Source organism: Streptomyces sp. NPDC001634 (genome assembly GCF_040298185.1).
In the GTDB taxonomy this organism is placed as follows: Bacteria; Actinomycetota; Actinomycetes; order Streptomycetales; family Streptomycetaceae; genus Streptomyces.
Window position 1 is genome coordinate 56,729 of the sequence record NZ_JBEOZU010000004.1, and the last position, 57,671, is coordinate 114,399.

The following is a 57,671-nucleotide window of genomic DNA, read 5'->3' on the forward strand; positions in this document are numbered from 1 at the left end:
CCCAAGCGGGGTGTGGAGGCTGGTCCGTGAACGCAGTCGGGGGCGGAGCCGAAACGGGTTGCAGGGCGGAGCCGAGGCGGGTGTGGGGGCTGGTTCCTGAACGGGGTGGAGGCGGAGCCCCGAACGCGGCGCGGGAGGCGGAGTCCCCAGCGAGGTGTGGGGGGTTGGTCCTTGAACGGTTCGGGGCGGAGCCCACCGGGGTGTGGGGCTGGTCTCTGGTTGGGGTTTGGGGCGGAGTCCTGGGCGGGTTGCGGGGGTGGAGCCTCAAGTGGTGTGGGGCTGGTCTCTGGTTGGGGTCTGGGGCGGAGTCCCGAACGGGTTGCGGGGGCGGAGCACCGGGTGGGGTGCAGGGGACGCAGTCCCCGCGGGGGTCCGGGGGGCGGGCCCCCGGCGGGGTTGAAGGGGCGGAGCCCCTGGAGGATGGGACGGGTAGGGGCGGCGGGGGCGAGGCTCAGTCCAGCAACCCGAACCGCATCGCGCTCGTCACCGCCGCCGTCCGGTCGTCCACCCCCAGCTTCCCGAAGACCCGCAGCAAGTGCGTCTTCACCGTCGACTCCCCGATGAACAGCCGCCGCCCGATCTCCGCGTTCGTGCAGCCCTCCGCCACCAGACGAAGTACCGCCGTCTCGCGTTCCGACAGGCGCGGCCGTTCCGGTTTGGTGCGCAGTTGGTCCACGAGCCGCGCCGCCACCGAAGGCGCCAGCACCGTCTCGCCCCGCGCAGCGGCCCGTACCGCCTCCGCCAGCTCACCCCGCGGCAGATCCTTCAGCAGATAGCCCGCCGCCCCCGCCTCCACCGCGCGCAGAATGTCCCGGTCCGTGTCGTACGTCGTCAGGACGATCACCCGGCACGGCAGCCCCGCCTCCGTCATCCGTCCGATCGAGTCGACGCCCCCGCCACCCGGCATCCGCAGATCCATCAGCACGATGTCCGGCCGGAGTTCGGCGGCCAGCGCCTCGGCCTGCGGCCCGCTGGACGCGTCGGCGACGACCTCCAGATCGGGCTCCGCGCTCAGCATCGCGCGCAGCCCCTCCCGTACGACGGGATGGTCGTCGGCCAGGATGATCCGGATCATGAGGTGCTCCCGAGGAGAGGCAGGGCGGGCGGGACGGGCAGGCGGACGGTGACCGTCGTGCCCTCGCCCGGCGCGCTGCGGACCTCCGTCGTCCCGCCCACCTCGGCGGCCCGCGCCCGCAGCCCGGTCAGACCGTAACCCCCGCCCGGCGCGGCCGGGTCGAAGCCGCAGCCGTCGTCCCGTACGGAGAGCGTCAGCGCATCGGCGGCGTACGCCAGCGCGATCGCGACGGACGCCGAACTCCCGGCGTGCTTACGGGCGTTGGCCAGCGCCTCCTGGCACGAGCGCAGCGCCACCACCTCGGGCCCGGCCGGCAGCGCGCGTACCGCACCCGTGACGTCCACCACCGCGTCGTGCCGCGCCGCCAGCCGCCGCAGCGCGTCCGGCAGCGACGCCCCGTCGAGGTCGGCGGGCGCACCCCCGGCGACCAGCGCCCTCGCCTCGGCGAGGTTCTGCCTGGCCGTCTCCGTCATCAGGGCCAGATGGCGGCGGGCCTGGGGCACATCGTCCTCCAGCTCGGCCTCCACCGCCTGGACCAGCATCAGCAGACTGGTGAACCCCTGAGCGAGCGTGTCGTGGATCTCGCGGGACAGACGCTCGCGTTCGGCGAGCGCCCCGTGCGCGGCCGACAGCCGGGAGATCTCGTGGCGGCTGGCGTCGAGTTCCGCGATCAGCTCGGCCCGCTCCGAGCTCTGCTCGATGATGCGGATGATCCAGCTGCCGATGACCACCGAGAAGACGAAAGTGACCACGGCGAAGAGGGAGTTGGAGAAGAGGTCCTTCGCGCTCGGGTGCCACAGCAGCGCCCAGCCCACCACCGGCACCAGATTGATGAGCGTCACGGCGACGAGCGCCCAGTGCCTCCGCAATGTCATGAAGCACTGGGGAATGAGCGCGAAGGCTATCAGCCGGGTCTCGCCCACCAGGACCGCCGACGGCAGGAACAGCGCTATCGCCCCGGCGAGATAACGCAGCGCCCGCCGCTCGTCGGGCGGATCCTCCTGGAGCAGAGCGCGCCCGACCGCCAGGTACCAGGGCACCAGCGGTACCAGCAGCACGGCCGCCACCGCACGGACGCGCCACCCCGGATACGCCGCGCCGAGCACGAACGCCAGGGTGGCCGCCCAGGCGATCGCGAAGTACAGGTCCCACAGCCGGATCGAGCGGTCCCAGGCGTGGGCGCCGCGCGCCGTGCCCGGATCCGTCATCCGTCGCGCCGGCTCTTCCAGCGGAACGTCAACAGACACAGCGCCAATCCTCCGACGATCCAGGCCGCGAGCACCAGGGCGATCCGCCCGAACTCCCAGCTCCCCGCCTGTTCGAGGACCCGCGCCGAGTCGGGCAGGAACACGCCCCGCAGGCCCTGGCACAGCCACTTCAGCGGGAACAGGGCACCGATGTTCAGCATCCAGTCCGGGATGGTGTTGATGGAGATGTAGACCCCGGAGATGAACTGGAGGACCAGGAAGGGGAGGACGACGACGGAGCTCGCGCTCTTCGCCGACTTCGGCACCGAGCTGATCGCTATGCCGAGCAGCGCGCACCCCGTCAGCCCCAGCACGAAGATCCAGCCGAAGTCGAACCAGCGGCCGGCGTCCGACGGCAGGTCGACGTCGTACAGCGTCGTGCCGACGAGCAGCAGGATCGCCGTCTCCAGGACACCGGTGAACAGAACGAGCCAGATCTTTCCCAGGAAGTACGCCGCCGGGGGCATGGGCGTGCCCCGCAGCCTGCGCAGCACCTTCTCGTCGCGCTCCACGGCGATCGAGATCCCCAGGGACTGGAAGCTCGTCGACATGATTCCCGAGGCCATCATCGCGGGGACGTACAGCTGCGAGGCGGTGACACCGGTGCCGTGCACGTCATCGTGGAAGATCGACGCGAACAGGAACAGGAAGACGACCGGGAAGGAGAAGGTGAACACCACTTGATCGCGCTGGCGGAAGAACTGCTTGATCTCCAGGACGCCCCGGTGCAGCCCGAGCACCCAGGCCCCGGGCAGCCGCCCGGCGGGAGCCTCGGACCTGGTCCGTACGGCCGTCGTCGTCATCGTGCCTCCACCTGTCCGTCCGGTCCGTCCCGGAAGTCCTTGCCGCTGGGGTTGTCCTGGCCGGTCAGCCGCAGATACACGTCCTCGAGGGTGGGGCGGCTGATCCGCAGTCCGGGGATCTCGCCGTCGAAGCGGCGCGTCAGCTCGGCGACCGTCCGGGTCGGCGTCTCGGTGCGCTCGTGACGCGGGGTCCCGTCCGCCTCCGTCCACTCGACGGTGGCCTCAGTGCCGAAACGGTCCCGCAGCGCCGTCGGGGTGCCCTCGGCGACCACACGGCCCCGGGCGACGACGGCGAGCCGGTGCGCCAGCGCCTCCGCCTCCTCCAGGTAGTGCGTGGTGAGCAGGATGGTCGTGCCCTCGTCGGCGAGCAGACGGATCAGGTCCCAGAACTGGCGCCGGGCCGCCGGGTCGAAACCGGTCGTCGGCTCGTCCAGGAGCAGCAGCTCGGGGCCGCCGATCACACCGAGCGCCACATCGAGGCGGCGGCGCTGGCCACCCGACAGCGCCTTGATCCGGCTGTTCGCCTTCGCCTCGAGACCCACCATGCCGATGACCTCATCCGGGTCGCGCGGCCGGGGGTAGTAGCGGGCGAAGTGCCGAACGGTCTCGCGGACCGTCAACTCGGCGGGTGCCGATTCGTCCTGCCAGACGATGCCCACTTTCGAGCGCCACGCGCGCGTGCCCCGCGCCGGGTCCGCCCCGAGCACGGACACCTCGCCCGCGTCCCGGGCACGGTTGCCCTGGAGGATCTCCACGGTGGTGGTCTTGCCGGCGCCGTTGGGCCCGAGCAGGCCGAACACCTCGCCCTGCCGGATCCCGAGATCGATTCCGTCGACCGCGGTCACGTCCCCGTACTGCTTGCGCAGCCCTCGAACGTCCACCGCGAGTCCGTACGCCTGTGTGGTCATGGCCACGAGCCTCGGCCAGAACCGAACGCTCCGGGACGACCGTGCGTACTTCCTTGTGTCCATCGAACGGTGGACACAGGCACGTGTGCGGCACAATAACCACTGACCGCAGGCCCACTCTCGAGTATCGGAATCGACGTGATGAGCAAGACGACAGTGAAGGACGTCTCCACCGAGTCGACCGAGCAGGAAAGCACGGACACGCCGCGGACGGTGGGCGGCAGCCGCGCGTTCGCCCTGCTGCTGGTGATCACCGGTGCCGCGGGTCTGCTCGCCGCGTGGGTCATCACGATCGACAAGTTCAAGATCCTCGAGGGCAAGGTGAACGGCAAGACGTTCACCCCCAGCTGCAGCATCAACCCGATCGTGTCCTGCGGCAGCGTTATGGAGAGCAAGCAGGCCGCCGCCTTCGGGTTCCCCAACCCGATGCTCGGCCTCGTCTGCTACGGCATCGTCGTCTGCGTCGGTATGAGCCTGCTCGCCCGTGCCCGTTTCCCGCGCTGGTACTGGCTGACCTTCAACTTCGGCACGCTCTTCGGTGTGGCCTTCGTGACCTGGCTGCAGTTCGAGTCGCTGTACCGCATCAACGCGCTGTGCCTGTGGTGCTCGCTGGCCTGGGTCGCCACGATCACGATGTTCTGGTACGTGACCTCGTTCAACGTCCGCAACGACTTCCTGCCCGCCCCGCGCCCGGTGAAGAACTTCCTCGGCGAGTTCACCTGGGTGCTCCCGGTCACCCACGTCGGCATCATCGCCATGCTGATCCTGACCCGCTGGGGCAGCCAGCTCTGGGCCTGAGCCAGGGCCGTAGCATGCGCCGCCGGGCCCCACGCCCGGCTGCGTTGTCAGTGGTGTGACATAGGGTTTCAGCGTGGAGCCCGACCTGTTCACCGCCGCCGCAGAAGAACGCCAGGAGAAGGACCCGACGGGCAGCCCCCTGGCGGTCCGGATGCGCCCGCGCACCCTCGACGAGGTGGTGGGCCAGCAGCACCTGCTCAAGCCGGGGTCCCCGCTGCGCAGACTGGTCGGCGAGGGGAACGGCGGCCCCGCCGGACCCTCCTCGGTGATCCTCTGGGGGCCGCCCGGCACCGGAAAGACCACGCTGGCGTACGTCGTCTCGAAGGCCACCAACAAGCGTTTCGTCGAGCTGTCGGCGATCACCGCGGGCGTGAAGGAGGTCCGCGCGGTCATCGACGGCGCCCGCCGCGCCACCGGCGGTTTCGGCAAGGAAACCGTCCTCTTCCTCGACGAGATCCACCGCTTCAGCAAGGCCCAGCAGGACTCCCTGCTCCCCGCCGTCGAGAACCGCTGGGTGACCCTGATCGCGGCGACCACGGAGAACCCGTATTTCTCGGTGATCTCGCCGCTGCTGTCCCGCTCCCTGCTCCTCACCCTCGAACCGCTCACGGACGACGACGTGCGCGGCCTGCTGCGCCGGGCCCTCTCCGACGAGCGAGGCCTCAAGGGCGCCGTCACACTCCCCGAGGACACCGAGGCCCACCTCCTGCGGATCGCAGGCGGAGACGCCCGCCGCGCCCTGACCGCCCTGGAGGCCGCGGCCGGGGCCGCGCTCGACAAGGGTGAGTCGGAGATCGGCCTGACGACCCTGGAGGAGACCGTCGACCGGGCTGCGGTGAAGTACGACCGCGACGGCGACCAGCACTACGACGTGGCGAGCGCCCTGATCAAGTCGATCCGCGGCTCGGATGTCGACGCGGCGCTGCACTACCTGGCCCGGATGATCGAGGCCGGTGAGGACCCCCGCTTCATCGCCCGCCGTCTGATGATCTCTGCCAGCGAGGACATCGGCCTCGCCGACCCGAACGCGCTGCCGATAGCCGTCGCCGCCGCCCAGGCCGTCGCGATGATCGGCTTCCCGGAGGCCGCCCTCACCCTCAGCCACGCCACCATCGCCCTCGCCCTGGCCCCCAAGTCCAACGCGGCGACCACGGCGATCGGCGCGGCCATGGAGGACGTCCGCAAGGGACTGGCCGGCTCCGTGCCCCCGCATCTGCGCGACGGGCACTACAAAGGCGCGGCCAAGCTCGGCCACGCGCAGGGGTACGTGTATCCGCACGACCTCCCGGAAGGCATCGCCGCCCAGCAGTACGCACCGGACGCGCTCAAGGACCGCGAGTACTACACACCGACCCGCCACGGCGCGGAGGCGCGGTACGCGGACGCAGTGGAATGGACCCGCAAGCACCTCGGTCGCAAGCCCTCCTGAGCGCCCTGTAGACTTGCTCGAAGTGCTGAGTCCTGCGCAGTCAGAGCGGGACAGCCAGCCGGAGATCCAGTCCTTCGGGACTGACTCCAGGAGCGTCGCGCACCGTCGAACGGTGTCGTGGGCAGCCCACCACCATCCGGAGTCCGGGAGAGGTCGGTGGGCCACTCGCGTGCTGCACGTATGTGCCCAGACCAGGGGAGCGGCTGCCCGGCAGGTCCGATACGGACCCGGCGGGATTCCCCGGCTGCGGATGCGACCTCCCTTAACTCTGACAAGCCGGAAAACTAGGAAAGAGACAGAGACAGTGGCGAACCAGTCCCGCCCCAAGGTCAAGAAGTCGCGTGCCCTCGGCATCGCGCTGACCCCCAAGGCCGTCAAGTACTTCGAGGCCCGCCCCTACCCGCCGGGCGAGCACGGCCGTGGCCGCAAGCAGAACTCGGACTACAAGGTCCGTCTGCTGGAGAAGCAGCGTCTGCGCGCGCAGTACGACATCTCCGAGCGCCAGCTGGTGCGCGCCTACGAGCGTGCCTCCAAGGTCCAGGGCAAGACCGGTGAGGCCCTGATCGTGGAGCTCGAGCGCCGTCTCGACGCCCTGGTCCTGCGTTCGGGCATCGCCCGCACGATCTACCAGGCCCGTCAGATGGTCGTTCACGGCCACATCGAGGTCAACGGCCAGAAGGTCGACAAGCCGTCGTTCCGCGTCCGTCCCGACGACGTCGTGATGGTCCGCGAGCGCAGCCGCGAGAAGACCCTCTTCGCGATCGCCCGCGAGGGTGGCTTCGCCCCCGACGGCGAGACCCCCCGCTACCTCCAGGTGAACCTCAAGGCCCTGGCGTTCCGCCTGGACCGCGAGCCGAACCGCAAGGAGATCCCGGTGATCTGCGACGAGCAGCTCGTCGTCGAGTACTACGCCCGCTGATCACTCGTCCGCGGTCGTAGGACTCCCACCGCCTCAGCCCGCCGTCTCCCCGCCCTTCCGGGCGGGCGAGCCGGCGGGCTGAAGCATTTCCCCGCAGGCTGCGGGCTGAAGGATTTCCCCGGCAAGCTGACGCGTCTCCCGAAGGCGGATGGATTTCCCGTGCGGGCAGCCCCTAATCCGGTACGGACCGGCCGCTGCGGCGCGATAGGCTCGGGGGACGACTTTTCGATGTTTCAGGCACGTTCTAGGGAGCGGGTGCGCACGGTGTCCGGTGGAGAGGTGGCCGGGATCCTGGTGGCCGTCTTCTGGGCGATCCTGGTCTCCTTCCTCGCCGTCGCGCTGGCGAGGCTGGCCCAGACGCTCAAGGCGACGACCAAGCTGGTGGCGGACGTGACCGACCAGGCCGTTCCGCTGCTGGCCGATGCCTCCGCCGCGGTGCGCTCCGCGCAGACCCAGATCGACCGGGTCGACGCGATCGCATCGGACGTCCAGGAGGTCACGTCGAACGCGTCGGCACTGTCGACGACCGTCGCGTCCACCTTCGGCGGCCCTCTGGTCAAGGTCGCGGCCTTCGGCTACGGCGTGCGCCGGGCCATCGCCGGCCAGCGACCCGAGAACGTGCCCGCCAAGGCCCCCCGGCGTACCGTGATCGTGGGCCGCACCGTCCCGTCCGCGCGGCGGGGGAAGCGGAACAACCGGGGAAACAACCGGGAAGAGGGGCTCTGACCGAGCGATGTTCCGCCGTACGTTCTGGTTCACCACGGGCGTTGCCGCCGGTGTGTGGGCAACCACCAAGGTCAACCGCAAGCTGAAGCAGCTGACGCCCGAGAGCCTGGCCGCAACGGCGGCGAACAAGGCGATCGAGGCGGGCCACCGGCTCAAGGACCGTGCGGTGGGCTTCGCGCTCGACGTCCGCGACAACATGGCTCAGCGGGAGGCGGAACTCGGCGACGCGCTGGGCCTGGAGGCACCCGTCGACCCCGAACTCCCAGCACTCAGGCGGTACGCCGCCATCGAGAACCGCAACAGCCCGAAGTACGTCGAGACCACCGCGTACTCGCACAACCGGAATGAGGACCACTGATGGAGTCGGCTGAAATCCGCCGCCGCTGGTTGAGCTTCTTCGAGGAGCGCGGTCACACCGTCGTCCCTTCGGCGTCGCTCATCGCGGACGACCCGACTCTGCTCCTCGTCCCGGCCGGCATGGTGCCCTTCAAGCCCTACTTCCTGGGTGAGGTCAAGCCGCCGTTCCCGCGCGCCACCAGCGTGCAGAAGTGCGTGCGCACGCCCGACATCGAAGAGGTCGGCAAGACCACGCGGCACGGCACGTTCTTCCAGATGTGCGGCAACTTCTCCTTCGGCGACTACTTCAAGGAAGGCGCCATCAAGCTCGCCTGGGAGCTGCTCACCACGCCCCAGGACAAGGGCGGTTACGGCCTGGAGCCCGACCGCCTGTGGATCACCGTCTACAAGGACGACGACGAGGCCGAGCGCATCTGGCACGAGGTCGTCGGCGTGCCGAAGGAGCGCATCCAGCGCCTCGGCATGAAGGACAACTACTGGTCCATGGGCGTCCCCGGCCCGTGCGGCCCCTGCTCCGAGATCAACTACGACCGCGGCCCCGAGTTCGGCGTCGAGGGCGGCCCCGCCGTCAACGACGAGCGGTACGTGGAGATCTGGAACCTCGTCTTCATGCAGTACGAGCGCGGCGAGGGCACCGGCAAGGACAACTTCGAGATCCTGGGCGACCTGCCGAGCAAGAACATCGACACGGGCCTGGGCCTGGAGCGACTCGCCATGATTCTGCAGGGCGTGCAGAACATGTACGAGATCGACACCTCGATGGCCGTGATCAAGAAGGCCACCGAGCTGACCGGCGTCTCCTACGGCGACGCCCACGACTCGGACGTCTCCCTGCGCGTGGTCACCGACCACATGCGCACCGCCACCATGCTCATCGGTGACGGCGTCACACCGGGCAACGAGGGCCGTGGCTACGTCCTGCGCCGCATCATGCGCCGCGCCATCCGCAACATGCGGCTGCTCGGTGCCACCGGTCCGGTGGTCAAGGACCTGATCGACGTCGTCATCGGCATGATGGGCCAGCAGTACCCCGAACTGGTCACCGACCGCGAGCGCATCGAGAAGGTCGCCCTCGCCGAGGAGGCCCGCTTCCTCAAGACCCTCAACGCCGGCACGAACGTCCTGGACGGCGCCATCACCGAGACGAAGGCCGCCGGCTCCTCGGTCCTGCCCGGCGACAAGGCCTTCCTGCTCCACGACACCTGGGGCTTCCCGATCGACCTCACCCTGGAGATGGCCGCCGAGCAGGGCCTCTCCGTGGACGAGGACGGCTTCCGTCGCCTGATGAAGGAGCAGCGGGACAAGGCCAAGGCCGACGCCCAGGCCAAAAAGACCGGCCACGCCGACCTGGGTGCCTACCGCGAGATCGCCGACCAGTCCGGCGAGACCGACTTCATCGGCTACACGGACACCGAGGGCGAATCCACGGTCGTCGGCATCCTCGTCGACGGTGTGTCCTCGCCCGCCGCCACCGAGGGCGACGAGGTCGAGATCGTCCTCGACCGCACCCCGTTCTACGCCGAGGGCGGCGGCCAGATCGGCGACACCGGCCGTATCAAGGTGGCCTCCGGTGCCGTGATCGAGGTCCGCGACACGCAGAAGCCCGTTCCGGGCGTGTATGTCCACAAGGGCGTCGTCCAGGTCGGCGAAGTGACCCTCGGCGCCAAGGCCCACGCCTCCATCGACCACCGCCGCCGCAAGGCCATCGCCCGCGCCCACTCGGCCACCCACCTCACCCACCAGGCCCTGCGTGATGCCCTCGGCCCGACGGCCGCCCAGGCCGGTTCCGAGAACCAGCCCGGCCGCTTCCGCTTCGACTTCGGTTCGCCGTCCGCCGTGCCGACGGTCGTGATGACCGACGTCGAGCAGAAGATCAACGAGGTGCTCGCCCGCGACCTCGACGTCCAGGCCGAGATCATGGGCATCGACGAGGCCAAGAAGCAGGGCGCCATCGCCGAGTTCGGCGAGAAGTACGGTGAGCGCGTCCGCGTAGTGACCATCGGCGACTTCTCCAAGGAACTGTGCGGCGGCACGCACGTGCACAACACCGCCCAGCTGGGCCTGGTCAAGCTGCTCGGCGAGTCGTCGATCGGCTCGGGCGTCCGCCGTATCGAGGCCCTCGTCGGCGTCGACGCCTACAACTTCCTCGCCCGCGAGCACACGGTCGTCGCCCAGCTCCAGGAGCTGATCAAGGGCCGTCCGGAGGAGCTCCCGGAGAAGGTCTCCGCCATGCTCGGCAAGCTGAAGGACGCCGAGAAGGAGATCGAGAAGTTCCGCGCCGAGAAGGTGCTGCAGGCCGCCGCCGGTCTCGCCGGGTCCGCCAAGGACATCAGCGGCATCGCCGTGGTCACCGGCCAGGTCCCGGACGGCACCACACCCGACGACCTGCGCAAGCTCGTGCTCGATGTGCGCGGCCGTATCCAGGGCGGCCGGGCCGCCGTGGTCGCACTGTTCACGGTGAACAACGGCAAGCCGCTCACGGTCATCGCCACCAATGAAGCCGCCCGCGAGCGCGGCCTCAAGGCCGGCGACCTGGTCCGTACGGCCGCCAAGACCCTCGGTGGCGGCGGTGGCGGCAAGCCGGACGTCGCCCAGGGCGGCGGCCAGAACCCGGCCGCGATCGGCGAGGCCGTCGACGCCGTGGAGCGCCTGGTCGCCGAGACCGCAAAGTAAGAAACGGTCAAGAATATGAGAAGAGGACGCCGACTCGCCGTCGATGTCGGTGACGCCCGCATCGGGGTCGCCTCGTGCGACCCCGACGGGATCCTCGCCACCCCGGTGGAGACGGTCCCGGGGCGGGACATTCCGGCAGCTCAGCGCCGGTTGAAGCAACTCGTCGAGGAGTACGAGCCGATCGAGGTCGTGGTCGGTCTCCCTCGCTCCCTCAAGGGGGGCGAGGGCCCGGCCGCGGTCAAGGTCCGTGGCTTCGCCCAGGAACTGGCGCGTTTGATCGCGCCCGTTCCGGTCAGGCTCGTCGACGAGCGGATGACCACGGTGACAGCCAGTCAGGGACTGCGCGCATCAGGGGTGAAGTCCAAGAAGGGGCGGTCGGTCATCGATCAGGTGGCCGCCGTCGTCATCCTGCAACAGGCGCTGGAATCCGAACGGGTGTCAGGGAAATCTCCCGGCGAGGGCGTCGAAGTGGTCATCTGATCGCGATACGGTAACGTTCCGCGCGATGCGGTGGTGTTCGAACAGCCTCCGCACACCAAAGAGGCGGAACGGAAACCCAGACGCAGGTACGGGGCGACCGCCGCCTCGCGGCTCTATGGGGTTAGATGACTGAGTATGGCCGGGGCACGGGCTCCGCACCGTGGCATCCCGAGGACCCGTTGTACGGGGACGGCGGATGGGAAGGACAGCAGGCCCACGCGGCCCAGTCCCCCTACGGCGGCCAGCCGCAGCACAACCCGCAGCACTACCCGCAGCAGCCGCAGCAGCACTACGGCGAATGGGGAGGCGGCCCGCAGGGCGCGTACGGCCAGGGTCACCCGGACTACAACCAGTACCCGGACCCGGGGCAGCAGCAGTACCCGCAGCAGAACCAGCAGCAGTACGGCGGTCGGCAGCAGCACTACGGCAACGGCGGCTGGGAGGGCGGCGGTCAGCCCCATGCGCCCTACCCCGCCGACCCGGCGGACCCCTACGGCGCCCAGCCCGGGGCGTACGGCGGTGAGCAGGCCGACTTCTACCAGACACCGGACGCGTATCCGCCGCCCGAGCCGCCGAACCGGCGGCGCGCAGAGCCGGAGCCGGAGACCGATTGGGATCCCGGCCCCGACCAGGGCGAACACGCCTTCTTCGCGGGCGGCGACGATGACGACGCCGATGACGACGAGCCGGACGACGGCCGTGGGAACCGGCGGGGGCGCGGTGGCAAGAGCGACAAGGAGAAGGGCAAGAAGCGCCGCAACGGCTGTGCCTGCCTGGTTGTCGTGCTGGTCTTCGGCGGCGGCATCGGCACAGCCGGATACTTCGGGTACCAGTACTACCAAAATCGTTTCGGCCCTGCGCCCGACTATGTGGGCGAGGGGAACGGCGAACAGATCACGGTCACCATTCCGAAGGGCTCCGGCGGTTTCGCCATCGGCCAGGTACTGAAGCAGGCCGGGGTGGTGAAGAGCGTCGACGCGTTCGTGGCGGCGCAGGAGCAGAACCCCAACGGCAAGAGCATTCAGGCGGGCACGTACACGCTGAACAAGCACATGTCCGCGGCCGCCGCCGTCGCGTTGATGCTCAGCCCGAAGAGCAAGAACAACCTGATCATCGCCGAGGGATGGCGCAACACCAAGATCTATGCGGCGATCGACGACCGTCTCAAGCTCAAGGCGGGCACCACCCAGGACATCGCCAAGAAGGAATGGTCGACGTTCGGCCTGCCCGACTGGGCCAACACCAGCAAGGACATCAAGGACCCGCTGGAGGGATTCCTCTATCCGTCCAGTTATCCGGTCTCCAAGGGCATGAAGCCCGAGGACGTCCTCAAGCAGATGGTCGACACGGCCAAGGAGAAGTACGCCGAGTACGGCATCCAGGCCAAGGCCAAGAGCCTCGACCTGCAGAATCCGCTGCAGGTCCTGACGGTTGCGAGCCTCGTCCAGGCCGAGGGCAAGTACAAACACGACTTCGAAAAGGTCGCGACGGTCGTCTACAACCGGCTCAAGCCGGACAACACCGAGACCTACGGCCTGCTCGACTTCGACTCGACGGTGAACTACCTGCGCGGCCAGTCCAAGCTCTCCACCGGTTCCGTCAACGGGCTGCGGCAGATCAACGACCCCTACAACACGTACAAGATCAAGGGCCTGCCGCCCGGACCGATCGACAACCCCGGCGAAGTGGCGATCAAGGCCGCCCTCAACCCGGCCAAGGGGAACTGGTACTACTTCGTCTCGATCAACGAGAACGAGACGCTCTTCGCCGAGACCAACGAAGAGCAGAACCGCAACCGCGAGAAATACCTGCAAGAGCAGAAGAAGGGTCAATGACGGGCACCACCGGCAAGCGCCGAGCCGCCGTCCTCGGCTCCCCGATCACCCATTCCCTCTCCCCGGTGCTGCACCGCGCCGCATACCAGGAGCTGGGGCTGAAGGACTGGTCATACGACCGGTTCGAGGTCGACGAGGAGGCGCTGCCCGGGTTCGTCGAGAAACTCGGACCCGAATGGGCCGGGCTGTCGCTGACCATGCCCCTCAAGCGCGCCGTCATCCCCCTGCTCGACTCCATCAGCGACACGGCGGCCTCGGTGGAGGCCGTGAACACCGTCGTGTTCACCGAGGACGGACGGCGCCTCGGCGACAACACCGACATCCCCGGGATGGTCGCCGCGCTGCGCGAGCGGGGCATCGAGCAGGTCGACTCCGCCGCGATCCTCGGCGCCGGCGCCACCGCGTCCTCCGCGCTGGCCGCACTGGCCCGGATCTGCACCGGCGAGGTCGTCGCCTATGTCCGCAGCGCGGCACGGGCCGCCGAGATGCGGCAATGGGGCGAGCGGCTCGACGTGGAGGTCCGGATCGCCGACTGGTCGGACGCCGACCGGGCGCTGGGCGCCCCGCTGGTCGTCGCCACCACCCCGGCCGGGACGACGGACGCGCTGGCCGCCGCCGTCCCGGAGCGTCCCGCGACCCTGTTCGACGTGCTGTACGACCCCTGGCCCACCACTCTCGCGGCGCGCTGGTCCGGGTACGGCGGCGCCGTGGTCAGCGGCCTCGACCTGCTGGTGCACCAGGCGGTGCTCCAGGTCGAACAGATGACGGGCCGTTCCCTGGCCCCGCTGGACGCCATGCGCAAGGCGGGGGAGCACGCCCTGGCCGCCCGGTAGGAGAGCGGCTCGCGCGGTGCCCGCTCGCGTCCGCCTGATGGACCTGCGGCCGGTTCGGGCCGCCGGACGTGGGAGGATCGGAGGAGGCGGGCCGGGGCCGCGCACCCGGTCGCGCCGTTGCCGTACGCGATCACGAGCGTACGCAGGGCAGTACCAGGGCGCGAGCACTGAGGAGCACCGTTGAGCAGGTTGCGCTGGCTGACCGCGGGGGAGTCCCACGGACCCGCACTTGTCGCGACGCTGGAGGGCCTTCCCGCCGGCGTGCCGATCACCACGGAGATGGTGGCGGACCACCTGGCGAGGCGGCGGCTGGGCTACGGGCGCGGTGCCCGGATGAAGTTCGAGCGGGACGAGGTCACCTTCCTGGGAGGCGTCCGGCACGGTCTCACCCTAGGCTCCCCGGTGGCGATCATGGTCGGCAACACCGAGTGGCCCAAGTGGGAGCAGGTGATGGCGGCCGATCCGGTGGACCCGGAGATCCTCGCAGGACTGGCCCGCAACGCGCCGCTGACCCGGCCCCGGCCCGGGCACGCGGACCTCGCCGGCATGCAGAAGTACGGCTTCGACGAGGCGCGGCCGATCCTGGAGCGGGCGTCGGCCCGGGAGACCGCGGCGCGCGTGGCGCTCGGCGCGGTGGCGCGGTCGTACCTGAAGGAGACGACGGGCATCGAGATCGTCTCCCACGTGGTCGAACTGGCCTCGGCGAAGGCACCGTACGGCGTCTACCCGACCCCTGCGGACGTGGAGAAGCTCGACGCCGACCCGGTGCGCTGCCTGGACGCGGACGCGTCGAAGGCGATGGTCGCGGAGATCGACCAGGCACACAAGGACGGCGACACCCTCGGTGGCGTGGTCGAGGTCCTCGCCTACGACGTTCCGGTGGGCCTCGGCTCGCACGTGCACTGGGACCGCCGGCTGGACTCGCGGCTCGCGGCCGCGCTCATGGGCATCCAGGCGATCAAGGGCGTCGAGCTCGGCGACGGCTTCGAGCTGGCGCGGGTGCCGGGTTCCAAGGCGCATGACGAGATCCTCACCACCGCCGACGGCATCAAGCGCGCCACCGGTCGCTCCGGCGGCACCGAGGGCGGTCTGACCACCGGTGAACTGCTGCGCGTACGGGCCGCGATGAAGCCGATCGCGACCGTGCCCCGCGCGCTGCAGACCGTGGACGTGGCCACCGGAGAGGCGGCCCAGGCGCACCACCAGCGCTCCGACGTGTGCGCGGTCCCGGCGGCCGGAATCGTCGCCGAGGCCATGGTGGCCCTCGTCCTCGCGGACGCGGTGGCGGAGAAGTTCGGCGGCGACAGCGTGGCCGAGACCCGGCGCAACGTCCGCTCATACCTCGAGAACCTGGCGATCCGGTGAACGCGCCGCTGGTCGTCCTGGTCGGCCCGATGGGTGTGGGCAAGTCCACCGTCGGGCGGATGCTCGCCGAGCGCCTCGGCGTCGGCTACCGGGACACGGACGACGACATCGTGGCCGAGCAGGGCCGCGCCATTGCCGACATCTTCGTGGAGGAGGGCGAGCCGGTCTTCCGCGCCCTGGAGAAGAAGGCGGTGCACCGGGCGCTCGCCGAGCACGAGGGTGTCCTCGCCCTGGGAGGCGGCTCGATCCTCGACGACGAGACGCGCGCCCTGCTGGGCGGGCACCGGGTGGTCTACCTGTCGATGGACGTCGAGGAGGCGGTCAAGCGCACCGGCCTCAACGCGGCCCGCCCGCTGCTCGCGGTCAACCCGCGCCGCCAGTGGCGTGAACTGATGGAGGCCCGCCGCCACCTGTACGAGGAGGTCGCGACGGCCGTTGTGGCCACCGATGGCCGTACGCCCGAAGAGGTCACCCAAGAGGCCCTGGACGCTCTGGAGTTGAAGGAAGCATGAGCGAGGCAGTGACGCGGATCCAGGTCGGCGGCACAGCCGGCACCGACCCCTACGAGGTTCTGGTCGGCCGTCAACTCCTCGGCGAGCTCGCCGGGTTGATCGGGGAGAAGGCCAAGCGGGTCGCGGTGATCCACCCGGAGGCGCTGGCCGAGACGGGTGACGCCCTCCGTGCCGACCTGGCCGAGCAGGGCTACGAGGCCGTTGCCATCCAGGTGCCCAATGCGGAGGAGGCCAAGACCGCCGAGGTCGCTGCCTACTGCTGGAAGGCGCTCGGCCAGTCCGGCTTCACCCGCACCGACGTCATCGTGGGCGTGGGTGGCGGCGCGACCACCGACCTGGCCGGGTTCGTGGCCGCTACCTGGCTGCGCGGAGTGCGCTGGATCGCGATCCCGACCACCGTGCTGGCCATGGTGGACGCGGCCGTCGGCGGCAAGACCGGCATCAACACGGCCGAGGGCAAGAACCTGGTGGGCGCCTTCCACCCGCCCGCGGGCGTCCTGTGCGATCTCGCCGCGCTGGACTCCCTCCCGGTCAACGACTACGTCTCCGGGCTCGCCGAGGTCATCAAGGCCGGCTTCATCGCCGATCCGGTCATCCTGGAGCTGATCGAGGAGGATCCGCAGGCCGCCCGCACCCCGGCCGGCCCGCACACCGCCGAGCTGATCGAACGCTCCATCAGGGTCAAGGCGGAGGTCGTCTCGTCGGACCTGAAGGAGTCGGGTCTGCGCGAGATCCTCAACTACGGTCACACGCTGGGCCACGCGATCGAGAAGAACGAGCGGTACAAGTGGCGCCACGGCGCCGCCGTCGCCGTGGGCATGCACTTCGCCGCCGAACTGGGGCGACTGGCGGGCCGGTTGGACGATGCGACCGCCGACCGGCACCGCACGGTCCTGGAGTCGGTCGGGCTGCCGCTGCACTACCGCTACGACCAGTGGCCCAAGCTCCTGGAGACCATGAAGGTCGACAAGAAGTCCCGTGGCGACCTGCTCCGCTTCATCGTCCTGGACGGCCTGGCCAAGCCCACCGTGCTGGAGGGCCCCGACCCGGCGGTCCTGCTCGCGGCCTACGGCGAAGTGGGGGAGTAGCCCCACCATGGCCCTGCCGGCGGGCGAGTCGTTCCCGGCGGGACCGGTTGCCCCGATTTGCCGGTGGCGATGGGCACTTCGGGCCACCCCCGGCCGTTCACACAACGGCGGCCGGGGACGGTACCGTTCGGTAGGGAGCGGGGCGACACGCCTTGCTGCCAGCGTCGATCGCGATCCGACGGCACGTGAGCCGAAGGGGCGCGCCGGAGGCGAACCGAGCCAGAAGACGAGACGGAGTGGCACTGGATGCAGCACGCAGTGGGAGCTCCGCTGCCGCCGCCCCACCAGCCGGGGCAGGGTCCGGCTACCGGCTGGTCACCGGCCGCACACCACCCGGGACAGCCGGGCGCCCACCCGGGGCCCCCACCACAGACCCCGCCCGCGCCCGCGCCGGGCTTCGCGGGACGACCGGTGCCTCCCGGAGCGCCGCACACCCACCTCCCACCGCCTCAGGCCCCCGTCCCGCCCACGCCGGACACCACGGGCCATGTGCAGCTCCCGCCCGGCGGCCCGGTCGGCATGCCGAGCACACCGCCCGCCACGGGTGCCCCCGACCCCGCGACCACCACACTCGCCGTGCTGCTCATCGGTCCCGCGGGTGCGGGCAAGACCAGCGTCGCCAAGTACTGGGCAGACCACCGCCGGGTCCCCACGGCCCACATCAGCCTCGACGACGTGCGCGAATGGGTGCGCTCCGGCTTCGCCGACCCACAGTCGGGGTGGAACGACAACTCGGAGGCGCAGTACCGTCTCGCCCGCCGCACCTGCGGCTTCGCGGCCCGGAACTTCCTGGCCAACGGCATCTCGTGCATTCTCGACGACGCCGTCTTCCCGGACCGGCCGGTCGTCGGCCTCGGTGGCTGGAAACGGCATGTGGGCCCCGGTCTGCTGCCCGTCGTCATCCTCCCGGGCCTGGAGATAGTCCTGGAGCGCAACGCCGAGCGCACCGGCAACCGCCGCCTCACCGACGAGGAGGTCGCCCGTATCCACGGCCGCATGGCCGGCTGGTACGGCTCCGGACTGCCGATCATCGACAACTCCCAGCTCGATGTGGAGGGGACGGCCCGGGTACTGGACGAGGTACTCGCCCGGTCGATCGCGAGCCCGCCGAAATGGTGACGCCGTAGGGGTTGTCCTGCGAACGGGCACCGGGTCCGTCCCTGGGGGCTGCCGCCCCAAGACCCTCGCTTCGGCCTCGACGACCTCGTCCCCAGGCGCCGGACGGGGGAAAAAATCAGCCCGTCCGGCGAATTTCAGCCCCTCCGGCGTTCGAGGAGCGGGGTCCCGGGGCCGGCCGCCCGAAAAGGGGTCCGGGGCGGAGCCCCGCGAGAGTCGGCGCCGCGTACGGCGCCCCCGCCGCCCGTCCGGACCTCTGGACCGGCGACATCCGGCCACCGCTCGTAGGCTCGGGTCATGTCAGAGGTGTACGCGGCCCGCCGCGAGCGGCTGAGGGAGCGCTGCAGCGCGGGCGGCAGTGTGACGGCGCTCGTCTCCCGCCCCGCCAACGTGCGCTATCTCGCGGGCGTCGCGCCCCAGGGCGCCGTACTGCTACTGGGCATGGGCGAGGACGTGCTGCTGTGCGCCGGACCGCCGGAGGATCAGCCCGCCTACGGGCGTCCCGACGAGACGCTCCGCGTGAACGCGATGTCGGCTTCCGGTGGCGACCCCGCCGTCGCCGCGGCGGATCTTGCGGCCGGGCAGGGCGCCGAGTCCCTCGCGGTCGAGGAGCATCACCTCACCGTCGCCCGGCACCGCGCCCTTCGCTCCGTCGCGCCCGGACTGCGGCTGACCGACCTCGGGAACGCGGTCGAGCAGCTGCGGGTCGTCAAGGACGAGGAGGAGATCTCCCTTCTGCGGATCGGGGCGGAGATCGTCGACCAGGCGCTGAGCGAGCTGCTCGAATCGATCCTCGTGGGCCGCACCGAGCGCCACCTCGCCCTCGAACTGGAGCGCCGCCTGGTCGACCACGGCGCCGACGGGCCCGCCTTCGCCACCTCCGTCGCCACCGGCCCGAACGCCGGCCGCCGCGGTCACCGACCGACGGACCGCCGGGTCGAGGAGGGCGACTTCCTCTCCGTCTGCCTCGGGGCCGCTTACCGCGGCTACCGTTGCGAGATCGGCCGCACCTTCGTGATCGGCACCTCGCCCGCCGACTGGCAGATCGAGCTGTACGACCTCGTCTTCGCCGCTCAGCGCGCCGGACGCGAGGCCCTGGCACCCGGCGCCGCCTACCGCGACGTGGACCGGGCCGCACGCCAGGTGCTGGATTCGGCCGGGTACGGCGCGGGCCTTCCGCCGCTGACCGGGCACGGTGTGGGGCTCGAAATCGATGAGGACCCGCAGCTGGCCCCCGCGGCCATGGGTAAACTGGACGCTTGCGTGCCGGTCACCGTCGAACCTGGGGTCCACCTCCCGGGCCGGGGTGGTGTCCGGATCGATGACACGCTCGTCGTACGCCCCGAGGCGGACGGCGGACCCGAGCTACTCACCATCACGACCAAGGAGCTGCTCGCGCTCTAGCCTTGCGCTGCGCGCCTGCCCCGGGGTCGTACGTCAGTCCAGGAGATTCCGCAACCGTGGCTTCCACGAACGACCTCAAGAACGGCATGGTGCTCAAGCTCGAAGGCGGCCAGCTCTGGTCCGTCGTCGAGTTCCAGCACGTCAAGCCCGGCAAGGGCCCCGCATTCGTGCGCACCAAGCTCAAGAACGTGCTCTCCGGCAAGGTCGTCGACAAGACGTTCAACGCCGGCGTCAAGGTCGAGACGGCCACCGTCGACAAGCGCGACATGCAGTTCTCGTACAAGGACGGCGAGTACTTCGTCTTCATGGACATGGAGACGTACGACCAGCTGCACATCGACCCGAAGGCCGTCGGTGACGCCGCGAACTTCCTCATCGAGGGCTTCACGGCTGTCGTCGCGCAGCACGAGGGCGAGGTGCTCTTCGTCGAGCTGCCCGCCGCCGTCGAGCTGACCATCGCCGAGACCGAGCCGGGCGTCCAGGGCGACCGCTCCACGGGTGGCACCAAGCCCGCCACGCTGGAGACCGGCCACCAGATCCAGGTCCCGCTCTTCATCACCACCGGTGAGAAGATCAAGGTCGACACCCGTACGAGCGACTACCTCGGCCGGGTGAACAGCTAACCGTGGCTGCCCGTAACACGGCCCGTAAGCGCGCCTTCCAGATCCTCTTCGAGGGTGACCAACGCGGGGCCGGCGTCATGACGGTCCTCGCGGACTGGATCCGGCTGTCGCGGACCGACACCCGGCAGCCGCCGGTGAGCGAGTACACGATGCAGCTGGTCGAGGGCTACGCCGAGCATGCGAAGCGCATCGACGAGCTGATCGCACAGTACGCGGTCGGCTGGACGCTGGACCGGATGCCGGTCGTCGACCGCAACATCCTGCGTCTGGGTGCCTACGAGCTGATCTGGGTCGACGCGACGCCGGACGCCGTGGTGCTCGACGAGATGGTGCAGCTCGCCAAGGAGTTCTCCACGGACGAGTCGCCCGCGTTCGTCAACGGCCTGCTGGGCCGTCTGAAGGACCTCAAGCCTTCGCTGCGCCGCGAACAGGCGTGAGCGACCGCCGTCTCCCACGCCGCACCAGGGCCCGTGGACACGCTCCGCGGGCCCTCGGCGTCTCTGTGTGACCCGGCGCGTTCCGGACGACAGCTACTCGGAGCCCCGGAGCCCCGGAGCCCCGGAGCCCCGGAGCCCAGGAGCCCCCGAGCCCCCGAGCCCCGGAGCAGGGCGGGCGCGGCGCTCGGCGGCAGCGGGAAAAGCCTCAGGGGCGGAGCCGAAAGGCTCCGCCCCTGAGGCTGTGACGTTTCTGCCGGGCGTACCCGCCCGCTCAGTTCTCCTCGTGGGACGCCACCGCGCGGCGCGCGTCCGCGTCCAGGACGCCCCAGCTGATCAGCTGCTCGGTCAGGACCGAGGGCGACTGGTCGTAGATGACCGCGAGCGTGCGCAGGTCGTCCTGGCGGATCGACAGCACCTTGCCGTTGTAGTCACCGCGCTGCGACTGGATCGTCGCCGCGTACCGCTGGAGCGGGCCCGCCTTCTCGGCCGGTACGTTGGCCAGGCGCTCCAGGTCCAGGACAAGCTTCGGCGGCGGCTCGGCGGCTCCGCCGGGGGTGGTGCCGGGCAGCAGCTCCTGCACCGGGACCCCGTAGAAATCCGCCAGCTCGGCGAGACGCTGCACGGTGACGGCGCGGTCGCCACGCTCGTACGACCCGACCACGACCGCCTTCCAGCGTCCCTGGGACTTCTCCTCCACACCGTGGAGGGAAAGGCCCTGCTGGGTGCGGATGGCCCGGAGCTTGGCCCCGAGCTGTTTGGCGTATTCGCTGGACATATAGCTCCCCGGACACGGTGTCGACGTGCGGCTCGGCCGCGCGGCTGGTGACTCACTGTGAGGTTACGCAGCGTGACTCTCCCCCGTCAAGCCGAATGGTCCGGACCGACCCTTCAGTGGTGGACGGCCTGCGATGACGCCGCACGAGTGACGGATGACGCCAGGGGGGTGACGGACGCCAGTGGTGGGCTGGTAGCGTGTATGGCGCAATTCCGACGTCCTTTAAGGTCCGTCCCGTGAGGCGGAGAAGGAGGTCCGTTTCGTATGGACACGCAGTATTCCGATGCGCGGCCCGTGCTCGAAGGCCCCGACATCGCGCGGGTGTTGACCCGCATCGCCCATGAGATCGTCGAGCGCGCCAAGGGCGCCGACGACGTGGTGCTCCTCGGCATTCCGACCCGAGGTGTCTTCCTGGCCCAGCGGCTCGCCGCCAAGCTTGAGCAGATCACCGGCCGCAAGGTCCCGGTCGGCTCCCTCGACATCACCATGTACCGCGACGACCTGCGCATGCAGCCGCCGCGTGCGCTGGCCCGCACAGAGATCCCCGGTGACGGCATCGACGGCCGCCTCGTCGTTCTCGTCGACGACGTGCTCTTCTCCGGCCGCACCATCCGCGCCGCCCTCGACGCCCTGAACGACATCGGGCGTCCGCGCGCGGTCCAGCTCGCGGTCCTCGTCGACCGTGGCCACCGCGAGCTTCCGATCCGCGCCGACTACGTCGGCAAGAACCTCCCCACGTCGCTGCGGGAGACGGTCAAGGTCCAGCTCGCCGAGGAGGACGGTCGCGACACCGTGCTGCTCGGTGCGAAGCAGACCGTCCCGGGCGCACAGCAGTAGCACTCCGGCGTACGTCACCGACGTATGCCCTGCGAGTGCGCTCCGGCGCACGCCTGCTTGCCCGGCTGTGCCTTCTGGGGCTGTGACACAAGCGGCTGTCGCCGCGGGCCCCGGACCCCCGCATCCCGATTGAACTGCCTTACGGAGCCTGAAAGATGCAGCGTCATCTCATCTCGGCCGCCGACCTCTCCCGCGACGACGCCGTCCTGATCCTCGACACCGCCGAGGAAATGGCCCGGGTCGCCGACCGGCCGATCAAGAAGCTGCCGACCCTGCGCGGCCGCACCGTCGTCAACCTCTTCTTCGAGGACTCCACCCGCACCCGGATCTCCTTCGAGGCCGCCGAGAAACGTCTGTCCGCGGACGTCATCAACTTCTCCGCCAAGGGATCCAGCGTGTCCAAGGGCGAGTCCCTGAAGGACACCGCCCAGACCCTGGAGGCCATGGGCGTCGACGCCGTCGTCATCCGGCACGGCGCCTCCGGGGCCCCGTACCGCCTGGCCAACTCCGGCTGGATCGACGCCGCCGTCATCAACGCCGGCGACGGCACCCACCAGCACCCGACGCAGGCCCTGCTCGACGCCTTCACCATGCGCCGCCGCCTCGTCGGCCGGGATGCCGGGCTCGGCCGCGACCTGGCCGGCAAGCGCATCACGATCGTCGGCGACGTGCTGCACAGCCGTGTCGCCCGCTCCAACGTCGACCTGCTCCACACCCTCGGCGCCGACGTCACCCTCGTCGCCCCGCCCACCCTGCTGCCGGTCGGCATAGAGTCCTGGCCCTGCGAGGTCTCCTACGACCTCGACAGCACCCTTCCCAAGTCCGACGCGGTGATGATGCTGCGCGTCCAGCGCGAGCGCATGAACGCCGCCTTCTTCCCCACCGAGCGCGAGTACTCGCGGCGCTACGGCCTCGACGGCGACCGCATGGCGAAGATGCCCGGGGACGCCATCGTGATGCACCCCGGCCCGATGGTCCGCGGCATGGAGATCACCGCCGAGGTCGCCGACTCCGACCGCTGCACCGCGGTCGAGCAGGTCGCCAACGGTGTCTCCATCCGCATGGCCGTGCTCTACCTGCTGCTGGGCGGCAACGAGCCCGCCGTCACCAACTCACGTACCGAGGAGAAGAAAGACCGATGAGCAAGATCCTGATCCGTGGTGCGAAGGTGCTCGGCGGCGAGCCGCAGGACGTGCTGATCGACGGCGAGACGATCGCCGAGGTGGGCGCCGGTCTGAGCGCCGAGGGCGCGGAGGTCGTCGAGGCCGACGGCAAGGTGCTGCTGCCGGGCCTCGTCGACCTGCACACCCATCTGCGCGAGCCCGGCCGCGAGGACTCCGAGACCGTCCTGACCGGCACGCGGGCCGCAGCGAGCGGCGGCTACACGGCCGTGTTCGCCATGGCCAACACCTTCCCGGTGGCCGACACCGCCGGCGTCGTCGAGCAGGTCTGGCGGCTCGGCCGGGAGCACGGCTACTGCGATGTGCAGCCCATCGGCGCCGTCACCGTCGGCCTGGAGGGCAAGAAGCTCGCCGAGCTGGGCGCGATGCACGAGTCGGCGGCGAACGTCACGGTCTTCTCCGACGACGGCAAGTGCGTGGACGACGCGGTGATCATGCGCCGGGCGCTGGAGTACGTGAAGGCCTTCGGCGGTGTCGTCGCCCAGCATGCGCAGGAGCCGCGCCTGACCGAGGGCGCGCAGATGAACGAGGGCGTCGTCTCCGCCGAGCTGGGCCTCGGCGGCTGGCCGGCGGTCGCCGAGGAGTCGATCATCGCGCGGGACGTCCTGCTCGCCGACCATGTCGGCTCCCGCGTCCACATCTGCCACCTGTCGACCGCCGGGTCCGTCGAGATCGTGCGCTGGGCGAAGTCCCGCGGCATCGACGTCACCGCCGAGGTCACCCCGCACCACCTCCTCCTCACCGACGAGCTGGTGCGCACCTACAACCCGGTCTACAAGGTCAACCCGCCGCTGCGCACCGAGCGCGACGTGCTGGCGCTGCGCGAGGCCCTCGCCGACGGCACGATCGACATCGTCGCCACCGACCACGCCCCGCACCCGCACGAGGACAAGGACTGCGAGTGGGCCGCCGCCGCCATGGGCATGGTCGGTCTGGAGACCGCGCTGTCCGTGGTCCAGGAGACGATGGTCGACACCGGGCTGCTCGACTGGGCGGGCGTCGCCGACCGCATGTCCTTCAAGCCCGCGCAGATCGGGCAGGCCCAGGGCCACGGGCGTCCCGTCTCGGCAGGCGAGCCCGCCAACCTCACCCTCGTCGACACGGCATACCGTGGGCAGGTGGACCCCGCGGGCTTCGCCTCGCGCAGCCGCAACACCCCGTACGAGGGCCGTGAGCTGCCGGGCCGTGTCACGCGCACATGGCTCCGGGGCAAGGCCACGCTCGTCGACGGGAAGCTCACGTGACACCTCTGAACCTGCCGGCTGCCGCACACGGAGCCGTACTCGCCGCCGGAGAGAAGTCGGCTCCGGTGACCGACTGGGCCGCCCGCATCGGCTGGCTCGTCGGACTCGCCCTGTTCATCGCGCTCGTCTACTGGCTGATGCGCGAGGGCTGGAAGTGGCGCGGCACCCTCCAGAGCGACCTGCCGGAGCTGCCCAGCGCGCCCGAAGAGCCCGGTGAGCCCAGACTGACGATGAGCGGCCGCTACCACGGCTCCACCACAGCCGGGCAGTGGCTGGACCGGATCGTGGCCCATGGCCTCGGCACCCGCAGCCGGGTCGAGCTCACGCTGACGGACGCGGGCCTGGACGTCGTACGCCCCGGGGCGACCGACTTCTTCGTCCCGGCGGCGCAGCTGCGCGGGGCCCGGCTCGACAAGGGCATCGCCGGCAAGGTCCTCACCGAGGGCGGACTGCTGGTCGTGACCTGGGCGCTCGGCGACAAGCTGATCGACTCCGGGTTCCGCTCCGACCGCGCGGCCGAGCACAACGAGTGGGTCGACACCCTGAACCAGATGACCAACAAGACGGAAGGCGCACGATGACGACCTCCACCAGGGGAGCCGTGAAGGTTCCCGCAGTACTCGTCCTGGAGGACGGCCGGACCTTCCGCGGCCGAGCCTACGGGGCCGTGGGGGTGACCTTCGGCGAGGCCGTGTTCTCCACCGGCATGACCGGCTACCAGGAGACCCTCACCGACCCGTCCTATCACCGCCAGGTCGTCGTGATGACCGCCCCCCACGTCGGCAACACCGGCGTCAACGACGAGGACCCCGAGTCCAAGCGGATCTGGGTCGCGGGCTACGTCGTGCGCGACCCCGCGCGCGTGCCCTCCAACTGGCGCGCCAAGCGCTCGCTGGACGAGGAGCTGCGCCACCAGGGCATCGTCGGCATCAGCGGTATCGACACGCGTGCGCTCACCCGCCATCTGCGCGAGCGCGGCGCCATGCGCGTCGGCATCTTCTCCGGCAACGCTCTGCCCGACGAGGGCACGATGCTCGCCGAGGTGCGCCAGGCGCCCGAGATGAAGGGCGCGAACCTGTCCGCCGAGGTCGCCACCCGGGAGCCGTACGTCGTCCCGGCGATCGGCGAGAAGAAGTTCACTGTCGCCGCGATCGACCTCGGCATCAAGGGCATGACGCCGCACCGCATGGCCGAGCGCGGCATCGAGGTGCACGTGCTGCCCGCGACGGCGACCGTCGAGGACGTGTACGCCGTGAACCCGGACGGCGTGTTCTTCTCCAACGGCCCGGGCGACCCGGCCACGGCCGACCACCCGGTCGCCGTCATGCAGGCCGTGCTGGAGCGCAGGACGCCCCTGTTCGGCATCTGCTTCGGCAATCAGATCCTGGGCCGCGCGCTCGGCTTCGGCACCTACAAGCTGAAGTACGGCCACCGCGGCATCAACCAGCCGGTGCAGGACCGTACGACCGGCAAGGTCGAGGTCACCGCGCACAACCACGGCTTCGCCGTCGACGCCCCCCTCGACAGGGTGTCCGACACCCCCTACGGCCGCGCCGAGGTCTCCCACGTCTGCCTCAACGACAACGTGGTGGAGGGCCTCCAGCTGCTCGACCGGCCGGCCTTCAGCGTCCAGTACCACCCCGAAGCGGCAGCGGGCCCGCACGACGCCGCCTACCTGTTCGACCGCTTCACGTCTTTGATGAGCACAGTCCTGATGGAGGGCCAGCGTGCCTAAGCGCACCGATATCCAGTCCGTCCTGGTCATCGGCTCCGGCCCGATCGTCATCGGTCAGGCCGCCGAGTTCGACTACTCCGGCACCCAGGCGTGCCGGGTCCTGAAGTCCGAGGGGCTGAGGGTCGTCCTGGTCAACTCCAACCCGGCGACGATCATGACCGACCCGGAGATCGCCGACGCCACGTACGTCGAGCCGATCACCCCGGAGTTCGTCGAGAAGATCATCGCCAAGGAGCGGCCGGACGCGCTGCTGCCCACTCTGGGCGGCCAGACGGCGCTCAACACGGCCATCTCGCTGCACGAGAACGGCGTCCTGGAGAAGTACGGCGTCGAGCTGATCGGCGCCAACGTCGAGGCCATCCACAAGGGCGAGGACCGCGACCAGTTCAAGGAGGTCGTGGAGGCGGTCCGGCAGAAGACCGGGCACGGTGAGTCCGCCCGGTCCGTGATCTGCCACTCCATGGACGAGGTGCTGGCCGGCGTCGAGGAGCTCGGCGGCTACCCGGTCGTCGTCCGCCCCTCCTTCACCATGGGCGGCGCGGGCTCCGGCTTCGCGCACGACGAGGAGGAGCTGCGCCGCATCGCCGGCCAGGGCCTCACGCTCTCCCCGACCACCGAGGTGCTCCTGGAGGAGTCCATCCTCGGCTGGAAGGAGTACGAGCTGGAGCTGATGCGCGACAAGCACGACAACGTCGTGGTCGTCTGCTCCATCGAGAACTTCGACCCGATGGGCGTCCACACCGGCGACTCGATCACCGTGGCGCCCGCGATGACGCTGACCGACCGCGAGTACCAGATCCTGCGCGACATCGGCATCGCCGTGATCCGCGAGGTCGGCGTCGACACCGGCGGCTGCAACATCCAGTTCGCGGTGAACCCCGAGGACGGTCGTGTGATCGTCATCGAGATGAACCCGCGTGTGTCGCGCTCGTCGGCCCTCGCCTCCAAGGCGACCGGCTTCCCCATCGCCAAGATCGCGGCCAAGCTCGCCGTCGGCTACACGCTCGACGAGATCCCGAACGACATCACGCGGGAGACCCCGGCCTCCTTCGAGCCGACCCTCGACTACGTCGTCGTCAAGGCGCCGCGGTTCGCCTTCGAGAAGTTCCCGAGCGCCGACAACACGCTGACCACGACGATGAAGTCGGTCGGCGAGGCCATGGCGATCGGCCGCAACTTCACCGAGGCGTTCCAGAAGGCGCTGCGCTCGCTGGAGAAGAAGGGCAGCCAGTTCACGTTCGTCGGCGAGCCCGGCGACAAGGCTCTTCTCCTCCAAGAGGCGGTGCGCCCGACCGACGGCCGGATCAACACGGTCATGCAGGCCATCCGCGCCGGTGCCACCCAGGAAGAGGTCTTCGAGGCCACGAAGATCGACCCCTGGTTCGTCGACCAGCTGTTCCTGATCAAGGAGATCGCGGACGAACTGGCCGGGGCCGACCGCCTGGACGTCGACCTGCTCGCCGAGGCCAAGCGGCACGGCTTCTCCGACCAGCAGATCGCCGAGATCCGCGGGCTGCGCGAGGACGTCGTGCGCGAGGTGCGGCACTCGCTGGGCGTGCGCCCGGTGTACAAGACGGTCGACACATGCGCGGCCGAGTTCGCCGCGAGGACGCCGTACTTCTACTCCTCCTACGACGAGGAGACCGAGGTCGCGCCGCGCGAGAAGCCCGCGGTCATCATCCTGGGCTCGGGTCCCAACCGCATCGGCCAGGGCATCGAGTTCGACTACTCCTGCGTCCACGCCTCCTTCGCGCTCAGCGACGCCGGGTACGAGACCGTGATGGTCAACTGCAACCCGGAGACGGTCTCCACGGACTACGACACCTCCGACCGTCTGTACTTCGAGCCTCTGACGCTGGAAGACGTGCTGGAGATCGTCCACGCCGAGCAGCAGGCCGGCCCGGTCGCGGGTGTCGTGGTCCAGCTGGGCGGCCAGACTCCGCTGGGCCTGGCGCAGGCGCTGAAGGACAACGGCGTGCCGATCGTGGGCACTTCCCCGGAGGCGATCCACGCCGCCGAGGACCGTGGGGCGTTCGGGCGCGTGCTCGCCGAGGCCGGCCTCCCGGCCCCCAAGCACGGCACCGCCACCACCTTCGCCGAGGCCAAGGCCATCGCGGACGAGATCGGCTACCCGGTCCTCGTCCGGCCGTCGTACGTCCTCGGCGGGCGCGGCATGGAGATCGTGTACGACGAGGCCCGGCTGTCGTCCTACATCGCCGAGTCGACCGAGATCAGCCCCTCCCGGCCGGTGCTGGTCGACCGCTTCCTCGACGACGCCATCGAGATCGACGTCGACGCCCTGTACGACGGCGAGGAGCTGTACCTCGGCGGCGTCATGGAGCACATCGAGGAGGCCGGTATCCACTCCGGCGACTCGGCGTGCGCGCTTCCCCCGATCACGCTGGGCGGCTTCGACGTCAAGCGGCTGCGGGCCTCCACGGAGGCCATCGCGAAGGGCGTCGGCGTCCGTGGCCTGATCAACATCCAGTTCGCGATGGCGGGGGACATCCTGTACGTCCTGGAGGCCAACCCGCGTGCCTCCCGTACCGTTCCCTTCACCTCGAAGGCGACCGCGGTGCCGCTGGCGAAGGCCGCGGCCCGGATCTCGCTGGGCGCCACCATCGCCGAACTGCGGGCCGAGGGGCTGCTGCCCGTGCGCGGTGACGGCGGCGAGCTCCCGCTCGACGCGCCGATCTCCGTCAAGGAGGCCGTGATGCCGTGGTCGCGCTTCCGCGACATCCACGGGCGCGGCGTCGACACGGTCCTCGGCCCGGAGATGCGCTCCACCGGCGAGGTCATGGGCATCGACTCCGTCTTCGGCACGGCGTACGCCAAGTCGCAGGCGGGGGCGTACGGTCCGCTGCCGACCAAGGGCCGCGCCTTCATCTCCGTCGCGAACCGCGACAAGCGCTCGATGATCTTCCCCGCGCGCGAGCTGGTCGCCCACGGCTTCGAGCTGCTCGCCACGTCCGGTACGGCCGAGGTGCTCAAGCGCAACGGCATCCACGCCACGGTCGTGCGCAAGCAGTCCGAGGGCACCGGACCGAACGGTGAGCGGACCATCGTCCAGCTCATCCACGACGGCGAGGTCGATCTCATCGTCAACACCCCGTACGGCACCGGAGGCCGCCTCGACGGCTACGACATCCGTACGGCGGCCGTTGCGCGCTCCGTGCCGTGTCTGACGACGGTCCAGGCGCTCGCGGCGGCGGTGCAGGGCATCGACGCCCTCAACCACGGTGATGTGGGCGTCCGTTCGCTCCAGGAACACGCGGAACACCTGACCGCGGCCCGCGACTAGCAGCCCTGAGGGGGACATCGGAAACGGTGTCCCCCTCTTCATGAGGTTCATGAGGACACTGAGAGATGTACAAGCTTTTCTTCCGTCTGGTTTTCAAACGGATGGATCCTGAAGAGGCCCACTACCTGGCCTTTCGCTGGATCCGCCTCGCCGTACGCATCCCCGCGCTGCGCACCTTCGTCGCCGCCGCCCTCGCGCCCCGCTACAAGGAGCTGCGCACGGAGGCGTTCGGGCTGCGGATGCACGGGCCGTTCGGGCTTGCGGCCGGCTTCGACAAGAACGCGATCGCGATCGACGGGATGTCGATGCTGGGCTTCGACCATGTCGAGATCGGCACGGTGACCGGGGAGCCGCAGCCGGGCAACCCGAAGAAGCGCCTGTTCCGCCTCGTCGCGGACCGGGCGCTGATCAACCGCATGGGCTTCAACAACGAGGGCTCGCTGGCCGTGGCCGCGCGCCTGGCGTCGCGTACGCCCGTCTTCAGGACGGTCGTGGGCGTCAACATCGGCAAGACCAAGGTCGTCCCGGAGGACGAGGCCGTCGGGGACTACGTGAAGTCGACCGAGCGCCTGGCGCCGTACGCCGACTACCTGGTGGTCAACGTGTCCTCCCCGAACACGCCGGGCCTGCGCAACCTCCAGGCGACCGAGGCGCTGCGCCCGCTGCTGAGCGCCGTGCGCGAGGCCGCCGACCGCACGGTCACCACGCGGCGCGTCCCGCTCCTGGTGAAGATCGCGCCGGACCTCGCCGACGAGGACGTCGACGCCGTCGCCGACCTCGCCGTGGAACTGGGCCTGGACGGGATCATCGCCACCAACACCACCATCGCGCGCGAGGGACTCGGTCTGAAGTCCGCACCCTCCCTGGTGAAGGAGACCGGCGGGCTGTCGGGCGCCCCGCTGAAAGCGCGCTCCCTGGAGGTGCTGCGCCGCCTCTACGCGCGCGTGGGCGACCGCATCACCCTCGTGGGCGTCGGCGGCATCGAGAACGCCGAGGACGCCTGGCAGCGGATCCTCGCCGGTGCCACGCTCGTACAGGGCTACAGCGCGTTCATCTACGAGGGGCCCTTCTGGGGCCGCGCCATCCACAAGGGGCTCGCCGCGCGCCTGCGTACGAGCCCGTACGCCACCCTCGCCGACGCGGTCGGCGCCGACGTGAGGAAGCCCGCATGACAGCTCTGGAACCCTTCGGCGCACGCCTGCGCCGCGCCATGGACGAGCGCGGACCGCTCTGTGTCGGCATCGACCCGCATGCCTCGCTGCTCACCGAGTGGGGCCTGAACGACGACGTGGCGGGCCTGGAGCGGTTCAGCCGCACGGTCGTCGAGGCGATGGCCGACCGGGTCGCCGTCCTCAAGCCGCAGAGCGCCTTCTTCGAGCGCTTCGGGTCGCGCGGCGTCGCCGTCCTGGAGAAGTCGGTCGAGGAGGCCCGGGCGGCCGGGGCGCTGGTTGTCATGGACGCCAAGCGCGGCGACATCGGCTCGACCATGGCCGCGTACGCCGAGTCCTTCCTCCACAAGGACGCCCCGCTGTTCTCGGACGCGCTGACCGTGTCGCCGTATCTCGGCTACGGGTCGCTCAGGCCGGCCGTGGAGCTGGCGCGCGAGAGCGGCGCCGGGCTCTTCGTGCTGGCGCTCACCTCCAACCCGGAGGGCGGCGAGGTGCAGCACGCGGTGCGGGCCGACGGCCGGAATGTCGGGGCGACGATGCTCGCCCACCTCGCCGCCGAGAACGCGGGGGAGGAGCCCCTCGGCTCGTTCGGCGCGGTCGTCGGCGCCACGCTCGGCGATCTGTCGTCGTACGACCTCGACATCAACGGACCCCTCCTCGCGCCCGGCATCGGCGCCCAGGGAGCCACTCCGGCCGACCTTCCCGGGGTCTTCGGGGCGGCGGTGCGCAATGTCGTACCGAATGTGAGCCGCGGGGTGCTGCGCCACGGTCCCGACGTCGTCGCTCTGCGTGAGGCCGCGGAGCGCTTCGCGGAGGAGATCCGGGCCGCTGTGGCCGCGGGTTAGACCCTCCGCGGGGGGCGGGACGAGTCCTCCGACGAGTGCCTCGGAGGCCGCTTGAGTCTGAATACATCCTCAAATCCGGGGCAATATGTCCGAAAAGTCTGGCTCGATAGAGGCTGACCAGGACTTTTCCGCTGTTCTCGCTGACTCTGGCGCGCTCGCCCGCTAGTCTCCGACGAGTGGGGGCACCTCCCACACCCTTTAGGTAGTGGGGGAGAACGGGCAAGCGTGTTGCTCGTGGCTCCCCAGGTGTGGGGCGACTAGGTTCCTCACCGGTCCGTATCCGACAGTTCGACATCCGAGGTGACGTAGGCGTGGCTCTTCCGCCCCTTACCCCTGAACAGCGCGCAGCCGCGCTCGAAAAGGCCGCCGCGGCTCGCCGGGAGCGGGCCGAGGTCAAGAATCGACTCAAGCACTCCGGCGCCTCCCTTCACGAGGTCATCAAGCAGGGCCAGGAGAACGACGTCATCGGCAAGATGAAGGTCTCCGCCCTTCTCGAGTCCCTGCCGGGCGTGGGCAAGGTCCGCGCCAAGCAGATCATGGAGCGACTCGGTATCTCCGAGAGCCGCCGCGTGCGTGGTCTCGGTTCCAACCAGATCGCCTCCCTGGAGCGTGAGTTCGGCAGCACTGCCAGCTGAGTCCGGGGCACTCCGGGATTGCTGGAATAATCGCTGCATGAGTGAACGTCCGCGGCTGACCGTGCTCTCCGGCCCCTCCGGGGTCGGCAAGAGCACGGTCGTCGCCCATATGCGCAAGGAACACCCCGAGGTCTGGCTCTCGGTGTCGGCGACGACCCGGGCGCCCCGCCCCGGTGAGCAGCACGGAGTCCACTACTTCTTCGTCACGGACGAGGAGATGGACAAGCTGATCGCCAACGGTGAGCTTCTGGAGTGGGCCGAGTTCGCCGGCAACCGCTACGGCACTCCGCGGGCCGCAGTGCTGGAGCACCTGGAGGCCGGGGTACCGGTCCTGCTGGAGATCGACCTCCAGGGCGCCCGGCAGGTCCGCGAGTCCATGCCCGAGGGCCGGCTCGTGTTCCTGGCCCCTCCCTCCTGGGAGGAGCTCGTGCGCAGACTCACCGGACGAGGCACCGAGCCGCCCGAGGTGATCGAGCGCCGCCTGGAGGCGGCCAAGATCGAGCTGGCGGCCGAGCCGGAGTTCGATGTGACCCTGGTCAACACCTCGGTCGAGGATGTGGCGCGCGAGCTGCTAGCCTTGATGGACGTTGTGTGATCAGGGTTGTGTGATCAGGTCTGATCTTTCCCCATCTTTCGGAAGGTAGAGCGTGTCCTCTTCCATCACCGCGCCCGAGGGCATCATCAACCCGCCGATCGACGAGCTCCTTGAGGCCACGGACTCGAAGTACAGCCTCGTGATCTACGCGGCCAAGCGTGCCCGCCAGATCAACGCGTACTACTCGCAGCTCGGCGAGGGCCTCCTCGAGTACGTCGGTCCGCTCGTGGACACCCACGTTCACGAGAAGCCGCTCTCGATCGCCCTGCGTGAGATCAACGCGGGTCTGTTGACGTCCGAGGCCATCGAGGGCCCGGCGCAGTAGTACTTTCAGATTGCAGTTGGCTTATCCACAGGCCCGGCAGCGCGACTGCCGGGCCTGTGGTGTGTCATGGAGTCGTACGTTTCCTAGCCGGGGAGAGACGGTGGACAAGCCGAAGGTCGTTCTGGGGGTCAGTGGCGGCATCGCCGCGTACAAGGCCTGTGAGCTGCTCAGAAGGCTGACGGAGTCGGGCCATGACGTGCGTGTGGTCCCCACGGCCTCAGCGCTGCAATTCGTGGGCGCCGCCACCTGGTCCGCGCTCTCCGGCAACCCCGTCTCGACCGAGGTCTGGGACGACGTCCACGAGGTTCCGCACGTCCGCATAGGACAGCACGCCGACCTGGTCGTCGTGGCTCCGGCGACGGCCGACATGCTCGCCAAGGCGGCCCACGGTCTGGCCGACGACCTCCTGACGAACACGCTCCTCACCGCCCGCTGCCCGGTGGTCTTCGCCCCCGCCATGCACACCGAGATGTGGGAGCACCCGGCCACCCAGGAGAACGTGGCGACGTTGCGGCGCCGCGGCGCCGTGGTGATCGAGCCGGCGGTGGGCCGGCTGACCGGCGTCGACACCGGCAAGGGCCGCCTGCCCGATCCGGGCGAGATCTTCGAGGTCTGCCGCCGGGTGCTGGCCCGGGGCGTGAGCGAGCCGGACCTCAGGGGCCGTCATGTCGTCGTGACCGCCGGCGGCACCCGCGAGCCCCTCGACCCCGTCCGGTTCCTCGGCAACCGCTCTTCCGGCAAGCAGGGCTACGCCCTGGCTCGTACGGCCGCGGCCCGGGGTGCCCGGGTCACCCTGATCGCCGCGAACACGGGCCTGCCCGATCCGGCCGGAGTGGACGTCGTGCAGGTGGGCACCGCGGTCCAGCTGCGCGAGGCGGTGCTGAAGGCGGCAGCGGACGCGGATGCCGTGGTGATGGCCGCGGCGGTGGCGGACTTCCGCCCGGCGACCTACGCCTCGGGAAAGATCAAGAAGAAGGACGGCCAGGATCCGGAACCCATCGTCCTGGTCAGGAATCCGGACATTCTCGCGGAGGTCTCGGCCGACCGTGCCCGCCCGGGCCAGGTCATAGTCGGCTTCGCCGCCGAGACGGACGACGTACTGGCGAACGGCCGTACGAAACTGGAGCGCAAGGGCTGCGATCTGCTCGTGGTGAACGAGGTGGGGGAGCGCAAGACCTTCGGCTCCGAGGAGAACGAGGCGGTCGTGCTGGGTGCCGACGGCAGTGAGAATCCGGTGCCGTACGGGCCCAAGGAAGCGCTGGCCGAGACGGTGTGGGACCTTGTCGTACCTCGTCTGGCCTGAAGGTTTCATTCACCGCCCAGCACCCCCATACCTCGGACATTCATGCGTGGCGACCCTGGAAAAGAGCGTGCGCCATTGGGCAGAATGCCCGTGCCGCAGGTCACAGGGCTCCCGAGAGGCGAGACAGGTGGGCCGGTGGTCGAGCCCGACCGATAAACTGTTCTCGGACGACGCCGGGCGCAGCCCCCGTCCCGTCCGCCCATGATCAGCCAGCAGCCGCTGCAACCCCAGGGAGCGTTGTGTCCCGTCGCCTGTTCACCTCGGAGTCCGTGACCGAGGGTCACCCCGACAAGATCGCTGACCAGATCAGCGACACCATTCTCGACGCGCTCCTGCGCGAGGACCCGACATCCCGGGTCGCCGTGGAGACGCTGATCACCACCGGCCTGGTGCACGTGGCCGGCGAGGTCACGACCAAAACCTACGCCGACATCGCGACGCTGGTCCGCAACAAGATCCTCGAGATCGGCTACGACTCCTCGAAGAAGGGCTTCGACGGCGCGTCCTGCGGCGTTTCCGTGTCGATCGGCGCGCAGTCCCCGGACATCGCACAGGGTGTGGACACGGCGTACGAGTCCCGTGTCGAGGGCGACGACGACGAGCTGGACCGTCAGGGCGCCGGCGACCAGGGCCTGATGTTCGGCTACGCGACGGACGAGACCCCGACGCTGATGCCGCTGCCGATCTTCCTGGCGCACCGCCTGTCCAAGCGCCTGTCCGACGTCCGCAAGAACGGCACGATCCCCTACCTGCGCCCGGACGGCAAGACGCAGGTCACCATCGAGTACGACGGTGACAAGGCGGTCCGCCTCGACACGGTGGTCATCTCCTCGCAGCACGCGAGCGACATCGACCTGGAATCCCTCCTGGCCCCCGACATCCGCGAGTTCGTGGTGGAGCCGGAGCTGAAGGCGCTGCTGGACGACGGCATCAAGCTGGAGACCGAGGGCTACCGTCTGCTGGTCAACCCCACCGGCCGCTTCGAGATCGGCGGCCCGATGGGCGACGCGGGCCTCACCGGCCGCAAGATCATCATCGACACGTACGGCGGCATGGCCCGCCACGGCGGCGGCGCGTTCTCCGGCAAGGACCCGTCCAAGGTGGACCGTTCGGCGGCGTACGCGATGCGGTGGGTCGCCAAGAACGTCGTGGCGGCGGGCCTGGCCTCCCGCTGCGAGGTCCAGGTCGCGTACGCGATCGGCAAGGCCGAGCCGGTCGGCCTGTTCGTCGAGACCTTCGGCACGGCCAAGGTCGACGCCGAGAAGATCGAGAACGCGATCAACGAGGTCTTCGACCTCCGCCCGGCCGCGATCATCCGCGACCTCGACCTGCTGCGCCCGATCTACGCCCAGACGGCGGCGTACGGCCACTTCGGCCGCGAACTCCCCGACTTCACCTGGGAGCGCACGGACCGGGTGGAAGCACTGAAGAAGGCGGCGGGGCTGTAAGCCTCCTGCACTTGTGCCACGAGGCCCGGCACCCGAAGGGGTGCCGGGCCTCGGCGCGTTTTCCCGTTCCGTCGGGTGTATTCCTGGACCGTTTCATCAGCTCTGACACCTGGGCCCGGTGACGGGGGCGCGCCCTCGCGGCGGGTGTGATCCGGAGCCGGGATGATCCCGGGGCCGCGTCGTTGTCAGTGGCGTTTGGTAAGAATGCAAGCGTGAGCAGCGGAAACGAGCAGCAGCGGGCGGGCCGGGGAGATGCCGCGCCGCCCGAGCAGCTTGCGCTGATTCGCGAGGCCGTGCGGAAGGCCAAGTCGCCCAGGGCCAAGCCTCGGACGTGGCGGGGGGCCGAGCTGGCCAAGGAGCTGCCCGTCGCGCGGGTGTTGGTCGACAAGGGCGTTCTGCATCTGGACCGGTACTTCGACTACGCCGTGCCCGAGGAGCTCGATGAGGCGGCCCGGCCCGGGGTGCGGGTCCGTGTGCGGTTCGGGGCCGGTGGGCGCAATGTGCGTGAAGGGCGGCGTGAAGGGGGCGGGCTCATTGACGGGTTCCTCGTCGAGCGGGTGGCCGAATCCGACTACCCCGGGGCCCTGGCGGCCCTGGCGCAGGTCGTGTCGCCCGAGCCTGTCCTTTCGCCCGAGCTGCTGGGGCTCGCCCGGGCCGTAGCCGACCGGTACGCGGGGAGTGTCGCGGATGTGCTGCAGCTCGCCGTTCCGCCCCGGCACGCCCGGGCCGAGGCCATCGAGATGGGTGCGCCGCCTCCGCCGCCCGCCGCACCCGATCCCGGGTCCTGGCGGCGGTACGGACGGGGGGCGGAGTTCCTTCGGTCGCTGGCTTCCGGCGGGGCCCCGCGAGCCGTGTGGACCGCGCTGCCCGGCCCGCAGTGGGCGGAGGAGATCGCCCGCGCCGTGCAGGCCACGCTTGCCTCCGGCCGGGGGGCGCTGGTCGTCGTGCCCGCGGGGCGGCCCGCCGCGCGGGTCGATGCCGCGCTTCGGGGGCTGCTGGGTGAGGGGCAGCACGCGCTTCTGACCGCCGACGCCGGGCAGGAACGGCGCTACCGGGAGTGGCTTGCCGTACGGCGCGGGTCCGTGCGGGCCGCCGTCGGGACCCGGGCCGCGATGTTCGCGCCCGTGCACAATCTCGGGCTCGTCGTCATCTGGGACGACGGGGATGCCAGTCACAGCGACGACAACGCCCCCTTCCCGCATGTGCGTGAAGTCCTCGAGCTCCGGGCGTCGCGGGACAAGTGTGCGTTCCTGCTGGGGAGTTGGAGTTGCACCGTCGAGGCCGCCCAACTCGTCGAGAGCGGGTGGGCCGCACCCCTCGTCGCCGACCGTGAGCAGGTGCGCGCGGCTGCGCCCCTCGTACGGACTGTGGGGGACGGGGATCTCGCCCGCGACGAGGCGGCCAGGGCGGCGCGCCTGCCGACGCTCGCCTGGGAGATCGTGCGGGACGGGCTGCGGCACGGACCTGTGCTGGTGCAGGTGCCCCGGCGTGGTTATGTGCCCCGGATGGCCTGTGCGCAGTGCCGCGCACCCGCTCGGTGCCGGCACTGTGCCGGGCCCCTGGCCGCGCAGGAGACCGGGGAGCTGCGGTGCGGGTGGTGCGGGCGGGAGGAGACCGCCTGGCGCTGTCCGGAGTGCGGCGGATTTCGGCTGCGGGCCCAGGTCGTGGGGGCGCGGCGGACCGCCGAGGAGCTGGGGCGCGCGTTTCCCGCCGTTCCGGTGCGGACCTCGGGGCGCGAGCAGGTGCTGGACACGGTGCCGGGGACGCCCGCTCTGGTGGTCAGCACCCCCGGAGCCGAACCCGTCGCCGAGGGCGGGTACGCGGCGGCGCTGCTCCTCGACGGGTGGGCCATGCTCGGGCGTCCCGATCTGCGGGCGGGCGAGGACGCGCTGCGACGGTGGATCGACGCGGGTGCGCTCGTACGGCCGCAGTCGGAGGGAGGCACCGTCGTGGTCGTGGCCGAACCGACCCTGCGGCCCGTGCAGGCGCTCGTCCGCTGGGATCCCGTCGGACACGCGACCCGGGAGCTGGCGGAGCGAGCCGAGCTGGGGTTTCCGCCGGTGTCCCGGATGGCCGCCGTGTCGGGGACGGCCGAGGCCCTGGCAGGGTTCCTCGGCGGAGCCGAACTGCCGCCGGACGCCGAGGTGTTGGGACCCGTGCCACTGCCGGCCGCTGAGGCGGGGCGACAACGGCGGGCCGGAGGACCGCCACCGGGGGAGGAGTGGGAGCGGGCGCTCATCCGGGTGCCGCCCGGGAGCGGGGCCGCGCTGGCCGCCGCGTTGAAGACCGCGCAGGCGGCCCGGACCGCGCGGGGGGGAAACGACGCGGTGCGGATCCGGATTGATCCGCCGGACATCGGGTGAGGGGCTGATGCGGGGTGACGGGGATCGGTCCGCCGGGGACCGTACCCCTCCGCACGGCCGCACGCCCCCACGGCGGTGTGCGGCGCAGTCGTGCGGCTGCCTCCCGGTGGCCGGGAGGCAGACAGAAGGGGTGCTCAGCCGTTGCGCGGGCCCGGGAAGGCCGTCGGCCTCGCCTCGTCGCGGAGGGTGGGGCTGCCTGCCGTCGGCTGTGTGGGCATCGAGCGGGCCGCGGGGACCGTGGGGATGCCCGAGCCCACGTTGAGCGTGCGGCTGCCGGACGGCTCCGGCGTGCGCTCGGTCTCGGCGGGCGCCTGGGCGGTGGCGCGGCGGGCGCCGTAACGACGGTGGACCGCCTGCTTGGTGACTCCGAGTGCGGAGCCCACGGCGTCCCACGAGAAGCCGAGCGAACGGTCGAAGTCCACGGCCGCCGTGACCAGGGTCTCGACGCTGTCCCGCAACTCCTGGGCGAGACGGACGGTCGGAGCGGGGGCGCGTCCGTAGACGACGAAGCCCGTGGAGGGGCCGGAGCGGCGCGGACGGTAGACGTTGCCCAACTGGGCGGTGAGGGTGCGCAGCGCGTCCACCTGCCGGCGGACCCGCTCGATGTCCCGCACCAGCAAGTGCAGGCTGGCCCGGGCCTGGGCGTCGTGGGTTGCGTGGTCGGCCATGAACAAGCCTCTCGAACCGGCGTGAAAAGGGTCGGGCCGCGATGGCGGCCCGTTGTGGTCAACTCTTTCTTGACCAACGCGTTTTTGGGTCTGTGGTCACGGTGCGGGGGCGTAAGGACATATGCGTACGCCCCCGAGGGGTGGTTCGCGCATGCGTACGCCCCTGGGCGGTGCTGCGCGGCGCGTGAAGCGCGCGCCATGGGTCATGGCGGCCCTCGCGCTCCCGGCGCCGGGGCCCCATAGACTGGTGCGCTGCCCACACGCCTCGGCACAGCCGAAAGTGTGTGGGTCCGTCAGAACTCCCGCCCGAGAGGCCGTCACTCACCCATGAGGCTTGTCTTCGCAGGTACCCCCGAGGTCGCCGTTCCCGCGCTGGACGCCCTGCTCGCGTCCGGGCGGCACGAGGTGGCCGCCGTCGTCACGCGGCCCGACGCGCCGGCGGGGCGCGGGCGCAGGCTCGTCGCCAGTCCCGTGGCCGAGCGGGCGGAGGAGGCCGGGATCGAGGTCCTCAAGCCCAACAGGCCCCGGGACGAGGACTTCCTCGCGAGGCTGCGGGAGATCGCGCCCGACTGCTGCCCCGTCGTCGCCTACGGTGCGCTCCTGCCGCGCGTCGCCCTCGACATCCCCGCCCACGGCTGGGTCAACCTGCACTTCTCCCTGCTCCCCGCCTGGCGCGGCGCCGCCCCCGTGCAGCACTCCCTCCTGGCGGGCGACGAGATCACCGGCGCCTCCACCTTCCTCATCGAGGAAGGGCTCGACTCCGGGCCCGTCTACGGCACGGTCACCGAGCGGATCCGGCCCACCGACACCAGCGGCGACCTGCTCACCCGACTCGCCTTCGCCGGTGCTGGGCTGCTCGCCGCCACCATGGACGGCATCCAGGACGGCACCCTCAAGGCCGTGCCGCAGCCCGCCGAGGGCGTCACGCTCGCACCGAAGATCACCGTCGAGGACGCGCACGTCGACTGGTCCGCGCCCGCGCTGCGTGCCGACCGCGTGGTGCGCGCCTGCACGCCGGCGCCCGGCGCCTGGACCACCTTCCGTGGCGAGCGGCTCAAGCTGATCCAGGTCACGCCCCTGCCCGAGCGGACGGATCTCGCCCCCGGGCACCTCTCCGTCGGTAAGAACAACGTGTACGCCGGGACCGGTTCTTACGCCGTCGAGCTGGTGTGGGTGCAGCCCCAGGGCAAGAAGCCGATGCGGGCCGCGGACTGGGCGCGCGGGGTGCGCATCGGCGCCGGGGAGACCCTCGGCAGCTGACCTCTCACCGGACACGGCCGAAGCCGCCGGGCCGCCGCTCAGGCCGGTCCCCGCCCCGGCGGCGACGACCCTTCCGGCCCCCCGCCACCCCGCCACCCCGCCACCCCGCCGACGTACGCTGGGAGGCGCACGTCATCCCACACCCGGAGCACCTTTTTCGTGAGCGACCAGCCTCGTCGTCCCCGCAAGCCCGGCAAGCCCTACCGCCGGCCCCAGAAGGACCCCGTCCGCATCCTCGCCTTCGACGCGTTGCGGGCCGTCGACGAGCGGGACGCGTACGCGAACCTCGTGCTCCCTCCGCTGCTGCGCAAGGCACGCGAGAAGGGCGACTTCGACGGGCGGGACGCGGCGCTCGCCACCGAGCTGGTGTACGGCACGCTGCGCCGCCAGGGGACGTACGACGCGATCCTCGCCGCCTGTGTCGACCGGCCGCTGCGTGACGTCGATCCGCCCGTGCTCGATGTGCTCAGCCTCGGCGTCCACCAGTTGCTGGGGACGCGGATCCCCACCCATGCCGCCGTGTCCGCCACCGTCGAGCTCGCCCGCGTCGTGCTCGGCGACGGGCGGGCCAAGTTCGTCAACGCCGTGCTGCGCAAGGTTGCCCAGGACGACCTCGACGGCTGGCTGGAGCGGGTCGCGCCGCCGTACGACGAGGACCCCGAGGACCACCTGTCCGTCGTGCACTCGCACCCGCGCTGGGTCGTGTCCGCCCTGTGGGACTCCCTCGGCGGCGGCCGCGCCGGGATCGAGGACCTTCTCGAAGCGGACAACGAGCGGCCCGAGGTCACGCTCGTCGCCCGTCCCGGCCGCGCCACCACCGAGGAGCTCCTCCGGGAGGAGGCGGCGGTGCCGGGGCGCTGGTCGCCGTACGCCGTCCGACTCGCCGAGGGTGGCGAGCCCGGTGCCGTGGAGGCCGTACGGGAAGGCCGTGCGGGCGTACAGGACGAGGGCAGCCAGCTGGTCGCCCTCGCCCTGGCGGGCGCGCCCCTGGACGGGCCCGACGAGCGGTGGCTGGACGGGTGTGCGGGGCCCGGCGGCAAGGCCGCCCTGCTCGCCGCCCTGGCCGCCGAGCGAGGGGCCGTGCTGATCGCCTCCGAGAAGCAGCCGCACCGGGCCGGCCTCGTGGCGAAGGCGCTCGCCGGGAACCCCGGGCCGTACCAGGTCATCGCCGGCGACGGGACCCGGCCGCCGTGGCGGCCCGGGACCTTCGACCGGGTCCTGATGGACGTGCCCTGTACGGGACTCGGTGCGCTGCGCCGCCGTCCCGAGGCCCGCTGGCGGCGCCGTCCCGAGGACCTCGACGGGTTCGCGCCCCTGCAGCGCGCCCTGCTGCGGACGGCCCTGGAGTCCGTACGGGTCGGAGGCGTCGTCGGCTACGCCACCTGTTCGCCCCACCTCGCCGAGACCCGTGCCGTGGTCGACGACGTGCTCAAGCACGACCGGGAGGCCGAACTCATCGACGCCAGGCCGCTGCTGCCCGGAGTACCGGCCCTCGGCGACGGCCCCGACGTCCAGCTCTGGCCGCATCTGCACGGCACGGACGCGATGTACCTGGCGATCGTCCGCCGCACGGGCTGAACCCGCACGGGTCCGCCGACCCGCGCGCCGTGTCCGGTTCGCCCTGTGAGCGGAAGGCCCGAGGGCGGACCGAGGACAACAACCGGCGCCGGGCATGGCAGGCTTGGTCCATGGCCGTGCAGATCAACCCCAGCATCCTGTCCGCCGACTTCGCCCGCCTCGCCGAGGAGGCGAAGGCTGTGGAGGGCGCCGACTGGCTTCACGTCGACGTCATGGACAACCACTTCGTCCCGAACCTGACGCTCGGCGTGCCGATCGTAGAGTCCCTGGTCCGGGCGACGGACACCCCGCTGGACTGCCATCTGATGATCGAGGACGCCGATCGGTGGGCACCTCAGTACGTCGAGGCGGGCGCCAGTTCCGTCACCTTCCACGCCGAGGCGGCCGGCGCGCCCGTGCGGCTCGCGCGTGAGATCCGGGCCAAGGGTGCACGGGCCTCCATGGCCCTCAAGCCGGCGACGCCCATCGAGCCGTACGAGGACCTGCTGCCCGAACTGGACATGCTGTTGATCATGACGGTCGAGCCCGGGTTCGGTGGCCAGGCGTTCCTGGACATCATGCTTCCGAAGATCCGTCGCACCCGTGAGCTGATCAGCAAGCACGGTCTCGAGCTCTGGCTGCAGGTCGACGGCGGTGTCTCGGCCTCCACGATCGAGCGGTGCGCGGAGGCGGGAGCGGACGTTTTCGTGGCCGGATCCGCGGTGTACGGGGCGGCCGACCCGTCCGCGGCGGTACGTGCATTGCGCACCCAGGCGGAGCGGGCGACCGCCCGTGCGTCATGGGCCTGCGACGACTGACCAAACAGAACCTGAACGCCGCCCGTCCCGGCTGATCAAGCGCGCCGGATCTGCAAGGATGAACGGCGAATGCAGAGTGTGAACAGCAGTGAGGAGATGGCCGTGTCGGGTATGTCGGCGGGCCGGTCAGCCATGCGGATGGGACCCGCTGAGCTGGTGCAGGCGGCGGCCATGGCCCGTCGCTTCTATCTAGAGGGCAAGTCCAAGATCCAGATCGCTGAGGAGTTCGGCGTCAGCCGCTTCAAGGTGGCCCGGGTCCTGGAGACCGCCCTCGAACGGGATCTCGTACGGATCGAGATCCGTGTGCCGGCCGAGCTGGACGCCGAGCGCTCCGACGCGCTGCGCGCCCGCTACGGCCTCAGGCACGCTGTCGTGGTCGAGTCCCCGGCCGATGCCGAGGAGTCGCCGGACCCGGAGAACCTCGGTGAGGTGGCCGCCGATCTGCTCGGCGAACTGGTGAACGAGGGGGATGTCCTGGGGCTGGCCTGGGGCCGGTCCACCATTCACATGGCGGCCGCCCTGGACCGGCTGCCGCCGTGCACGGTGGTGCAGCTGACGGGCGTGTACGACGCCGGGACCGCCGAGCGCGGCTCGGTGGAGGCCGTTCGTCGTGCCGCGCAGGTGTCGGGCGGGGACGCACACCCCATCTACGCGCCGATGCTGCTGCCGGACGCCGCGACCGCGGCGGCACTGCGCAACCAGACGGGGATCGCCCGCGCCTTCGAGTACTTCGACAAGGTCACGGTCGCCTGCGTCTCCATCGGCTCCTGGGAGCCGGGCATCTCGACGGTGCACGACATGCTCAGCGACGAGGAGCGGGCGCACTACGCCTCGCTCGGAGTCGCCGCCGAGATGTCCGCGCACCTCTTCGACGCCGAGGGCCGCCGGGTCGGACGGGACCTGGGGGAACGATGCATCACCGTCAAGGCGGACCAGTTGCGTCGTATCCCCGAGGTCGTCGCGATCGCGGGCGGGCAGCGGAAGGCGGCCGCGATCGACGCGGTGCTGCGGTCCGGGCTCGTCACCAGCCTGGTGACGGACACGTCGGCTGCGGACTACCTGATGACGGCGGGACCGGCGCCCAAGCCGGCCCTGAACCGCGCGGACCCGGACGGGCCCTGACAGCCGGGCGCGCGGGGGTGGCGGTGGCAGCATCGACCGCATGCTGACACGGTCCGTCCCTCGCGTGCTCGCGGGGCTCTTCCTCTGTCTGTCGGTCCTGCTCACCGGGTGTTCCCCGACCCACACCGGCGCGTCGGCCCCGGCCCCGTCGTGGGCCGGGCACATGGCCGTCGTCGAGGTGTCCCGGCTCCCTGCCGAGGCCCGGGGGACCCTCGCCCTCATCGACAAGGGCGGCCCTTTTCCGTACGCCAAGGACGGCGTCGTCTTCGGCAACTTCGAGGGTCTGCTGCCCCGGCATCCGCGCGGCTACTACCACGAGTACACGGTGCGGACGCCGGGCTCGCGGGACCGCGGGGCCCGGCGCATTGTCACCGGGCAGGGCGGCGAGATCTACTACACCGATGATCACTACACATCATTCAGGGCGGTGCTGAGATGACCGACGACCTGGCGGGCCCGCTGGTGGTCACGCTGGACCTCCACGGTGTCGCCGACAAGGCCGCGTTCATGGAGCGGATCGTGCGCGCCCTGGACCTGCCGCACTGGTTCGGCCGCAACTGGGACGCGCTCGCCGACTCGCTCACCGATCTGTCGGTCTGGCCCGAGGCCGCCGCGGGCAGGGGACTGCTGATCCTCGTCACCGGCTGGCGCGGCTATGCGACGGCGCGGCCCGAGGAGTGGGAGATCGCCGAGGAGGTGTTCACCTCGTCGGTGGACCGCGCGGGGGATCTCTCCATCGCGCTGGCACTTGGAGGATCCTCCTAAGCCCCCCTTGACCTGCCTGGATGATCTGTCCAGGGACCGCATACCCCCCGACATGGGACAATGAAGTACGTGCTCTTCCCCCTGGCTGACCTGTCCGGGGGCCGCCTCTGATCGACTGGGATGTGCAGCACGTGCGTTTCCTCAATGACCTCCAGCCTGCGTACGACCTGACCTACGACGACGTGTTCATGGTGCCGAGCCGCTCCGCGGTCGGCTCCCGCCAGGGTGTGGACCTCGCCTCCCCGGACGGCACGGGCACCACCATCCCGCTGGTGGTCGCCAACATGACCGCGATCGCCGGTCGCCGCATGGCGGAGACGGTGGCCCGCCGCGGCGGCCTGGTCGTCATACCGCAGGACATCCCGATCGACGTGGTCACCGAGGTCATCTCCTGGGTCAAGAGCCGCCACCTGGTGCTCGACACCCCGATCGTGCTGGCCCCGCACCAGACGGTCGCCGACGCCCTCGCGCTGCTGCCGAAGCGTGCGCACAACGCCGGTGTGGTCGTCGACGCCGAGCACCGGCCGATCGGCGTGGTCACCGATGCCGACCTCTCCGGCGTGGACCGCTTCACACAGCTCGAAGTGGTCATGTCGAAGGACCTGCTGCTGCTCGACGCCGACATCGATCCGCGCGAGGCCTTCCACACGCTCGACGCAGCCAACCGCCGCTACGCGCCCGCCGTCGACAAGGACGGCAGGCTCGCGGGCATCCTCACCCGCAAGGGCGCCCTGCGCGCCACGCTGTACAGGCCGGCCACCGACGCGAACGGCAAGCTGCGCATCGCCGCCGCCGTCGGCATCAACGGCGACGCGGTCGGCAGGGCCAAGCAGCTGCTGGACGCGGGCGTCGACACGCTCGTCATCGACACCGCGCACGGCCACCAGGAGTCGATGATCAACACCATCAGGGCCGTACGGGCGCTGGACCCGCAGGTGCCGATCGTGGCGGGCAACGTCGTCGCCGCCGAGGGTGTGCGCGACCTGATCGAGGCGGGCGCGGACATCGTCAAGGTCGGCGTGGGCCCCGGCGCCATGTGCACCACGCGCATGATGACGGGCGTCGGCCGTCCGCAGTTCTCGGCCGTCCTCGAGTGCGCCGCCGAGGCGAAGAAGTACGGCAAGCACGTATGGGCCGACGGCGGCGTCCGCCACCCGCGCGACGTGGCGATGGCGCTGGCCGCCGGCGCGTCCAACGTGATGATCGGCTCCTGGTTCGCAGGCACGTACGAGTCCCCGGGTGACCTGCAGCAGGACGCGGGCGGCCGCCTCTACAAGGAGTCGTTCGGCATGGCGTCGGCTCGCGCGGTCCGCAACCGTACGTCGGAGGAGTCGGTGTACGACCGCGCTCGCAAGGCCCTGTTCGAGGAGGGCATCTCGACCTCCCGTATGTTCCTCGACCCGGCCCGCCCCGGCGTCGAGGACCTCATCGACTCGATCATCGCGGGTGTCCGTTCGTCGTGCACGTACGCGGGTGCCGCCTCCCTGGAGGAGTTCGCCGAGCGGGCCGTCGTGGGCATCCAGAGCGCGGCGGGCTACGCGGAGGGCAAGCCCCTGCACGCCAGCTGGAGCTGACGGGCCCCTCCGCCGTCGTACGGCCCCTGTTGTCCCGAAGGCCGGGCCGACAGGGGCCGTTGTCGTGCGCGGCCGCGCGTCTTCGGCCTTCTCCCTACGGCGGGCGCAAACATCGAAAGGGCTTGCGCAACGAACATGCACGAGTCTCCGATGAACGCAATGATCTTGCGGAGATGCGCAAGGTTGCTGCATTACGCCCGGGAAGGGCGGACTCGTAGGGTCATGCGCTGTACGTGGCGTGGTGAGGACCCCGCTCGGTGGTCCCCGCCTTCGGGGTGCCGCCGGTCCCGCCTGCCCCCTTGACCGGCAGCGATAAGGAGCCGACGCGTGCTCGACCAAGGCACACCCCCGCAGTCCCGCAGTCATCCAGCCCCCGCCACCCCCGGCTTCGGCGCGCGTCTGATGCGCCGCAAGCCCGTGGAACGACTGGTCGCCGAGGGCGGCCAGGGCGAGGGAGGGACGCTGCGGCGCTCCCTCGGGCTGTGGCAGCTGACGATGATCAGCATCGGTGCCACGCTGGGCACCGGCATCTTCGTGGTCCTCGGCGAGGCCGTCCCCAAGGCCGGTCCGGCCGTCACCCTCTCCTTCGTGATCGCCGGTCTCACCGCGCTCTTCTCCGCCCTCTCGTACGCCGAGCTGGCGGGCACGATCCCCGTCGCCGGGTCCTCGTACTCGTATGCGTACGCAACGATGGGCGAGCTGATCGCCTGGGTCTGCGGCTGGTGTCTGGTCCTGGAGTACGGCGTCTCCGTCGCCGCCGTCGCGGTCGGCTGGGGTCAGTACCTCAACGAGCTGCTGGACGGGACCATCGGTGTCACCATCCCGGCCGCGCTGTCCGCGCCGCCCGGTGACGGCGGCATCTTCAACCTGCCCGCGCTGATCGTCGTGCTGCTGGCCATGGCGTTCCTGCTCGGTGGCGCCAGGGAGTCCGCGCGCGCCAACACGATCATGGTCGTGGTGAAGATCGCCGCGTTGCTGCTGTTCTGCCTGATCGGCATCCAGGGCTTCCGCTCGGGCAACTACGCCGACTTCATGCCGCTCGGCATGGCGGGCGTCAGCGCAGCCGGGGCCACGCTCTTCTTCTCGTACATCGGCTTCGACGCCGCCTCCACGGCCGGCGAGGAGGCGAAGAACGCGCAGCGCGACCTGCCCCGCGCGATCATGCTGTCACTGGTCATCGTCACGGCCCTGTACGTCGTCGTCGCGGCCGTCGCCGTGGGCGCCAAGCCCTGGCAGCGGTTCAACGACTCGGAGGCAGCCCTCGCCCAGATCATGAAGGACGTCACCGGACAGACCTTCTGGGGCACGCTGCTCGCGGCCTGTGCGGTCATCGCCATCGCCAGCGTCGTGCTGACCGTGCTCTACGGCCAGACCCGCATCCTCTTCGCGATGTCCCGGGACGGACTCGTGCCCAAGGTGTTCTCGCGGGTCCACCCGAAGACCGGCACGCCCCGCGCCAACACCCTGATCGTGTCCGTCTTCTGCGGTGTCCTCGCCGCCGCGATCCCGCTCGGCCAGCTCGCCGACGCCACCAGCATCGGCACGCTGTTCGCCTTCGCGCTGGTCAACATCGCGGTGGTGGTGCTGCGCCGGACGCGTCCGCACATGCCCCGCACCTTCCGGGTGCCGCTGTCGCCGGTGCTGCCCGCGCTCGGCTTCGGCTTCTGCGTGTGGATGATGGGCAGCCTCTCGGCCGTCACCTGGGCGGTGTTCGGAGTCTGGATGGCGGTCGGGCTCGTGTTCTACTTCGTGTATGGCCACCGGCGTTCCCGGCTGGCCGCAGCGGACTCCGCCGTCCCCGCAGTCACCGCAGAGAAGTGAACCACCCGCCTTGCTGAACGATCTCGACGAACGCATCGTGCACGCCCTCGCCGAGGACGCCCGCCGCTCCTACGCGGACATCGGGCAACTGGTCGGCCTGTCCGCGCCCGCCGTGAAGCGGCGCGTGGACCGGCTGCGCGCGACCGGCGCCATCACCGGGTTCACGGTCCGGGTGGACCCGGCGGCACTCGGCTGGGAGACCGAGGGGTTCGTCGAGATCTACTGCCGGCGCAACACCTCGCCGGAGACCATCCAGCGGGGCCTGGAGCGCTATCAGGAGGTCGTGGCCGCCTCCACGGTCACCGGTGAGGCGGACGCGATCGTCCAGGTCTTCGCCTCCGACATGCGTCACTTCGAGCGTGTGCTGGAGCGGATCGCCGGGGAGCCCTTCGTGGAGCGCACCAAGTCGGTACTCGTCCTCTCGCCGCTGCTGCGCCGCTTCTCGTCGGGGTCGCCGACCTGACGCGGCCGCACTGTCAGTGGCACCCAGTACGGTCCCGGTCATGGCAGCCAGAATCGATCTGACCCTCGACTGCGCGGACGCCCAACTCCTCGCCGCGTTCTGGAAGACGGCCCTCGGCTATGTCGACGAGCCGCCGCCACCGCCCTTCGCCACGCGCGAGGAGTGGCTGGCGCAGTTCGACCTGCCGGAGGACGAGTCCGAGGACGACGGCGCGTGGCTGTGCGATCCCGACGGCGTCGGCCCGCGCCTGTCGATCCTCAAGGTCCCCGAGCCGAAAACCGCGAAGAACCGGCTCCACATCGACGTCCGTGTGCCCGGACACGGCAGCCCGGAGGAGCGCTGGGCGCGGATCAGGGCGGAGGCCGGGCGTCTGGTTCAGGCGGGCGGGCGGATCCTCGCGGAGGCCGACGGCCATCACATGGTGATGGCCGACCCCGAGGGCAACGAGTTCTGCGTAGCCGCCGCCTCCGTGTGACGGGGGCCCTGCGTCACTCGGCCGTCTTGCGCGCCAGCGCGTTGTTCCCGATCGAGTTGTACACGCTGAAGCTCACGGCGTCGGAGCGGTAGCGGTCGTCCGACCACTCCACCGGGCGCCCTTCGCGGGTGGTGGTGACACGGCGGACCCGCAGCAGCGGGCTGGTGCGGCGGACGCCGAGCAGGTCGGCGTCCTGGGCGCCCGCCGCGACCGCGTCGATGATGTGCTCGCCGTAGGCGAAGACCAGGCCCGTGTCGTCGTACAGCCGTTGGGTGACGGACGGGCAGTCGGGCTCGATCGCCTCGACGGCGGGGGAGATCCAGTCCGCGTACACGGTCCGTTCCAGCAGGACCGGCTCGCCGTCGAGGCCGCGGACGCGCAGGACGTGCAACACGGGTGTCCCCTCGGGCAGATGGAGGCGCACGGCGTCCTCCTTGGTGGCCGGGAGGTACTCCTGCGTCACCACGTGCCCCGTGGCCTCGCGCCCCATCGCCCGCGCCCACTGGGCGAAGCTGCGCAGCTCCGCAAAGCTCTGGCTGCGGCGGCTGGCCAGGACCACCCGGCGGGCGCCCTGCCGCGATCCGATGAGCCCCTCGGCCATGAGGGCCGCGACGGCCTGGCGGACCGTGCCGCGGGAGACACCGTAGTGCGCCGCGAGTTCCGTCTCGGCGGGCAGCAGGCTGCCGACTGTGTACTCCTCGCGGTCGATCGCCCGCCGCAGTTCGTCGGCGATCTCCTCGTGTCGCGCCGTCATGCTTCCCCTCTGGCTTCGTTGCTGTGCACAGCGTGAGCAGCCTAATCGAGACCTGAGTGTGATCTGTAACGGTCTGGATTGTGCACACAACCAGGGCTCAAAGTTTCGCCGAGGTTTACAGACAGGACACCCGCAGCGGGCGTACTGTGACGCAACTTGTTCAGACAAGTTCTCCGCACCAACCCAACCCTCGTGCGTCCCCTGGAGCAGCCGTGCCCGTGTCCCTGCCGAGAACGTCCGTACTCAGCGGTTCCCTCGCCGTCGTCGCCGCGCTCGCCCTGAGCGCCTGCGGCGCCGCTCCCGACAACGCGTCCACCACCGCCAACGGCAAGAGCGCCGCCACTGCCACGTCCGCCGCCGACTTCGGTGGCATGGACGCCCTGGTCAAGGCGGCCAAGAAGGAGGGCACGCTGCACGCGATCGCCCTGCCCCGCGACTGGGCCAACTACGGCGCCCTGATCGACGGCTTCCAGAAGAAGTACGGCATCAAGATCGAGGTCGAGAACCCGGACGGCTCCAGCCAGGACGAGATCAACGCCGTCACCTCCCGCAAGGGCCAGGACCGCGCGCCCGACGTCCTCGACCTCGGCAGCTCCTTCGCGCTCAGCGCCGCCCAGCAGGGGCTGCTCGCGCCCTACAAGGTGACGGCGTACGCGGACATCCCCGCTGCGCAGAAGGACCCGCAGGCCCGCTGGTACAACGACTACGGCGGCTACGTCTCCATCGGCTGCGACGCCAAGCGGGTCAAGCAGTGCCCGACCACCTTCAAGGACCTCCTCAAGCCGCAGTACAAGGGTCAGGTCGCGCTCAACGGCAACCCCACCAAGTCCGGTTCGGCCTTCGGCGGCGTGTACGCGGCGGCCCTCGCGAACGGCGGCTCCTTCGACGACATCCAGCCCGGCCTCGACTTCTTCGCCAAGCTGAAGAAGAACGGCAACTACACGCCGGTCGAGTCGACCCCGGCCACCGTCGAGAAGGGCGAGACGCCCATCAGCATCGACTGGGACTACCTCAACGCCGGATACGCCGACGAGTTCAAGTCCAAGGGCCTGGACTGGACGGTCGCCGTGCCGACCGACGGCGTGTACGCCCAGTTCTACTCGCAGGCCATCAACAAGGACGCCCCGCACCCGGCGGCCGCCCGCCTGTGGCAGGAGTACCTGTACAGCGCCGAGGGCCAGAACCTCTGGCTCAAGGGATACGCCCGCCCGGCCCTGACGGCCGCACTGGAGAAGGCCGGCACGCTCGACAAGACCGCGGCGGCCAAGCTGCCCAAGGTCTCCGGCACCCCCACCTTCCCGACCGAGGCCCAGCAGAGCAAGGCCAAGACGGTCATCGCGCAGGGCTGGGGGAAGGCCGTCTCCGGATGACCGCCGTCCTCACCGAGGCCGAGCCGGCGACCGCCGCTGCACCGCAGCAGCGGCGGCGCCGCGCTTCCGGCGCGCTAGCCGTCGTCCCGCTGCTCGCGTTCACGGCGATCGCCTTCGGGATCCCTGCCCTCGCCATGCTGAACGGCGCCTTCACCGTCAAGGACCAGACCACGGGCGCCACGTCGTACGGCACGGCCAACCTGACCGCCTCGCTGCACGGCGCCTATCTCACCGCGCTGATCGGCAGCGTCAAGCTGTCCGCCGTCTCCGCCGTCGTCGGCACCGTGCTCGGACTGCTGCTCGCCCAGGCCGTCGTGACCTCCCGCTTCCGCGCCCTGCGCGAGGCCGTGCTCACCGCGTCCGGGGTCCTCGCCAACTTCGGCGGCGTCCCTCTGGCGTTCGCCTTCGTCGCCACGCTCGGCAACTCCGGAGTGGTGACCAGGCACCTGGGGCTCACCGACAAGGGCTGGAGCCTCTACAGCTTCTGGGGTCTGGTGATCGTCTACCTGTACTTCCTGATCCCGCTGATGGTCCTCACCATCACCCCCGCCCTGGACGGGCTGCGCACCCAGTGGCGCGAGGCCGCGCAGAACAACGGCGCCACCTCCGTCCAGTACTGGCTGCATGTGGCCCTGCCCGTGCTGCTGCCCTCCCTGCTCGGCGGTCTCGTGCTGCTCTTCGGCAGCGCCTTCGCGGCATACGCCACCGCCGCGGCCATGGTGGGCAGCGCGGTGCCGCTGGTCACCCTGCAGATCGCCGACGCCATCTCCGGCAATGTGCTGGTCGGCCAGGAGAACGTGGCGCTCGCCCTCAGCCTCGACATGGTCCTGGTCGCGGGCCTGGTCATGGCCGTGTACCTGCCCCTGCAACGACGGAGTGCGCGATGGCTCGCCTGAACTTGTGGCGCTGGGCCGTCCTGGCCGGCGCCGGGCTGTACTTCCTGGTCCCGCTCGCCGCCTCCGTGATCTTCACGGTGGATGTGCCGGGCCAGGGCGTCAACTTCGACGCGTACAGCCAGATCGTCTCGACCGACGGCTTCACCTCGAGCCTGCTGCTCTCGCTGGAGCTGGCCGCCGCGACCATCGCCCTGGTCCTTGTGCTGATGGTGCCCGCCATGGTGGCGCTGAGGCTCGGCGCCCCCCGGCTGCGGCCGGTCGTCGAGGTGGTCTGCTCGCTGCCGCTCGTCGTGCCGCCGATCGCGTTCGTCGCGGGGATTGCGACCGTGCTCAAGTGGGGCCCCGAGTACCTCTCCCGCACGCCGCTCTTCCAGACGTTCGTGGCGATCCAGAACCCGGACTTCCCGTTCGTGCTCGTCCTGGCATACGTCGTGATGGCGCTTCCGTTCGTGCACCGGGCCCTGGACGCAGGTCTGCGGGCCATGGACGTGCGCACCCTCGTCGAGGCGGCACGCAGCTGCGGGGCGACGTGGCCGCAGGCCCTCGTCCAGGCGGTGCTGCCCAATCTGCGCGGTGCCCTGCTGAACGCCTCCTTCCTCACACTGGCGCTGGTCCTCGGTGAGTTCACCGTCGCCCAGCTGCTGGGCTTCACACCCTTCGCCGTGTGGATCTACAGCGTCGGCGGCTCGCAGGCCCAACTGTCCGTCGCCGTGTCCGTGCTCAGCCTGCTCGTCACCTGGGCCCTGCTCCTCTCGCTCGCCGTTTTCGGCGGGCGCTCCCGTACCGCCGCCAAGGGATGAACCACATGACGCTCGACAAGGCCGCCCCCCGCGAGGCCGCCCCTCGCGACAAGGCCGCCCCTCGCGACAAGGCCGCAACGGTCGAATTCCACGGGCTGCGCCGGGAGTTCGGCCCGACCGTCGCCCTGGACGGACTCGACCTGACCGTGCGGCCCGGCGAACTCCTCGCCCTGCTCGGCCCGTCCGGCTGCGGCAAGACCACCGCGCTGCGCATGCTCGCCGGGTTCGAGCACCCGGACTCCGGTCAGGTGCTCGTCGACGGCGAGGACGTCACCCGGGTGCCGGCCCACCGCCGTGACGCCGGGATGGTCTTCCAGTCGTACAGCCTCTTTCCGCACCTGACCGCCCTCGACAACGTGGCCTTCGGGCTTCGTATGCGCAAGGTGCGCCCGGCCGAACGGCGCGCCCGCGCCGCCGAACTGCTCGACCTGGTCGGCCTCGGCGACAAGGGCGAGCGCTTTCCGCACCAGCTCTCCGGCGGCCAGCAGCAGCGCGTCGCCCTGGCCCGCGCTCTCGCCCTGCGCCCGCGCGTGCTGCTCCTCGACGAGCCGCTCTCCGCGCTCGACGCCAAGGTGCGGCTCACCCTGCGCGAGGAGATCCGCCGTCTCCAGCAGGAACTCGGCATCACGACCCTGTTCGTCACGCACGACCAGGAGGAGGCCCTGTCGATGGCCGACCGGGTCGCAGTCATGCGCGCCGGGAAGCTCGAACAGTGCGCCGCTCCCGCCGAGCTGTACGGCCGCCCGGCCACCGCATTCGTCGCCGAGTTCGTCGGCACGATGAGCCGGATCCCGGGGCGGCTCTCCTCGGACGTGGTCGAGGTGCTCGGGCAGCGGCTGCCGATCGACGGGGATGCGCCCGCCGTGACCGAGGTGGACGTGCTGGTGCGGCCCGAGTCGGTCCGGGTGACCCCGGACGGGACGGGGGACGCGCACGTGATCGCCACCGCGTTCCTCGGCGCCGTGATCCGGCTGACCGTACGCCTCGCCGACGCAACCGAGGTGAAGGCCGACCTGCCGGCGCACGAGGCCGCCGCCCTGACCGCCGGAGCCACCGTGCGCGTGTCGCTGCCGGAGCGACCGGTGCTCATCGCCGAGCGCGCCGCTCACTGAGCCTTGGCCCCCACCCATGAAAGCCCTTGCCCCCCACGTATGAAAGAGACAACCGTGACCCGACTCCCGCTCCAGGCCGTTCTGTTCGACATGGACGGCACGCTCGTCGACACCGAGCGGCTGTGGTGGGAGGCGGTGGAGCAGGTCGCAGCCGGACTCGGGCGGCCGCTGGGCGAGGACGACCAGCCGGAGGTGCTCGGCCGTCCCGTCGAGCACACGGCCGACTGGCTGGCCGGGCTCACCGGTGCCGTGGCCGCGGACCTCGCCGCCGAACTGCACCGTGAGTTCGCGGACCGCGTGCGCGGCGGCATCGTGCCCCGCCCCGGCGCCCTCGACCTGCTCGACGCCCTCGCCCGTGACAGCATCCCGACCGCCCTCGTGACCGCCTCGCCCAGGGCCGTCGCCGACACCGTCCTCGAAGCACTGGGCGCCGGGCGCTTCGCGGTCTCCGTCACCGCGGACGACACCGAGCGCACCAAGCCCGCGCCCGACCCCTACCTTGCCGCGTGCCGTGCGCTGGGCGTCGAGCCGGCCGGCTGTGTGGCCGTCGAGGACACCCCGACCGGTGTCGCCTCCGCCGAGGCCGCCGGGTGCGCGGTGCTCGCCGTACCTTCGCTCGCGCCGATCGACGCGGCGCCGGGGCGGACCGTACTGGCCAGCCTGGAGGAGGTCACGCCCGAACTGCTGCGGTCCTTGCCCGCGGAGGAGCTGCGCGTGATGAGCTGGAACCTCTGGCTGGGCGGCAGCAGGGTCGACGACCACCGGGCCAAGCAGCTCAAGGTCCTCCTGGAGACCGGGGCCGACGTCGTGGGTCTGCAGGAGACCGGCGGCACCGCGGCCGGGGAACTGGCCGAGGCGCTCGGCTGGTACCACCACCGGGCGGGTGAGAACCTCGGCGTCATCAGCCGCTACCCGATCACGGCCGCCTTCGGCGACCCCGACGTGGGCTTCTACGGGGCGGCGGGCGTCCGCGTCCGCCTCGGCTCGGGCCGCGAGACTGACATCTGGACGGCCCATCTCGACTACACGCCGTACGGGCCCTACGAATCGGCGTTCGACGGGCTCCCGGCGACCGAGCTGATCGCCCACGAGGAAGTACGGCTCGCGCAGATGCGGGACACCCTGCGGCGGATCGACGAATCGGCCGAGGAAGGCGTTCCGGTCGTGCTCGTCGGCGACTTCAACTGTCCCTCGCACCTGGACTGGCCCGACGTCGCATGGCCGGTCACCAAGGCGGCCGAGGAGGCGGGCCTGCGCGACTCCTACCGTGAGGCCCACCCGGACCCGGTCCGCGACCCCGGCCACACCTGGTCGCCGATCCACCCCCTGCACGAGGACGGCAGCGGACGCCCCGAACCACAGGACCGGATCGACTACGTGCTGCACCGGGGCCTGACGGTGCTCGACTCCCGCACGGTCGTCACCGGCACCCCGCGTCCCTGGCCCGATGTCGCCGGGAACGACTGGCCGTCGGACCACGCGGCGGTGGTCACCACGTTCGCCGTGCACCGCGCGGTCGGAGCGGCCACGCCGATGTGATCCAGGGTTACCCGAGGCAACGATTGCAGTCCCGGTGGGCCATCCCGTATGGTCTGCGGCACTCGCTTACCAGCGGGTAACACCTGCGGGTAACCGATCCCCGCCCAGCCATCCGATCGTCCGTCGCCCTGGGGAGACCATGCGCTGGCCCTTCGGCCGTCCCACCACGGTCCGTGCTCGGATCGTGGCCCTCGCGCTCGCACCGGCGGTCGCCCTGATGGCGCTGTGGAGCTTCGCCATGGTGTCGGTCACCGGTGAACTCCGCGGGCTCGTACGGGTCCAGGGCGTGTACGAGGACTTCGGCACGCCCGTCGACACGGCGGTCGGACAGATCCAGATCGAACGGCGGCTCGCGGCCGCGTACCTGGGCGGGGGCCACCGCACGGGAGCGGCCGTCGACCTGCTGGAGCAGGAGCGCCGCACCGACCGGGCCGTTAACGCCATGCGCGGCGCGATCCGGGGCGGGGACCGCAGCCGGCTGTCCGACCGGCAGCGGCAGGTGCTCGACACCATGCTCGCCGCCGTCGGCAAGCTGGACGGGCTGCGGGAGCGCGTGCTGTCGGGCCGCATCTCCTGGGACAGTGCGGTGACCGACTACAGCGCTCTCGTGGAACCGGGCTTCGACGTCGAGTCCGCCCTCACCGCACTGCAGGCCGGGCAACTGGCGCGCGAGGCGCAGGTGGTCATCGAACTGGTGCGGGTGCGGGAGTTCGTGTCGCGCGAGGACGCGCTCGTCGCCGGGGCGCGGGCCGCCGGTACCCTCACCGACCGCCAGTACGACACCCTCACGGCGACCATCGAGGACCGGCGTGCCTTCGAGCGGACGTACGTGCCCGACCTGCCGTCCGACTCCAGGACGCTGTTCGAGGAGTTCCAGCGCGACGCGGTGCACCGGGCGCTGACCGAGGGCGAGGACGCCCTGCTGCGGGCGGGTGCCCATCGCGCGGGTGACGCCGTCGCGGCGGACTCGTGGCGGACGACCACCGACCGGGCGGTCAAGCGCTACATGCTGCTGTGCACGCAGTCGGCCGAGAACTCGGCCGCGCGCGGACGGGCGTTCGCCTACCGGGAGCTGGCCAAGGCCGCCGCGGTCGGGGTGCTCGGGCTGGGTGCCGTGGGCCTGTCGCTGTGGTTCGCGGTGCGGGGTGCCCGTCGCATCTCACGCCGCCTGGAGACGCTGCGGGACGCCGCCGACCTGCTGACCACCCGCCAGCTCCCGAATGTCATGGAGCGGCTGGGCGCGGGCGAGGAGGTGGACGCCCTGGCAGAGGCGCCGCCCCTGGCCGACGGGGACCTGGAGCCCGACGAGATCGGCCAGGTCGGCCGGGCCTTCAACACCGCGCGCCTCGCGGCCGTCGAGGCCGCCGTCAAGCAGGCCACCCTGCGCCGCGGGCTGTTCTCGGTGCTGCTCAACATCGCACGGCGCAACCAGGCGCTCGTACACCGCCAGTTGAAGCTCGTCGACACACTGGAGAGGCGCACGGAGGACCCGGACATCCTGGAAGAGCTGTTCCGGATCGACCACCTGACCACCCGTATGCGCCGCCATGCGGAGAGCCTGATCATCCTCTCCGGCGCGGCGCCCGGCCGCAGATGGCGACGGCCCGTGCCCATCGCCGACGTGGTGTCCTCCGCGGTGAGCGAGATCGAGGACTACACGCGCGTGGTGGTCCCGCCGATGCCGGAGGTCGGCGTCGCGGCGGACGCCGTCGCCGACGTCGTGCACCTGATCGCCGAACTCCTCGAGAACGCCACCGTGTTCTCGCCGCCGCACACCCAGGTCACCCTGCGCACCGGCAGTGCCCGCGGTGGCTTCGTCGTGGAGATCGACGACCGTGGCCTCGGCCTCGGCCCCGAGCAGACCGAGGAAGCCCACCGGACCGTCAACAGCCCGGACGACTTCGACCCGACGCGGCACGACCGGCTCGGGCTGTACGTCGTGGGGAGGCTCGCCGCCCGGCACGGCATCGAGGTCACACTGTGCCGGTCGCCGTACGGCGGTACGACGGCGGTGGTGCTGCTGCCGGAGACGGTGCTGGCGGATGTGGCGTCCGGGACGCCGGCACAGCCGGACGACGCCCCCGGGCCGTTGCCCGCACGGAGAGGGACAGCGGTCCTCGCCCGGGAACAGGCACCGGAGCGCACGCGCGAGCAGGGAACGCGGGTGGCGGGTGCGGCGGCGGAGGGCCGGGTGGCGGGTCCAACGACGGAGGGCCGGGTGGCGGGTCCGATGGCGGAGGGCCGGGCGGTGGGTCCGGTGGCGGAGGGCCGGGTGGCGGGTCCGGTGGCGGAG

The 57,671-nt window shown here is 70.8% G+C and carries 53 protein-coding genes (1 of these 53 cut by a window edge); 46 read left to right on the forward strand and 7 right to left on the reverse strand.

Features of this window, described 5'->3' with window-relative positions:
• Window positions 1-451 precede the first annotated feature (451 nt).
• From ABT186_RS03755 to ABT186_RS03770, 4 genes are read right to left on the reverse strand one after another with little or no spacing between them, the layout of a single operon-like run.
• A complete protein-coding gene (locus ABT186_RS03755; protein ID WP_351236322.1) occupies window positions 452-1,075 on the reverse strand; it encodes a response regulator in 624 nt (207 codons plus the stop codon).
• Window positions 1,072-2,283, reverse strand: coding sequence for a sensor histidine kinase (locus ABT186_RS03760; RefSeq protein WP_351923503.1), 1,212 nt, complete (start codon window positions 2,281-2,283; stop codon window positions 1,072-1,074). Before ABT186_RS03760 ends, ABT186_RS03755 begins: the two co-directional genes overlap by 4 nt.
• Window positions 2,280-3,125 (reverse strand): ABC transporter permease, encoded by an 846-nt coding sequence (locus ABT186_RS03765; protein ID WP_351236324.1) that lies wholly within the window; start codon window positions 3,123-3,125, stop codon window positions 2,280-2,282. Before ABT186_RS03765 ends, ABT186_RS03760 begins: the two co-directional genes overlap by 4 nt.
• The gene (locus tag ABT186_RS03770; protein WP_351236326.1) at window positions 3,122-4,033 is read right to left on the reverse strand and encodes an ABC transporter ATP-binding protein; all 912 of its coding nucleotides are present in this window, start codon (window positions 4,031-4,033) and stop codon (window positions 3,122-3,124) included. Before ABT186_RS03770 ends, ABT186_RS03765 begins: the two co-directional genes overlap by 4 nt.
• A gap of 141 nt (window positions 4,034-4,174) precedes the next feature.
• On the opposite strand from ABT186_RS03770, the gene ABT186_RS03775 reads away from it, so the two are divergent.
• From ABT186_RS03775 to nusB, 16 genes are all read left to right on the forward strand, one after another.
• Window positions 4,175-4,831 carry a vitamin K epoxide reductase family protein gene (locus tag ABT186_RS03775; RefSeq protein WP_351236328.1) on the forward strand — a complete coding sequence of 219 codons (657 nt, stop codon included), beginning with the start codon at window positions 4,175-4,177 and terminating at the stop codon, window positions 4,829-4,831.
• Between the two features lie 73 nt (window positions 4,832-4,904).
• Window positions 4,905-6,260, forward strand: coding sequence for a replication-associated recombination protein A (locus ABT186_RS03780; protein ID WP_351236330.1), 1,356 nt, complete (start codon window positions 4,905-4,907; stop codon window positions 6,258-6,260).
• Between the two features lie 304 nt (window positions 6,261-6,564).
• Window positions 6,565-7,179: a 30S ribosomal protein S4 gene (gene rpsD / locus ABT186_RS03785; RefSeq protein ID WP_264935506.1), complete on the forward strand. Its 615-nt coding sequence runs from the start codon at window positions 6,565-6,567 to the stop codon at window positions 7,177-7,179.
• Between the two features lie 264 nt (window positions 7,180-7,443).
• Window positions 7,444-7,905, forward strand: coding sequence for a DUF948 domain-containing protein (locus tag ABT186_RS03790; RefSeq protein ID WP_351923431.1), 462 nt, complete (start codon window positions 7,444-7,446; stop codon window positions 7,903-7,905).
• A 7-nt stretch (window positions 7,906-7,912) separates the two neighbouring features.
• Window positions 7,913-8,263 (forward strand): hypothetical protein, encoded by a 351-nt coding sequence (locus tag ABT186_RS03795; RefSeq protein WP_351923433.1) that lies wholly within the window; start codon window positions 7,913-7,915, stop codon window positions 8,261-8,263.
• Window positions 8,263-10,935, forward strand: a complete 2,673-nt coding sequence (alaS, locus tag ABT186_RS03800; RefSeq protein WP_351923435.1) for an alanine--tRNA ligase — start codon at window positions 8,263-8,265, stop codon at window positions 10,933-10,935. The genes ABT186_RS03795 and alaS overlap by 1 nt, the downstream gene beginning before the upstream one ends.
• Before the next feature lie 15 nt (window positions 10,936-10,950).
• Window positions 10,951-11,415 (forward strand): Holliday junction resolvase RuvX, encoded by a 465-nt coding sequence (ruvX, locus tag ABT186_RS03805; protein WP_351235717.1) that lies wholly within the window; start codon window positions 10,951-10,953, stop codon window positions 11,413-11,415.
• 125 nt (window positions 11,416-11,540) lie between these two features.
• On the forward strand, window positions 11,541-13,250 hold the full coding sequence (gene mltG, locus ABT186_RS03810) for an endolytic transglycosylase MltG (protein WP_351235719.1): 1,710 nt from the start codon (window positions 11,541-11,543) through the stop codon (window positions 13,248-13,250).
• On the forward strand, window positions 13,247-14,083 hold the full coding sequence (locus tag ABT186_RS03815; protein ID WP_351923437.1) for a shikimate dehydrogenase: 837 nt from the start codon (window positions 13,247-13,249) through the stop codon (window positions 14,081-14,083). The genes mltG and ABT186_RS03815 overlap by 4 nt, the downstream gene beginning before the upstream one ends.
• A gap of 180 nt (window positions 14,084-14,263) precedes the next feature.
• A complete protein-coding gene (gene aroC, locus ABT186_RS03820; RefSeq protein WP_351923438.1) occupies window positions 14,264-15,448 on the forward strand; it encodes a chorismate synthase in 1,185 nt (394 codons plus the stop codon).
• Window positions 15,445-15,960 (forward strand): shikimate kinase, encoded by a 516-nt coding sequence (locus ABT186_RS03825; RefSeq protein ID WP_351235725.1) that lies wholly within the window; start codon window positions 15,445-15,447, stop codon window positions 15,958-15,960. The genes aroC and ABT186_RS03825 overlap by 4 nt, the downstream gene beginning before the upstream one ends.
• The gene (gene aroB / locus ABT186_RS03830; RefSeq protein WP_351235727.1) at window positions 15,957-17,048 is read left to right on the forward strand and encodes a 3-dehydroquinate synthase; all 1,092 of its coding nucleotides are present in this window, start codon (window positions 15,957-15,959) and stop codon (window positions 17,046-17,048) included. The genes ABT186_RS03825 and aroB overlap by 4 nt, the downstream gene beginning before the upstream one ends.
• Window positions 17,049-17,294: 246 nt before the next feature.
• Window positions 17,295-18,167, forward strand: a complete 873-nt coding sequence (locus tag ABT186_RS03835) for a Pro-rich N-terminal domain-containing protein (protein WP_351235729.1) — start codon at window positions 17,295-17,297, stop codon at window positions 18,165-18,167.
• A gap of 294 nt (window positions 18,168-18,461) precedes the next feature.
• Window positions 18,462-19,568 (forward strand): aminopeptidase P family protein, encoded by a 1,107-nt coding sequence (locus tag ABT186_RS03840; RefSeq protein WP_351235731.1) that lies wholly within the window; start codon window positions 18,462-18,464, stop codon window positions 19,566-19,568.
• A gap of 56 nt (window positions 19,569-19,624) precedes the next feature.
• Window positions 19,625-20,191 carry an elongation factor P gene (gene efp / locus ABT186_RS03845; protein ID WP_086728309.1) on the forward strand — a complete coding sequence of 189 codons (567 nt, stop codon included), beginning with the start codon at window positions 19,625-19,627 and terminating at the stop codon, window positions 20,189-20,191.
• A gap of 2 nt (window positions 20,192-20,193) precedes the next feature.
• Window positions 20,194-20,628: a transcription antitermination factor NusB gene (gene nusB, locus ABT186_RS03850; protein ID WP_351235734.1), complete on the forward strand. Its 435-nt coding sequence runs from the start codon at window positions 20,194-20,196 to the stop codon at window positions 20,626-20,628.
• A gap of 271 nt (window positions 20,629-20,899) precedes the next feature.
• Here the strand turns inward: nusB and bldD are convergent, their stop codons facing one another.
• Window positions 20,900-21,403: a transcriptional regulator BldD gene (bldD, locus tag ABT186_RS03855; protein ID WP_351226869.1), complete on the reverse strand. Its 504-nt coding sequence runs from the start codon at window positions 21,401-21,403 to the stop codon at window positions 20,900-20,902.
• A 264-nt stretch (window positions 21,404-21,667) separates the two neighbouring features.
• On the opposite strand from bldD, the gene pyrR reads away from it, so the two are divergent.
• The 14 genes from pyrR (at window position 21,668) to ABT186_RS03925 (ending at window position 38,384) form a co-directional block, all read left to right on the forward strand.
• A complete protein-coding gene (pyrR, locus tag ABT186_RS03860; protein ID WP_351226871.1) occupies window positions 21,668-22,240 on the forward strand; it encodes a bifunctional pyr operon transcriptional regulator/uracil phosphoribosyltransferase PyrR in 573 nt (190 codons plus the stop codon).
• A gap of 155 nt (window positions 22,241-22,395) precedes the next feature.
• A complete protein-coding gene (locus ABT186_RS03865) occupies window positions 22,396-23,382 on the forward strand; it encodes an aspartate carbamoyltransferase catalytic subunit (RefSeq protein ID WP_351226873.1) in 987 nt (328 codons plus the stop codon).
• On the forward strand, window positions 23,379-24,665 hold the full coding sequence (locus ABT186_RS03870) for a dihydroorotase (protein ID WP_351226875.1): 1,287 nt from the start codon (window positions 23,379-23,381) through the stop codon (window positions 24,663-24,665). Before ABT186_RS03865 ends, ABT186_RS03870 begins: the two co-directional genes overlap by 4 nt.
• The gene (locus ABT186_RS03875; protein WP_351226877.1) at window positions 24,662-25,246 is read left to right on the forward strand and encodes a PH-like domain-containing protein; all 585 of its coding nucleotides are present in this window, start codon (window positions 24,662-24,664) and stop codon (window positions 25,244-25,246) included. Before ABT186_RS03870 ends, ABT186_RS03875 begins: the two co-directional genes overlap by 4 nt.
• On the forward strand, window positions 25,243-26,400 hold the full coding sequence (carA, locus tag ABT186_RS03880; protein WP_351226879.1) for a glutamine-hydrolyzing carbamoyl-phosphate synthase small subunit: 1,158 nt from the start codon (window positions 25,243-25,245) through the stop codon (window positions 26,398-26,400). The genes ABT186_RS03875 and carA overlap by 4 nt, the downstream gene beginning before the upstream one ends.
• Window positions 26,393-29,701, forward strand: a complete 3,309-nt coding sequence (carB, locus tag ABT186_RS03885) for a carbamoyl-phosphate synthase large subunit (RefSeq protein WP_351226881.1) — start codon at window positions 26,393-26,395, stop codon at window positions 29,699-29,701. The genes carA and carB overlap by 8 nt, the downstream gene beginning before the upstream one ends.
• Before the next feature lie 65 nt (window positions 29,702-29,766).
• The gene (locus ABT186_RS03890) at window positions 29,767-30,873 is read left to right on the forward strand and encodes a quinone-dependent dihydroorotate dehydrogenase (protein WP_351923439.1); all 1,107 of its coding nucleotides are present in this window, start codon (window positions 29,767-29,769) and stop codon (window positions 30,871-30,873) included.
• Window positions 30,870-31,715: an orotidine-5'-phosphate decarboxylase gene (gene pyrF, locus ABT186_RS03895; RefSeq protein ID WP_351923441.1), complete on the forward strand. Its 846-nt coding sequence runs from the start codon at window positions 30,870-30,872 to the stop codon at window positions 31,713-31,715. The genes ABT186_RS03890 and pyrF overlap by 4 nt, the downstream gene beginning before the upstream one ends.
• A gap of 311 nt (window positions 31,716-32,026) precedes the next feature.
• Entirely contained in the window at window positions 32,027-32,350 is a 324-nt protein-coding gene (locus ABT186_RS03900; RefSeq protein WP_006607450.1) for an integration host factor, read from the forward strand.
• Window positions 32,351-32,387: 37 nt separating this feature from the next.
• Window positions 32,388-32,945, forward strand: a complete 558-nt coding sequence (gene gmk / locus ABT186_RS03905) for a guanylate kinase (protein ID WP_351226888.1) — start codon at window positions 32,388-32,390, stop codon at window positions 32,943-32,945.
• 52 nt (window positions 32,946-32,997) lie between these two features.
• A complete protein-coding gene (rpoZ, locus tag ABT186_RS03910; RefSeq protein ID WP_005319902.1) occupies window positions 32,998-33,270 on the forward strand; it encodes a DNA-directed RNA polymerase subunit omega in 273 nt (90 codons plus the stop codon).
• A gap of 100 nt (window positions 33,271-33,370) precedes the next feature.
• Entirely contained in the window at window positions 33,371-34,573 is a 1,203-nt protein-coding gene (gene coaBC / locus ABT186_RS03915; RefSeq protein ID WP_351226890.1) for a bifunctional phosphopantothenoylcysteine decarboxylase/phosphopantothenate--cysteine ligase CoaBC, read from the forward strand.
• A gap of 239 nt (window positions 34,574-34,812) precedes the next feature.
• Window positions 34,813-36,021 (forward strand): methionine adenosyltransferase, encoded by a 1,209-nt coding sequence (metK, locus tag ABT186_RS03920; RefSeq protein WP_351226892.1) that lies wholly within the window; start codon window positions 34,813-34,815, stop codon window positions 36,019-36,021.
• Between the two features lie 212 nt (window positions 36,022-36,233).
• On the forward strand, window positions 36,234-38,384 hold the full coding sequence (locus ABT186_RS03925; RefSeq protein WP_351923443.1) for a primosomal protein N': 2,151 nt from the start codon (window positions 36,234-36,236) through the stop codon (window positions 38,382-38,384).
• 134 nt (window positions 38,385-38,518) lie between these two features.
• Here the strand turns inward: ABT186_RS03925 and ABT186_RS03930 are convergent, their stop codons facing one another.
• Complete coding sequence (locus ABT186_RS03930) at window positions 38,519-39,052, reverse strand: hypothetical protein (protein ID WP_351226896.1); 534 nt, start codon at window positions 39,050-39,052, stop codon at window positions 38,519-38,521.
• Window positions 39,053-39,379: 327 nt separating this feature from the next.
• Here ABT186_RS03930 and fmt point away from each other — a divergent pair, with 327 nt between their 5' ends.
• From fmt to ABT186_RS03980, 10 genes are all read left to right on the forward strand, one after another.
• Window positions 39,380-40,312, forward strand: a complete 933-nt coding sequence (fmt, locus tag ABT186_RS03935; protein ID WP_351226898.1) for a methionyl-tRNA formyltransferase — start codon at window positions 39,380-39,382, stop codon at window positions 40,310-40,312.
• Window positions 40,313-40,471: 159 nt separating this feature from the next.
• Window positions 40,472-41,890, forward strand: coding sequence for an RsmB/NOP family class I SAM-dependent RNA methyltransferase (locus ABT186_RS03940; RefSeq protein WP_351923445.1), 1,419 nt, complete (start codon window positions 40,472-40,474; stop codon window positions 41,888-41,890).
• 110 nt (window positions 41,891-42,000) lie between these two features.
• Window positions 42,001-42,687, forward strand: a complete 687-nt coding sequence (gene rpe, locus ABT186_RS03945) for a ribulose-phosphate 3-epimerase (RefSeq protein ID WP_351226902.1) — start codon at window positions 42,001-42,003, stop codon at window positions 42,685-42,687.
• A gap of 78 nt (window positions 42,688-42,765) precedes the next feature.
• Window positions 42,766-43,809: a sugar-binding transcriptional regulator gene (locus tag ABT186_RS03950; RefSeq protein ID WP_351226948.1), complete on the forward strand. Its 1,044-nt coding sequence runs from the start codon at window positions 42,766-42,768 to the stop codon at window positions 43,807-43,809.
• 40 nt (window positions 43,810-43,849) lie between these two features.
• On the forward strand, window positions 43,850-44,248 hold the full coding sequence (locus ABT186_RS03955; RefSeq protein WP_351226904.1) for a guanyl-specific ribonuclease: 399 nt from the start codon (window positions 43,850-43,852) through the stop codon (window positions 44,246-44,248).
• Window positions 44,245-44,574, forward strand: a complete 330-nt coding sequence (locus tag ABT186_RS03960; RefSeq protein WP_351226906.1) for a barstar family protein — start codon at window positions 44,245-44,247, stop codon at window positions 44,572-44,574. Before ABT186_RS03955 ends, ABT186_RS03960 begins: the two co-directional genes overlap by 4 nt.
• A gap of 131 nt (window positions 44,575-44,705) precedes the next feature.
• On the forward strand, window positions 44,706-46,148 hold the full coding sequence (locus ABT186_RS03965) for a GuaB1 family IMP dehydrogenase-related protein (RefSeq protein ID WP_351226908.1): 1,443 nt from the start codon (window positions 44,706-44,708) through the stop codon (window positions 46,146-46,148).
• 327 nt (window positions 46,149-46,475) lie between these two features.
• Window positions 46,476-47,969, forward strand: a complete 1,494-nt coding sequence (locus ABT186_RS03970) for an amino acid permease (RefSeq protein WP_351923447.1) — start codon at window positions 46,476-46,478, stop codon at window positions 47,967-47,969.
• A 10-nt stretch (window positions 47,970-47,979) separates the two neighbouring features.
• Complete coding sequence (locus tag ABT186_RS03975; protein WP_351226912.1) at window positions 47,980-48,432, forward strand: Lrp/AsnC family transcriptional regulator; 453 nt, start codon at window positions 47,980-47,982, stop codon at window positions 48,430-48,432.
• A gap of 40 nt (window positions 48,433-48,472) precedes the next feature.
• On the forward strand, window positions 48,473-48,907 hold the full coding sequence (locus ABT186_RS03980; protein ID WP_351226914.1) for a VOC family protein: 435 nt from the start codon (window positions 48,473-48,475) through the stop codon (window positions 48,905-48,907).
• Between the two features lie 13 nt (window positions 48,908-48,920).
• Here the strand turns inward: ABT186_RS03980 and ABT186_RS03985 are convergent, their stop codons facing one another.
• Window positions 48,921-49,661 (reverse strand): GntR family transcriptional regulator, encoded by a 741-nt coding sequence (locus ABT186_RS03985; protein ID WP_351226916.1) that lies wholly within the window; start codon window positions 49,659-49,661, stop codon window positions 48,921-48,923.
• A 212-nt stretch (window positions 49,662-49,873) separates the two neighbouring features.
• Between ABT186_RS03985 and ABT186_RS03990 the strand changes: the two genes are divergently transcribed.
• From ABT186_RS03990 to ABT186_RS04015, 6 genes are all read left to right on the forward strand, one after another.
• Window positions 49,874-51,031, forward strand: a complete 1,158-nt coding sequence (locus tag ABT186_RS03990; protein ID WP_351226918.1) for an ABC transporter substrate-binding protein — start codon at window positions 49,874-49,876, stop codon at window positions 51,029-51,031.
• Window positions 51,028-51,927, forward strand: coding sequence for an ABC transporter permease (locus ABT186_RS03995; protein WP_351226920.1), 900 nt, complete (start codon window positions 51,028-51,030; stop codon window positions 51,925-51,927). Before ABT186_RS03990 ends, ABT186_RS03995 begins: the two co-directional genes overlap by 4 nt.
• Complete coding sequence (locus ABT186_RS04000) at window positions 51,915-52,727, forward strand: ABC transporter permease (RefSeq protein ID WP_351226922.1); 813 nt, start codon at window positions 51,915-51,917, stop codon at window positions 52,725-52,727. Before ABT186_RS03995 ends, ABT186_RS04000 begins: the two co-directional genes overlap by 13 nt.
• 5 nt (window positions 52,728-52,732) lie before the next feature.
• The gene (locus tag ABT186_RS04005; protein WP_351923449.1) at window positions 52,733-53,839 is read left to right on the forward strand and encodes an ABC transporter ATP-binding protein; all 1,107 of its coding nucleotides are present in this window, start codon (window positions 52,733-52,735) and stop codon (window positions 53,837-53,839) included.
• Between the two features lie 54 nt (window positions 53,840-53,893).
• Window positions 53,894-55,378, forward strand: coding sequence for an HAD-IA family hydrolase (locus ABT186_RS04010; protein ID WP_351226926.1), 1,485 nt, complete (start codon window positions 53,894-53,896; stop codon window positions 55,376-55,378).
• A 139-nt stretch (window positions 55,379-55,517) separates the two neighbouring features.
• Window positions 55,518-57,671, forward strand: the 5' portion of a protein-coding gene (locus ABT186_RS04015; protein ID WP_351923451.1) for a sensor histidine kinase. It continues 438 nt past the right edge of the window; the window shows 2,154 of its 2,592 coding nt (coding positions 1-2,154); it begins with the start codon at window positions 55,518-55,520; its stop codon lies off the right edge, out of view.

What these genes read in the sequence shown, in the direction of transcription:
- ABT186_RS04000 (WP_351226922.1), top strand. Translation starts at nt 51,915, where the DNA reads ATGGCTCGCCTGAACTTGTGGCGCTGGGCCGTCCTGGCCGGCGCCGGG.
- ABT186_RS03960 (WP_351226906.1), top strand. Translation starts at nt 44,245, where the DNA reads ATGACCGACGACCTGGCGGGCCCGCTGGTGGTCACGCTGGACCTCCAC.
- ABT186_RS03765 (WP_351236324.1), bottom strand. Translation starts at nt 3,125, where the DNA reads ATGACGACGACGGCCGTACGGACCAGGTCCGAGGCTCCCGCCGGGCGG.
- pyrF (WP_351923441.1), top strand. Translation starts at nt 30,870, where the DNA reads ATGACAGCTCTGGAACCCTTCGGCGCACGCCTGCGCCGCGCCATGGAC.
- ABT186_RS03930 (WP_351226896.1), bottom strand. Translation starts at nt 39,052, where the DNA reads ATGGCCGACCACGCAACCCACGACGCCCAGGCCCGGGCCAGCCTGCAC.
- carA (WP_351226879.1), top strand. Translation starts at nt 25,243, where the DNA reads ATGACGACCTCCACCAGGGGAGCCGTGAAGGTTCCCGCAGTACTCGTC.
- alaS (WP_351923435.1), top strand. Translation starts at nt 8,263, where the DNA reads ATGGAGTCGGCTGAAATCCGCCGCCGCTGGTTGAGCTTCTTCGAGGAG.
- ABT186_RS03890 (WP_351923439.1), top strand. Translation starts at nt 29,767, where the DNA reads ATGTACAAGCTTTTCTTCCGTCTGGTTTTCAAACGGATGGATCCTGAA.
- aroB (WP_351235727.1), top strand. Translation starts at nt 15,957, where the DNA reads ATGAGCGAGGCAGTGACGCGGATCCAGGTCGGCGGCACAGCCGGCACC.
- ABT186_RS03770 (WP_351236326.1), bottom strand. Translation starts at nt 4,033, where the DNA reads ATGACCACACAGGCGTACGGACTCGCGGTGGACGTTCGAGGGCTGCGC.
- ABT186_RS03995 (WP_351226920.1), top strand. Translation starts at nt 51,028, where the DNA reads ATGACCGCCGTCCTCACCGAGGCCGAGCCGGCGACCGCCGCTGCACCG.
- ABT186_RS03870 (WP_351226875.1), top strand. Translation starts at nt 23,379, where the DNA reads ATGAGCAAGATCCTGATCCGTGGTGCGAAGGTGCTCGGCGGCGAGCCG.
- ABT186_RS03775 (WP_351236328.1), top strand. Translation starts at nt 4,175, where the DNA reads ATGAGCAAGACGACAGTGAAGGACGTCTCCACCGAGTCGACCGAGCAG.
- fmt (WP_351226898.1), top strand. Translation starts at nt 39,380, where the DNA reads ATGAGGCTTGTCTTCGCAGGTACCCCCGAGGTCGCCGTTCCCGCGCTG.
- ABT186_RS03865 (WP_351226873.1), top strand. Translation starts at nt 22,396, where the DNA reads ATGCAGCGTCATCTCATCTCGGCCGCCGACCTCTCCCGCGACGACGCC.
- ABT186_RS04005 (WP_351923449.1), top strand. Translation starts at nt 52,733, where the DNA reads ATGACGCTCGACAAGGCCGCCCCCCGCGAGGCCGCCCCTCGCGACAAG.
- ABT186_RS03835 (WP_351235729.1), top strand. Translation starts at nt 17,295, where the DNA reads ATGCAGCACGCAGTGGGAGCTCCGCTGCCGCCGCCCCACCAGCCGGGG.
- ABT186_RS03840 (WP_351235731.1), top strand. Translation starts at nt 18,462, where the DNA reads ATGTCAGAGGTGTACGCGGCCCGCCGCGAGCGGCTGAGGGAGCGCTGC.
- ABT186_RS03980 (WP_351226914.1), top strand. Translation starts at nt 48,473, where the DNA reads ATGGCAGCCAGAATCGATCTGACCCTCGACTGCGCGGACGCCCAACTC.
- rpe (WP_351226902.1), top strand. Translation starts at nt 42,001, where the DNA reads ATGGCCGTGCAGATCAACCCCAGCATCCTGTCCGCCGACTTCGCCCGC.
- ABT186_RS03815 (WP_351923437.1), top strand. Translation starts at nt 13,247, where the DNA reads ATGACGGGCACCACCGGCAAGCGCCGAGCCGCCGTCCTCGGCTCCCCG.
- ABT186_RS03755 (WP_351236322.1), bottom strand. Translation starts at nt 1,075, where the DNA reads ATGATCCGGATCATCCTGGCCGACGACCATCCCGTCGTACGGGAGGGG.
- gmk (WP_351226888.1), top strand. Translation starts at nt 32,388, where the DNA reads ATGAGTGAACGTCCGCGGCTGACCGTGCTCTCCGGCCCCTCCGGGGTC.
- pyrR (WP_351226871.1), top strand. Translation starts at nt 21,668, where the DNA reads ATGGACACGCAGTATTCCGATGCGCGGCCCGTGCTCGAAGGCCCCGAC.
- ABT186_RS03955 (WP_351226904.1), top strand. Translation starts at nt 43,850, where the DNA reads ATGCTGACACGGTCCGTCCCTCGCGTGCTCGCGGGGCTCTTCCTCTGT.
- mltG (WP_351235719.1), top strand. Translation starts at nt 11,541, where the DNA reads ATGACTGAGTATGGCCGGGGCACGGGCTCCGCACCGTGGCATCCCGAG.
- bldD (WP_351226869.1), bottom strand. Translation starts at nt 21,403, where the DNA reads ATGTCCAGCGAATACGCCAAACAGCTCGGGGCCAAGCTCCGGGCCATC.
- ABT186_RS03760 (WP_351923503.1), bottom strand. Translation starts at nt 2,283, where the DNA reads ATGACGGATCCGGGCACGGCGCGCGGCGCCCACGCCTGGGACCGCTCG.
- ABT186_RS03795 (WP_351923433.1), top strand. Translation starts at nt 7,913, where the DNA reads ATGTTCCGCCGTACGTTCTGGTTCACCACGGGCGTTGCCGCCGGTGTG.
- ABT186_RS03985 (WP_351226916.1), bottom strand. Translation starts at nt 49,661, where the DNA reads ATGACGGCGCGACACGAGGAGATCGCCGACGAACTGCGGCGGGCGATC.
- ruvX (WP_351235717.1), top strand. Translation starts at nt 10,951, where the DNA reads ATGAGAAGAGGACGCCGACTCGCCGTCGATGTCGGTGACGCCCGCATC.